Annotated in this window: 39 protein-coding genes (2 of these 39 only partly in view); 12 read left to right on the top strand and 27 right to left on the bottom strand. The window is 70.9% G+C overall.

The window, feature by feature from the left end; translation table 11 throughout:
* The 3 genes from DEJ47_RS28775 to DEJ47_RS28765 all read right to left on the bottom strand — a co-directional run.
* Positions 1-142, bottom strand: partial view of an NUDIX hydrolase gene (locus DEJ47_RS28775; RefSeq protein WP_223828537.1) — the start only. 620 nt of this gene lie to the left of the window's left edge; 142 of the gene's 762 nt are visible here — the first part of the coding sequence; it begins with the start codon at positions 140-142; the stop codon falls past the left edge of the window.
* A 152-nt stretch (positions 143-294) separates the two neighbouring features.
* A complete protein-coding gene (locus DEJ47_RS28770) occupies positions 295-2,355 on the bottom strand; it encodes a glycogen debranching N-terminal domain-containing protein (protein ID WP_150173056.1) in 2,061 nt (686 codons plus the stop codon).
* Positions 2,356-2,600: 245 nt separating this feature from the next.
* Positions 2,601-3,950 carry a DUF4192 domain-containing protein gene (locus DEJ47_RS28765; RefSeq protein ID WP_223828536.1) on the bottom strand — a complete coding sequence of 450 codons (1,350 nt, stop codon included), beginning with the start codon at positions 3,948-3,950 and terminating at the stop codon, positions 2,601-2,603.
* Positions 3,951-4,438: 488 nt separating this feature from the next.
* Between DEJ47_RS28765 and DEJ47_RS28760 the strand changes: the two genes are divergently transcribed.
* From DEJ47_RS28760 to argB, 4 genes are all read left to right on the top strand, one after another.
* Positions 4,439-5,095 carry an isochorismatase family protein gene (locus tag DEJ47_RS28760; RefSeq protein WP_165284401.1) on the top strand — a complete coding sequence of 219 codons (657 nt, stop codon included), beginning with the start codon at positions 4,439-4,441 and terminating at the stop codon, positions 5,093-5,095.
* A 91-nt stretch (positions 5,096-5,186) separates the two neighbouring features.
* Positions 5,187-6,236, top strand: coding sequence for an N-acetyl-gamma-glutamyl-phosphate reductase (gene argC / locus DEJ47_RS28755; protein WP_150173052.1), 1,050 nt, complete (start codon positions 5,187-5,189; stop codon positions 6,234-6,236).
* Positions 6,233-7,384, top strand: a complete 1,152-nt coding sequence (gene argJ, locus DEJ47_RS28750) for a bifunctional glutamate N-acetyltransferase/amino-acid acetyltransferase ArgJ (protein ID WP_150173050.1) — start codon at positions 6,233-6,235, stop codon at positions 7,382-7,384. Before argC ends, argJ begins: the two co-directional genes overlap by 4 nt.
* Positions 7,385-7,464: 80 nt before the next feature.
* Positions 7,465-8,400: an acetylglutamate kinase gene (gene argB, locus DEJ47_RS28745; RefSeq protein ID WP_223828752.1), complete on the top strand. Its 936-nt coding sequence runs from the start codon at positions 7,465-7,467 to the stop codon at positions 8,398-8,400.
* A 127-nt stretch (positions 8,401-8,527) separates the two neighbouring features.
* Here the strand turns inward: argB and DEJ47_RS28740 are convergent, their stop codons facing one another.
* Positions 8,528-9,073: a GNAT family N-acetyltransferase gene (locus DEJ47_RS28740; RefSeq protein ID WP_398336776.1), complete on the bottom strand. Its 546-nt coding sequence runs from the start codon at positions 9,071-9,073 to the stop codon at positions 8,528-8,530.
* 323 nt (positions 9,074-9,396) lie between these two features.
* Between DEJ47_RS28740 and helR the strand changes: the two genes are divergently transcribed.
* Positions 9,397-11,655, top strand: coding sequence for an RNA polymerase recycling motor ATPase HelR (gene helR / locus DEJ47_RS28735; protein ID WP_150175919.1), 2,259 nt, complete (start codon positions 9,397-9,399; stop codon positions 11,653-11,655).
* On the opposite strand, the gene DEJ47_RS28730 is transcribed toward helR, so the two are convergent.
* Positions 11,642-13,219 (bottom strand): amidohydrolase, encoded by a 1,578-nt coding sequence (locus tag DEJ47_RS28730; protein ID WP_150173048.1) that lies wholly within the window; start codon positions 13,217-13,219, stop codon positions 11,642-11,644. The genes helR and DEJ47_RS28730 overlap by 14 nt on opposite strands.
* Positions 13,220-13,268: 49 nt before the next feature.
* Complete coding sequence (locus DEJ47_RS28725; protein ID WP_150173046.1) at positions 13,269-13,481, bottom strand: MbtH family protein; 213 nt, start codon at positions 13,479-13,481, stop codon at positions 13,269-13,271.
* A gap of 89 nt (positions 13,482-13,570) precedes the next feature.
* Between DEJ47_RS28725 and DEJ47_RS28720 the strand changes: the two genes are divergently transcribed.
* Positions 13,571-14,674, top strand: a complete 1,104-nt coding sequence (locus DEJ47_RS28720; protein WP_150173044.1) for an alpha/beta hydrolase-fold protein — start codon at positions 13,571-13,573, stop codon at positions 14,672-14,674.
* Between the two features lie 21 nt (positions 14,675-14,695).
* Here the strand turns inward: DEJ47_RS28720 and DEJ47_RS28715 are convergent, their stop codons facing one another.
* The 8 genes from DEJ47_RS28715 to DEJ47_RS28680 all read right to left on the bottom strand — a co-directional run bounded on the left by DEJ47_RS28715 (position 14,696) and on the right by DEJ47_RS28680 (position 34,936).
* Entirely contained in the window at positions 14,696-16,399 is a 1,704-nt protein-coding gene (locus DEJ47_RS28715; RefSeq protein WP_150173042.1) for an ABC transporter ATP-binding protein, read from the bottom strand.
* Complete coding sequence (locus DEJ47_RS28710) at positions 16,386-27,350, bottom strand: non-ribosomal peptide synthetase (protein WP_150173040.1); 10,965 nt, start codon at positions 27,348-27,350, stop codon at positions 16,386-16,388. Before DEJ47_RS28710 ends, DEJ47_RS28715 begins: the two co-directional genes overlap by 14 nt.
* Before the next feature lie 58 nt (positions 27,351-27,408).
* Positions 27,409-29,160 (bottom strand): ABC transporter ATP-binding protein, encoded by a 1,752-nt coding sequence (locus DEJ47_RS28705; protein ID WP_223828751.1) that lies wholly within the window; start codon positions 29,158-29,160, stop codon positions 27,409-27,411.
* Positions 29,161-29,287: 127 nt separating this feature from the next.
* On the bottom strand, positions 29,288-30,337 hold the full coding sequence (locus DEJ47_RS28700) for an iron-siderophore ABC transporter substrate-binding protein (protein WP_150173036.1): 1,050 nt from the start codon (positions 30,335-30,337) through the stop codon (positions 29,288-29,290).
* 111 nt (positions 30,338-30,448) lie between these two features.
* Positions 30,449-31,288 carry an ABC transporter ATP-binding protein gene (locus DEJ47_RS28695; protein ID WP_150173034.1) on the bottom strand — a complete coding sequence of 280 codons (840 nt, stop codon included), beginning with the start codon at positions 31,286-31,288 and terminating at the stop codon, positions 30,449-30,451.
* Positions 31,289-31,346: 58 nt separating this feature from the next.
* A complete protein-coding gene (locus DEJ47_RS28690) occupies positions 31,347-32,417 on the bottom strand; it encodes a FecCD family ABC transporter permease (RefSeq protein ID WP_150173032.1) in 1,071 nt (356 codons plus the stop codon).
* Positions 32,414-33,472, bottom strand: a complete 1,059-nt coding sequence (locus tag DEJ47_RS28685) for a FecCD family ABC transporter permease (protein WP_150173030.1) — start codon at positions 33,470-33,472, stop codon at positions 32,414-32,416. Before DEJ47_RS28685 ends, DEJ47_RS28690 begins: the two co-directional genes overlap by 4 nt.
* A 111-nt stretch (positions 33,473-33,583) precedes the next feature.
* Complete coding sequence (locus DEJ47_RS28680) at positions 33,584-34,936, bottom strand: lysine N(6)-hydroxylase/L-ornithine N(5)-oxygenase family protein (protein WP_150173028.1); 1,353 nt, start codon at positions 34,934-34,936, stop codon at positions 33,584-33,586.
* Positions 34,937-35,218: 282 nt separating this feature from the next.
* Here DEJ47_RS28680 and DEJ47_RS28675 point away from each other — a divergent pair, with 282 nt between their 5' ends.
* Complete coding sequence (locus tag DEJ47_RS28675) at positions 35,219-36,166, top strand: methionyl-tRNA formyltransferase (RefSeq protein WP_150173026.1); 948 nt, start codon at positions 35,219-35,221, stop codon at positions 36,164-36,166.
* Between the two features lie 90 nt (positions 36,167-36,256).
* Here DEJ47_RS28675 and DEJ47_RS28670 read toward each other — a convergent pair whose 3' ends face one another.
* Positions 36,257-38,416 (bottom strand): RecQ family ATP-dependent DNA helicase, encoded by a 2,160-nt coding sequence (locus tag DEJ47_RS28670; protein WP_150173024.1) that lies wholly within the window; start codon positions 38,414-38,416, stop codon positions 36,257-36,259.
* A 337-nt stretch (positions 38,417-38,753) separates the two neighbouring features.
* Between DEJ47_RS28670 and DEJ47_RS28665 the strand changes: the two genes are divergently transcribed.
* Positions 38,754-39,425, top strand: coding sequence for a hypothetical protein (locus DEJ47_RS28665; RefSeq protein ID WP_150173022.1), 672 nt, complete (start codon positions 38,754-38,756; stop codon positions 39,423-39,425).
* A gap of 152 nt (positions 39,426-39,577) precedes the next feature.
* Here DEJ47_RS28665 and DEJ47_RS28660 read toward each other — a convergent pair whose 3' ends face one another.
* From DEJ47_RS28660 to DEJ47_RS28650, 3 genes are all read right to left on the bottom strand, one after another.
* On the bottom strand, positions 39,578-40,222 hold the full coding sequence (locus DEJ47_RS28660) for a hypothetical protein (RefSeq protein ID WP_150173020.1): 645 nt from the start codon (positions 40,220-40,222) through the stop codon (positions 39,578-39,580).
* Between the two features lie 79 nt (positions 40,223-40,301).
* Positions 40,302-41,003: a ribonuclease HII gene (locus DEJ47_RS28655; RefSeq protein ID WP_150173018.1), complete on the bottom strand. Its 702-nt coding sequence runs from the start codon at positions 41,001-41,003 to the stop codon at positions 40,302-40,304.
* Between the two features lie 70 nt (positions 41,004-41,073).
* Positions 41,074-41,688 (bottom strand): TetR/AcrR family transcriptional regulator, encoded by a 615-nt coding sequence (locus DEJ47_RS28650; protein ID WP_150173016.1) that lies wholly within the window; start codon positions 41,686-41,688, stop codon positions 41,074-41,076.
* Positions 41,689-41,827: 139 nt separating this feature from the next.
* On the opposite strand from DEJ47_RS28650, the gene DEJ47_RS28645 reads away from it, so the two are divergent.
* On the top strand, positions 41,828-43,387 hold the full coding sequence (locus tag DEJ47_RS28645; protein ID WP_150173014.1) for an MFS transporter: 1,560 nt from the start codon (positions 41,828-41,830) through the stop codon (positions 43,385-43,387).
* 270 nt (positions 43,388-43,657) lie between these two features.
* Here the strand turns inward: DEJ47_RS28645 and DEJ47_RS28640 are convergent, their stop codons facing one another.
* From DEJ47_RS28640 to DEJ47_RS28630, 3 genes are all read right to left on the bottom strand, one after another.
* Positions 43,658-44,566 carry an ADP-ribosylglycohydrolase family protein gene (locus DEJ47_RS28640; RefSeq protein ID WP_150173012.1) on the bottom strand — a complete coding sequence of 303 codons (909 nt, stop codon included), beginning with the start codon at positions 44,564-44,566 and terminating at the stop codon, positions 43,658-43,660.
* A gap of 173 nt (positions 44,567-44,739) precedes the next feature.
* A complete protein-coding gene (locus DEJ47_RS28635) occupies positions 44,740-45,399 on the bottom strand; it encodes a histidine phosphatase family protein (protein ID WP_150173010.1) in 660 nt (219 codons plus the stop codon).
* 34 nt (positions 45,400-45,433) lie between these two features.
* Positions 45,434-47,044, bottom strand: coding sequence for an ABC-F family ATP-binding cassette domain-containing protein (locus tag DEJ47_RS28630; RefSeq protein WP_161234715.1), 1,611 nt, complete (start codon positions 47,042-47,044; stop codon positions 45,434-45,436).
* 343 nt (positions 47,045-47,387) lie between these two features.
* On the opposite strand from DEJ47_RS28630, the gene DEJ47_RS28625 reads away from it, so the two are divergent.
* Positions 47,388-47,918 (top strand): TetR/AcrR family transcriptional regulator, encoded by a 531-nt coding sequence (locus tag DEJ47_RS28625; RefSeq protein WP_223828535.1) that lies wholly within the window; start codon positions 47,388-47,390, stop codon positions 47,916-47,918.
* 191 nt (positions 47,919-48,109) lie between these two features.
* Here the strand turns inward: DEJ47_RS28625 and DEJ47_RS28620 are convergent, their stop codons facing one another.
* Positions 48,110-48,715, bottom strand: coding sequence for a YdbC family protein (locus DEJ47_RS28620; protein ID WP_150173004.1), 606 nt, complete (start codon positions 48,713-48,715; stop codon positions 48,110-48,112).
* Between the two features lie 33 nt (positions 48,716-48,748).
* Positions 48,749-49,579, bottom strand: a complete 831-nt coding sequence (locus DEJ47_RS28615) for an arylamine N-acetyltransferase family protein (protein WP_150173002.1) — start codon at positions 49,577-49,579, stop codon at positions 48,749-48,751.
* 124 nt (positions 49,580-49,703) lie between these two features.
* Between DEJ47_RS28615 and DEJ47_RS28610 the strand changes: the two genes are divergently transcribed.
* The gene (locus DEJ47_RS28610) at positions 49,704-50,300 is read left to right on the top strand and encodes a TerD family protein (protein ID WP_263398925.1); all 597 of its coding nucleotides are present in this window, start codon (positions 49,704-49,706) and stop codon (positions 50,298-50,300) included.
* A 10-nt stretch (positions 50,301-50,310) separates the two neighbouring features.
* Here the strand turns inward: DEJ47_RS28610 and DEJ47_RS28605 are convergent, their stop codons facing one another.
* The 3 genes from DEJ47_RS28605 to nrdR all read right to left on the bottom strand — a co-directional run bounded on the left by DEJ47_RS28605 (position 50,311) and on the right by nrdR (position 55,212).
* Complete coding sequence (locus DEJ47_RS28605) at positions 50,311-51,435, bottom strand: hypothetical protein (protein WP_190415610.1); 1,125 nt, start codon at positions 51,433-51,435, stop codon at positions 50,311-50,313.
* 196 nt (positions 51,436-51,631) lie between these two features.
* Entirely contained in the window at positions 51,632-54,529 is a 2,898-nt protein-coding gene (locus DEJ47_RS28600) for a vitamin B12-dependent ribonucleotide reductase (RefSeq protein WP_150172998.1), read from the bottom strand.
* A 137-nt stretch (positions 54,530-54,666) separates the two neighbouring features.
* Positions 54,667-55,212: a transcriptional regulator NrdR gene (gene nrdR / locus DEJ47_RS28595; protein WP_150172995.1), complete on the bottom strand. Its 546-nt coding sequence runs from the start codon at positions 55,210-55,212 to the stop codon at positions 54,667-54,669.
* A gap of 496 nt (positions 55,213-55,708) precedes the next feature.
* Between nrdR and lexA the strand changes: the two genes are divergently transcribed.
* Complete coding sequence (gene lexA, locus DEJ47_RS28590) at positions 55,709-56,494, top strand: transcriptional repressor LexA (protein ID WP_030778599.1); 786 nt, start codon at positions 55,709-55,711, stop codon at positions 56,492-56,494.
* A 91-nt stretch (positions 56,495-56,585) separates the two neighbouring features.
* Here the strand turns inward: lexA and DEJ47_RS28585 are convergent, their stop codons facing one another.
* Positions 56,586-57,671, bottom strand: the 3' portion of a protein-coding gene (locus tag DEJ47_RS28585) for an ATP-dependent DNA helicase (protein ID WP_150172993.1). 885 nt of this gene lie beyond the right edge of the window; 1,086 of the gene's 1,971 nt are visible here — the last part of the coding sequence; the start codon falls outside the window, past its right edge — the gene reads right to left on this strand; the stop codon is at positions 56,586-56,588.

The following is a 57,671-nucleotide window of genomic DNA, read 5'->3' as shown; positions in this document are numbered from 1 at the left end:
CGGGCAGCGCCCAACGCCCCTGGAACGGCTGCTCACCGCGCCGCACGGCCAGGGCGCAGAGCGCGTGCCGTCGCACGGTCAGCACGACCAGGTCGACGGTGACAGCGAAGGGCGGGAAGGCCGACGGGTCGTAGGGCGACATGCCGCGATCATAGTCGTCTGCTTGACGATAAACACCTCCTTCGCCCATTGCCGTCCAGTTGCTTCCCGTCATCTCGCCGCCCGGGTCGCCGGGTGCGCGAGTCCGTTCGCGAGTCCCCCCATCCCTGCGCCGATGTCGTGCGTGCGGCACGATCACACCCCCAACTGCAGTCCGTCGGCGGCCTCTTCGACCATGGCGAGGCCGAGTCGGCTCACCCGTACGGAGAACGGTGCTCCCGCGACGCTCAGCCCGCCGAGACCCAGCTCTCCCAGCGGGGCGCTGCGGACCGGAGCGAGCTTCACCGTGCCCGCGGGTGCGTCGGGCCTGATCCCGGCGAGCGCGGCGAGGACGTGCACTCCGGAGGCCGCGGCGGTGGCGGCCGGGCGGCAGGCTGCGGGGTGCGGCAGCGGAGCCGCCCCTTCCGTGCGCTGCTCCCCCGCGTACATCTCGGGCAGCCGGTGGCCGAAGCACTCTGCCGCGGACAACAGGCCGCGCAGGAGCGAGCTCGCCTCCTTCTCGTATCCCGCGGCCGCAAGGCCGGTGACGGCGACCGCCGTCTCGTGCACGCGGACCGCTCCGCCCCTGTGCCCGAACGGGTTGTACGCGGCCTCCTTCGCGCCGAGGCTGCGCAGCCCCCAGCCGGAGTCCATCACGGGCCCGCCGAGGAGCCGGGCGACCTGCTCGGTCCTGACCTTGTCGAGCAGGCCGGCGGCGAGCGCGCCCGAGCCGAGCAGGCCGGTGTCCAGGAGGTGGACGGCGCCTGCGGTGAGGTGCGGCACGGGCCTTCCGTCGGCGAGGCGGGCGGCGGCCGGTCTGCCACCCGCCCGGTCGTCCACCCAGAACTGTTCCTGGAAGGCGGAGCGCAGCCGGGCCGCCCACTGGCGCAGCCCGAGGGAGTCCGCGCGGCCGTGCGCTTCGAGCAGGTCGGCGCCGAGCAGTGCCGCTCGGTGCGCGTGCGCCTGGACCTCGCCGCGTGCGATCCCCGCATGGTGGGCGTCGGACAGGAAGACCCCGTCGCCGACCGCGGTGTGCAGCCACCGCAGGCACCGCTCCGCCGCGGGCAGCAGCTCCTCGACCTCCTGTGCGGGGAGCCCCCAGCGCCAGGCTTCCGCGAGGAGCACAGGGAAGAGCAGGGTCGCCTCGGTGCCCGTGCAGCCGGGCGGCAGATGAGGGCCCGCGTCGCGCAGTGGTCCCGGGATCAGGCCGGACCGGGTGCCGGGGCCACCCATGTGGGCGCGGGCGAGCGCGCGGAGCGTCCCCGCGGCGATACGGGTGCCGAGCGGCAGCGCCATGCGGGCGGCGGCCAGCGCCTCGGCCGGTGCGAGTCCGCAGCGCCACGGTGCGCCCGCGGCCGGATACATGTCGGACGGATGCCCCGGATCCCTGAGCAGCAGCGCCTGCAGGTCCTCGACGGAGCGGGCGAGGAGCGGCTGGACCCTCGGGTCGTCGCCGGTCGCGCGTGCCCCTGCGGTCGAGCGCATCACACCGCGTCCCGCCGCACGGACGGGTCCCGCGCCGTCGGGCCGCACCCTGAGCTCCACGCTCCGTGAGGCGCCCGGCGGCAGGTCCACCTCCCAGCGGAGCAGTCCCGCGGAGGCCAGGGCGTCCGCGGGCGCGGGGTCGGCCGTGACGACGCAGTGTGCCGCGGCGGAGGACCACCGCATGCCCGAGTCGTGCACGCTGGCGGGCAGTTCGGGTCCCGCCCGCCCTGAGGCGACCGCGCCCACCTCCGCGAGGTCCGTGGCGAGCGCGACTTCGAGGGGCAGCCGCAGAGGTCGTCCCGACGCGCTGTGCAAGGTGATCCGCTCCGTGCCGTCCGCGTGCCGGATCCGCTCGACGACGATCTCCGGGTCGGGGCCGCCGTCCGTCGGCAGCCGGAGCGTCGCGACGAACCGGGCGCTGTCCGCGGAGAGCATGCGCGCCTGTACGGCGACCGGGTCGCGCCCCGCCACCCGTACCTGACAGCGGGACAGGGTCCGGCGCCCCGCGCGGTAGAACCCCTCAAGACCTCGGCCGGTCAGCTGCCCCTGGTCCGTCGAGATCGCGAGAGCGGGCAGGGCGACGCAGATCAGTGCGGTGTGCGCGGGCGGGAGTTCGCGGACACGGCGCGGCTCCGGCGCCGCGGCCGGTGCGGGCGCGGGTGCCGGGGATGGCGGGCGTGGAGGCCGGGACGACGGGGGTCGTCCGACGGAAGACGGGGCGGGGAGAGACATGGGCAGCTTCTTTGGCGTCGTCTGCGGTGCCTGCGCGGTGTCTGCGTTCTGCGTGGTTGTGGTGGCTGCGTGATTGCGGTGGCTGCGTGATTGCGGTGTCTGCGTGTCTGCAGGTGTCTGCGGTGCATGTGGCTCGGCGGTGTGACACGGCTGGGGTACCGCCACTCAGGTGAACGGGCAGACCCCGGGGCAAGTCACGCCTCTCGGGGCGAAGCCGACCGTGTGGCCCAGAGATCGTCCGGCGGTCACGGGCTGCCCTTCGCGCTGCGGCGGACGGGCCGTCGGCGTTCCTGCGGGCCCTTTGCCGGGCCGCCGGACGCCCGCGACGCCTCGCTCGCTGCGCGGGGCAGGCGGCGACGGCGTCGCCGGGGAGCCGCGCCGTCACGGGCAGGAGCACCAGGAGCGCCGACGCGGGCAGAGGCGCCGCCCAGGGCGACAGCGTCGTCACGGGTCTCGCGCGTCCGTCGCAGGCAACGGCGGATCGCCTCCGGGTCCATGTCGTCGTTGCAGGCCTGGTTGAGGAGCTGGGCGAAGGCGTATCGGGAGTCGGCTGTCAGCGCCATGTCCAGGGCCTCCTGGCCTGCCGCGAGGTCGCCGAGCGACCAGGCGACCCAGCCGGCGAGAGCGAGGGGCGCGGCGGCGTACTCCGCGTACGCCCCGACGCAGCGCCGGGACAGGGCCCGCCAGAGGCGCAGCGCGGTCGGGCCCTCGGTTCCCTCCATCCACTCCGCCGCACGGTCACGGGTCGTGCGGACCTGGAGCCCGAGGATGAGCGCCGCCGCCTCGTCGTGCGCGATCAGTTCGTCGTCCCTGTTGTCCGCTTCGAGCGTGTCGCCGGGTACCGGCGGTGCCGCTTCGAGGCGCGCCATGATCCGGCGCGCGAGATCGAGCGTTTCCGAGGCGACGCCCTGTTCCGTGTCTGCCGCGCCTGCCGTGTCTGCCGCGCCTGTCGCACTTGTCGTGTCCTCCGTGTCTTCCGCGTCACGCAGCATCCTGGGGAGGAGTTCGACGCTCGCCGCGTCCAGCGCTCGTTCCTGGTCCGCCGCCGCCGCGGTCTCCCACGGAGTGAGCCGTCCCCTGATCTCGCTCTGCGTGGCGGTGGCCTGCACGCCCATGTACGTGGCCGCGGCGGCCAGCACAGATGTGCCCGGCCTGGGCAGCGGAATGCCTTCCGGCGGGCAGCACCGGGTGTCCGGACAGCAGTAGGTCCAGAAGTGGTCCTTCGAGATGCACACGACCTCGAAGACCGGCACGTCCAGGCGCCCGCACGCCGTGCGCAGCTCCTGGGCCAGCGGGCGCAGCCGCTCCACGACCTGCCGTCCCGTCTCCGCGCCGACGGGATCCTGGCAGAGGAACGCGACGATGCCGTCGGGCCGCTCGCCCCTCCGCGCGGAGCCTCCGACCAGGCACTGGGCCAGCTGCTCCGCGACGCACGGCCAGTCCTCCGCGCGCTCGGGGACCCCGAGCCGCACGCGGCCGCCGAACCGCCCCCGTTCTCCGTGCAGGGCGATGAGCACGATGCTCTCCTCGGGCCTGAACCCGAGCAAGTACGGCAACGCGTCCGCCAGTTCGGCCGGGGTGCGGAGTGTGACCACCGGTTCTCCGAACGGGTCGCCCGAATTCCCGGGTCGGGCGGGGAGGCTGTCGTCATGGACAGGACTGTCGGGTTCGAACTGACCCGCTGCTTCGCTGTGGTTCGTCATGCGCCGACTCTCCCGCGAAGCGGCGGATTCCGGTTCGCCCTGTGGATAACCCCGATCAGGAGCACGCCAATTCGGCGCCACGCCGACCGGGAAGCACGCCAATTCGGCGCCACGCCGGTCGGGAAGCACGCCAGTTCCGTGCCACTCCAGTTCCGTGCCACTCCAGTTCCGTGCCACGCGCATCGGGGGAGCAGGCCGATTTGAGGGGCGCGCCCCCTCTGGAACACATCGCCTGGCGCACACCGCCTCGGAAACAGCCGCCCGAACTAATTAGGTTAGGCTAAGCTAAGGCAACTCCGCATCGCTTCGCAGATCGCAGAGCGCAGATCGGACCCAGCGGGACAGCGGATGCGCGCGTCATCAGGGGAGGGAAAACACGCATGGGCCTACCCGCCATCGGCTCCTATCCGATGCCGGACCGCACCGCCCTCCCCAGGTCCCTCGTCTCCTGGCGCATCGACCCGGTGCGTGCCGCACTGCTGATCCACGACATGCAGAACCACTTCGTGGGCGCGTTCCCCACGGGTCGCTCTCCCGTGGTGGAACTCATCGACAACATAGCGACGCTCCGAGAGCTGGCGTCGACACTGGACATGCCCGTCGTCTTCAGTGCGGAGCCCGCCGGCCAGGCGCCGGGGCAGCGCGGGCTCGTCGCCGACATGTGGGGCCCGGGGATCGGGGACGAGCCGGGCGCCGCCGCGATCGTCTCGCCCCTCACTCCGCGCCCCGGCGAGCACCTGCTGTCGAACGTGCGCCACAACGCCTTCCTGCGCAGCCATCTCGGCAGGCTGCTGCGGTCCACGGGCCGCGACCAGCTGATCATCTGCGGCGTGTACGCGCACCTCGGCGTCCTCCTGACCGCGGCGGACGCCTTCATGAACGACATCCAGCCGTTCGTCGTCGCCGACGCGGTGGCCGACCTCTCCGCGGAGGAACACACGCTGGCCCTCCGCTGGGCCGCACGCAGCGGCATGGTCTGCACGACCGACGGTCTGTTGCGCGGTCTTCTCCTGCACAGGGAGCCGAACCACGCGTGACGCGTGACGCGTGACGCGTGGTTCGTAACGCGTGACCGGACCTTCCCCCAGACACAACACCTCCCCCACAAGTAACCGAGAGACGGAGACCATGACAGTACGGGCCGCGGTGGCCGGAGCCAGTGGCTACGCCGGCGGGGAGATCCTCCGCCTGCTGGTGTCGCATCCGGAGGTCGAGATCGGCGCGGTGACCGCGCACAGCAGCGCGGGGCGGCGACTCGGCGACGTACAGCCGCACTTGGCCGCCGTCGCGGACCGCGTCCTCGTGGAGACGTCGGCGGAGTCCCTGCGAGGGCATGACGTGGTCTTCCTCGCGTTGCCGCACGGCCGGTCCGCCGCGCTGGCACAGCAGTTGGCACCCGGCACGCTCGTCGTGGACTGCGGAGCCGACTTCCGGCTGCGCGACGCGGCGGACTGGCAGCGGTTCTACGGCTCCCCGCACGCCGGTACGTGGCCCTACGGGCTGCCCGAACTGCCGGGCGCCCGGGACGAGCTGAAGGGGACCGACCGTATCGCCGTGCCGGGCTGCTACCCGACAGCGGTGACTCTCGCCCTGTTCCCGGCCTTCCTGGCGGGGCTCGTCGAGCCGGAGGCCGTCGTCGTGGCCGCCAGTGGCACGTCCGGAGCGGGCCGGGTCGCCAAGCCGCATCTCGTCGGCTCCGAGGTCATGGGCTCGATGACACCCTACGGAGTCGGCGGCGGCCACCGGCACACACCCGAGCTGGTGCAGAACCTGTCCCGCGTGGCGGGTGAGCGCGTGACCGTGTCCTTCACACCGACCCTGGCGCCGATGCCGCGCGGCATCCTCGCCACCTGCTCCGCGCGCCTGCGCCCGCACACCGCCCCGGACGACGTACACGCCCTGGAGGACACGGTGCGTTCCGCGTACGAGACCGCCTACGCCGACGAACCCTTCGTACGCCTGCTGCCGCCCGGCACCTGGCCCGCCACCGGCGCCGTCCTCGGGTCCAACACCGCCCAGGTGCAGGTGACCGTGGACGCGGTCGCCGGACGGCTCGTGTGCGTCAGCGCGATCGACAACCTGACCAAGGGCACGGCCGGTGGCGCGGTGCAGAGCATGAACATCGCCCTCGGGCTCCCCGAAGGGACCGGTCTGCCCATGAATGGAGTGGCTCCGTGAGCGTGACCGCTGCCCAGGGATTCGCCGCGAGCGGAGTGTCCGCGGGGATCAAGGACTCCGGCGCCCCGGACCTGGCACTCGTGGTGAACCGCGGCCCGTCGGACGCGGCGGCCGCCGTGTTCACCTCCAACCGGGTGCAGGCGGCGCCCGTACGCTGGTCACGACGTGTGATCGGCGACGGCGCACTGGCCGCCGTCGTCCTCAACTCCGGGGGCGCCAACGCCTGTACGGGGCCCGCGGGCGAGGACGACGCCCGCGCGATGGCCGAGCGCACCGCTCGGGCCCTCTGTGTGGAGGCCGAGCAGGTCGCGGTCTGCTCCACCGGACTCATCGGCGTCCGGCTGCCCATGGACCGGGTGACGGCGGGCATCGACACCGCCGCCGCGGCGCTGTCGGAGGACGGCGGCGAGCTCGCGGCGATCGCGATCAAGACGACCGACTCGGTGCACAAGACGGCTGTCGCGTCCGGCCCTGGCTGGACCGTGGGCGGCATGGCGAAGGGCGCGGGCATGCTGGCCCCCGGCCTCGCGACGATGCTGGTGGTCCTCACCACGGACGCCGACGTCGGCGCTCCGGCGCTCGACACCGCGCTCCGGGATGCGGTGCGCACCACGTTCGACCGGGTGGACTCGGACGGCTGCATGTCCACCAACGACACCGTGCTGCTGCTGGCTTCGGGCGCCTCGGGCGTGCGGCCGGACCCGGCCGAGTTCACCGAGGCCGTGCACCGCGTCTGTCTCGATCTGGCGCTCCGGCTCGTCGCGGACGCGGAGGGCGCGTCGAAGGAGATCGAGGTACGGGTGGTCGGCGCGGCCTCGGAGCCGGATGCCGTGATGGTGGGCCGGTCGATCGCCCGCAACAACCTCCTCAAGTGCGCCCTGCACGGCGAGGACCCGAACTGGGGCCGCGTGCTGTCGGCGATCGGCACGACGTCCGCGGTCTTCGACCCGGACCGCCTGGACGTGTCGATCAACGGCGTCCAGGTGTGCAGGGACGGCGCGGCCGGGGAGCCGCGGGACAAGGTGGACCTCTCGGGGCGCGAGGTGACGGTCACCGTCGACCTGCGTTCCGGGGACGCGTCGGCGACGATCTGGACGAACGATCTGACCGCCGCGTACGTCCACGAGAACAGCGCGTACAGCTCGTGAACGGAGTAGGGGCACACATGCGAACGGCCGTCAGGGAGCAGGAGCCCGAAGACGTGCACGGCGTACGGGGCAGCCAACACATGCGGAGCAGCGAACACCTGCCGGGCAGCGAACACCTGCAAGGCAGCGTCGTCGTCGTGAAGTTCGGCGGGCACGCCATGGTCGACGCGGACCTGCAGCGGGCGTTCGCCCAGGACGTCGTGGAGCTGTGGCGGGCCGGCCTGCGCCCCGTCGTCGTCCACGGGGGCGGACCGCAGATCAACGCGATGCTCGACCGGCTCGGCCTGGAGACCCGGTTCGCGGCGGGCCTGCGGGTGACCACTCCGGAGACGATGGAGGTGGTCCGCATGGTGCTGACCGGCCGGGTTCAGCGCGAGCTGGTCGGCCACATCAACGCCCACGGCCCCTTCGCCGTCGGCATGACGGGCGAGGACGCACACACGATGACGGCCGTGCGGCGGGCCGCCTGGGTGGACGACCGGCCGGTGGACATAGGCCTCGTCGGGGACATCGTGAAGGTGAACCCGGGGACGGTACGCGCACTCCTGGAGCAGGGCCACATCCCGGTCGTCTCCCCCGTGGCGCGCGGCGATGACGGGCAGGTCTACAACGTCAACGCCGACCTCGCCGCGTCGGCTCTGGCCGTGGCCCTCGACGCCGAACGCCTGGTGATGCTCACGGACGTCGAGGGCCTGTACGCGGACTGGCCGCGCAGCACCGAGGTGATCGAGCGCCTCACGGCGGACGCGCTGGACGAGCTGCTGCCAGGGCTCGCCAGCGGGATGCTGCCCAAGATGGAGGGCTGCCTGCGGGCCGTCCGCGGTGGTGTGCGCAAGGCGCACGTGCTCGACGGCCGGGTGCGGCACGCGGTGCTGAACGGCGTACTCGGTGAGACGAGTCCCGGCACGACGGTGGTGCCGGACGAGGCGGCCGGCACGACGGCGGAGCCTGACGAGCCGGGCGGCACGACGGTGGTGCCGGACGAGGCGGTTGAGCGTGACGAGTGCGCCGTCTGACGTGCCTGTACGAGAACTCCCGCCCCGGGACGTGAACCGGGGCGGGAGCGGTGCCGATGCCAGCGCCAGCGCCGGGGACCGTGACGCGGAAACCCTGTCGCACCGGGCCTGACGAACTCCGTCCGCCTCACAAGCTCCTGGCGAGTACCCGCGCGTTGCGCCGCGGGTCCAGGGACTCCGCCCACGCCGACGGCGCCGTCCACACCGCCGCGGGGGCGAATCCGTACCGCAGGAACAGGTCTCCCCCACCCGTCGTCGCCGTGAACAGCGCATGGAGCGACTTGGCGCGGGCGGCGGCCAGTACGGCGCGCATGAGCCCCGCCCCCACTCCGCGACCCTGCCGATGCCCGGCCACGCAGAAGTTGTAGAGCACGCCCACCGGTCCACGGCCCCGCGCCGGGTCGGCCGGATGCACCCGCAGGCCCACGCAGCCTTCGAGGGGACCACCGGGTACGGCCATGACGAGGAAGTCGGCGGCATGGTCGGCGTAGACCGAGACCGACCTCTCGCGCAGCGCGCCCGAACGCACGAAGGGCCGGGACAGCGCGGCGAGTTCGGCGGCGTCCTCCTCACGGGCCGGGCGCACGACGGGCACCCTGGCGGGCGCTCCCGCGGAAAGTTCGTGCGCGGGGAGTTCGCGCAGCGGGGCAGGGCGCGGCGTAGCCGTGATCAAGGCTGTACCTTCCTCGGTTCCACGATGGTTCACGATGGTCCACGATCGAACTGGCGAGGTAAGGCTAGCCTTACCTAACTATCGCGTCCAGTTGACGCAGAGTGGCCACGGAGGAAGAACCCTGGAAGAGAGGCGGGCCGGACATCCCGTCCGGACACGGGAAAGGTCAGGACACGGCAAAGGCCCAAGCACAACAAAGGCAAGAGGGGAAAGCCACCTCTTGCCACTCTCAAGTTATAGCCCACAGGGGGGCTTGCGGCAAGGCCCCCACCGTCCCGCAGAATCACTGGCCCACCCCCGTTCCGCGGACATCGGAGACCCCCCTGACCAGCAGCAGCGCGTTCAACCTGCCCGCCAATCTCTCGCCCAAGGCCGAGCCGGAGCTGATCGCTCGCGACGAGCGGCACTTCGCGGCGATCGCGGAGTGCCTCGACCAGACGGTCGCCGAACTCTCCGGCCGTCTCGACACCCTGCGCAAGGCGCCCGGCGGCATCGGCCGGGAGGCCATGGACCGGGACTCGGAGATCCACCGGGTCAGCGGCCGGCTGCGCGCCCTGCGGCGTTTCGGTCTCGACCTCTGTCTGGGACGAGTGGTCGTCCAGGACGACAACCGCAACGACAGCGACGACAACGACGACTCCGACACCGAGCCCCTGTACGTAGGCCGTCTCGGGCTCACCGACAGCGAGGGCCGTCGTCTGCTCGTCGACTGGCGTTCGCCCGCCGCCGAGCCGTTCTTCGCGGCGACCCACGCCAACCCGATGGGTCTGGCGAGCCGCCGCAGGTACCGCTGGACCGGCGGCCGGATCAGCGACTACTGGGACGAGGTCTTCACCGCCGACGGCCTCGAACACCACGCCGCGCTCGACGACCAGTCCGCCTTCATCGCGAGCCTCGGCGGGAAGCGTTCGGCCCGGATGCGTGACGTGCTCGGCACCATCCAGTCCGACCAGGACGCGATCATCCGCGCGGGCTCCCGCGGGGCGCTCGTCGTCGACGGCGGGCCCGGCACGGGCAAGACCGTCGTCGCCCTGCACCGTTCCGCGTACCTCCTCTACTCCGATCCCCGGCTCGGCCACCACCGCCGCGGCGGCGGGGTGCTGTTCGTCGGCCCGCACGAGCCCTATCTGGGGTACGTCGCCGACGTCCTGCCCAGCCTCGGCGAGGAGGGCGTGCAGACCTGCACCCTGCGCGACCTGGTCGCCGAGGGCGCCGCGGCCGTCCCCGAGAGCGACCCGGACGTGGCACGCCTGAAGTCGACCGCGGACATGGTGCGGGCGATCGAGAAGGCCGTCCGGTTCTACGAGGAGCCGCCCACGGACGCGTACACGGTCTCCACGCCCTGGGCCGACGTACGGGTGAGCGCCGACGACTGGGCCGAGGCCTTCCGGGCGCCGGGCCCGGGCACCCCGCACAACGAGGCACGGGAGGTGATCTGGGAGGAGCTGGCCACGATCCTCATGGACAAGCTCGGCATGGGCGAGGACACGGAGGCGTACGACGACGGCGGCGTCCCGGCCGAGACGTTCCTGCGGTCGCTGCGCCAGGACAGGGAACTGGTCACGACGCTCCACCGCGCGTGGCCGCTGATCGAAGCCGCGGACCTCGTGTCCGACCTGTGGACGGTCCCCGCTTATCTGCGGATGTGCGCGCCCTGGCTCGGCCTCGACGAGGTCGCGAAGCTCCAGCGCAAGGAAGCCCCGCAGGCCTGGACCGTGTCCGACCTGCCGCTCCTGGACGCCGCGCGGCAGCGGCTCGGCGACCCGGAGGCGGCGCGGCGCAAGCGGCGCCACGACGCCGCCGTCGCCGCCGAGCGCGAGCGCATGGCCGGTGTCATCGACGAGATCCTCTCGGCCGCGGACTTCTCGTCGGCCGGTGACGACAGCGAGGGCGCGGTGCGGATGCTGCGCGGCAGGGACCTCCAGGACACGCTGATCGACGGGAGCGCGCTGCCCGCGGAGGACCCGGACCGGCTCGCGGGCCCGTTCGTGCACGTCGTCGTGGACGAGGCGCAGGAACTCACCGACGCGGAGTGGCAGATGCTGCTGCTGCGCTGTCCTTCGCGGAGCTTCACCATCGTCGGTGACCGGGCCCAGGCGCGGCACGGCTTCACGGAGTCCTGGGAGGAACGCCTCGGGCGGGCCGGCATCGACCGAATGACGATGGCCGCCCTCAGCATCAACTACCGCACGCCGGAGGAGGTCATGGCGGAGGCCGAGCCGGTCATCCGCGCCGAGATCCCCGACGCCAACGTCCCGACGTCCATCCGCAGCAGCGGCATCCCCGTCGTCCACGGACCGGTCGCGGACCTCGACCGGGTCCTCGGAACCTGGCTCGACGCGCACGACGACGGCGTCGCCTGCGTCATCGCCGACCAGGCCTTCCACGAGAAGTTCCGGCAGCGGTGCCAGGTCCCGTCACGCGTACGGTCCCTCACTCCGGAGCTGTCGAAGGGGCTCGAGTTCGACCTCGTCGTCCTCGTCGACCCGGAGACGTTCGGCGAGGGCGTCGAGGGCGCGGTCGACCGCTATGTCGCGATGACCCGCGCGACGCAGCGACTCGTCGTCCTCACGAGTCCCTGAGGGCCGTCTCCGCCCCCTCCACGTACGTCGTGACCACCTCGATGTCGCCGATACGTGACGTGTCGACACGTCGGGGGTCGTCGCCGAGCACCACCAGGTCGGCGCGCTTGCCCGGCGTGAGGGTGCCCAACGTGTCCTCCCAGTGGCAGGCGCGGGCGCCGGCCACCGTGTAGGCGTGCAGGGCCTCTTCGACGGTGATGCCCTCGGCCGGGCCGATCACGCGGCCGGTCCCGGACGCGCGCTCGACCATGAACTGCACGGCGCGCAGCGGGGCGCCGTCCGTGACGGGGCGGTCGGAGCTGCCGACCAGCGGGATGCCGTGGTCCAGGAACGCGCGGCCGCGGTAGAGCCAGGGCGCCCGCTCCTCGCCCATGATCGCGGCGTAGTCGTCGCCGAAGCTGTGGAGGAAGGTGGGCTGGACGACCGCGGAGACGCCGAGCCGCGCGAACCGCGGGAGCTGGTCGGGGCGGATGAGGCCCGCGTGTTCGATGCGGTGCCGTGCGGTGGGCCGCGGCCGGAGGCGCTGGGCCCGCTCCAGGGCGTCCAGGGCGAGGTCGGCCGCGCGGTCGCCGATGGCGTGGACGGCGAGCTGCCAGCCCGCCAGGTGTCCGTCGACGATCAGGTCGGTGAGCGTGTCCGGGTCGTCCTGCAACTGGCCCGCGTGGCCGAGTCCTTCGTACGGTCTGCTGAGCGCCGCGGTCCGGGCCATCATGCCGCCGTCGGTGTACACCTTCAGCGCGCCCACGGAGAGCCAGTCGTCGCCGAAGCCCGTGCGCAGGCCCAGGTCGAGGGCCCTGGGGAAGCCGTCGTCCTCGTGCGCGGCGACCGGGCGGAGCCGTTCCGCGGCGACCATGAGCTGGACGCGCAGGGGCAGCAGCCCTTCGTCGCGGGCGAGTTGGTAGGCGCCGAGCTCGACCGGGCTGTGGCCGAAGAGGGTGCCGCCGATGCCCGCCTCGGCGCACGCGGTGACGCCCTCGGCCAGACAGGTGCGTGCGGCCCGCCCGATCGCCTCGGCCAGTTCGCGCTGGGAGTACGGCAGGCGCAGCGCGCGGGCGGCGCCCATCGCGCCCTCGGCGAGGAAGCCGTTCTCGTGCGGGGTGCCGGGCGGCAGCAGGTCCAGGACGGCGGAGTTGACGACGCAGCCGTGTCCGGAGTCGTGCAGGACGTACACCTTGTGGCCCCGGCTGACCGTGTCCAGTTCGGCGGCGGTCAGATGGCGGCCGAGGGCCCGCTGGTCGTATCCGGCGATGTGCAGCCAGGAGCCGGGTGTGCGTTCGCGGGCCGCGGCGGCCGCCACGACGGCGAGCACGTCGTCGACGCGGGTGCGGCCCGCGATGCTCGGGGTGTCCTCCTTGAGCCCGGTCCAGGCCAGGTGCACGTGGGCGTCGATGAAGCCGGGCAGCACGGTGGCGCCCTGCAGATCGATCACCTCGCGCGCGTGCCGTGAGGTCACGGCCGCGTCGAGGCCCGCGATCCGGCCCCGCAGGATGCCCAGGTCGTGGGCGACGGGGTGGTCCGGATCCATGGTGAGGAAGCGCGCGTTCGTCAGCCTCTTGCAGAGCATCGAAAGTGTCTCCCCCTCGCACGCCGGTCACGGACAGCGGCCGTGCTGGTCAGCCCTCCATCGACGCCACGAGGGAACGCGGCCGCAGGTCCGTCCAGTTGGTCTCGATGTACTCCAGGCAGGCGTCCCGCGAGTCCTCGCCGAAGGCGGTCGTCCAGCCGCCGGGCACCTCGGCGAAGGACGGCCAGAGCGAGTGCTGTCCTTCGTCGTTCACCAGGACCAGGAAGCGGCCGTCGGGGTCGTCGAAGGGGTTGGTGCTCATGTTTCAGTGCCTCCGTCAGGATTAGGTTAGGCTCCCCTAAATTAATGCGAGCTTAGCCTTACTCCCTTCCCTCTCACAAGGAGACGTTGATGCGCCCCGCGGCCGACACCGGGAACGCCTTCGCCGAGTACGCACTGTCCGGTGAGCCGGGCACCGAAGCCTTCTGGTCGGCTGCCCGGAGCCCCGTCTCCCTGCCCGCCGACGACGGCGACGGCTGGCGGACCCTGTTCCTGTGGCGCGGCTCGCGGGCGAGCATCGGTTTCGAGAGCTGGTCGGACCCCGTGCCCCTGACCCGTTGGGCCGACTCGGACTGCTGGTACGCCGAAGTACGCATGCCCGCGCGGCTGCGCGTGACCTATCAGTTCCTGGTGGGAGAGCAGGCGTACGCCGACCCGCTCAACCCGCACGGCGCCGGCGGCGACCGCTCCATCGCGGCGACCCCCGACGCGCCCGCCCAGCCCCACTGGCCGGCCGTCGGAGCCGACGACACCCTCCCCCTGCCCGGCACCCGGATCCGCTGGACCAGTGAGCGGCTCGGCGGGCGGCGCACCGTGCGGGTCCACGCGGTGGCAGGCGGCGGCCCGTTGGTGCTGCTGCTCGACGGGGACGACTGGCTCTACCTGCACCCCGCCATGACCGCCTTCGAGTCGGCCGTCGCCGCCGGTGAGATGGAGCCGGTCACCCTCGTCTTCCTGCCGTCCAAGGACAGGCTGGGCGAGTTCGGGTGCGATCCCGCGCTGTGGGAGGCGGTGCGGGACGAACTGCTGCCTCTGGTGGCCGGGAGCGGCGTGCCTGCGGACCCGGAGCGTCTGGTGGTCGCCGGGCAGAGCCTCGGCGGGCTCAGCGCGATGTACGCGGCGCTGGACTTCCCCGGCCTGGTGTCCCGGGTGGCGTGCCAGTCGCCGTCGTTCTGGTGGACGCCCGACGCGATGGCGTCCAAGGACCCGCTGGGCGGTCCGGTGGGCGGCACCATGGCCGCACGGCTGCGCGCGGAACGCCCCGACCTGTCCGGCCTGCGCATCGCGTTCGACGTCGGCGAGCACGAGCCGCAGATGCTCCCCCACTGCGAGCTGACCGAGACCCTGGTCGAGGAGGCCGGGGCGACCGTACGGGTCTCGCGGGCGGCCGCCGGCCACGACCGCGCGGGCTGGCGGCACGCCCTCCTCAGGGACGTCGCCTGGGCGCTCTCCTGAACCGTGCGTCGAGGAGGCCCGTCACCTGGCCACCGCCGCGCAGTAGGCCTCGTCGGAGGCGAGCAGGTTGCGGTGGCTGTCCTCCGCGGTGATGACGCCGTCGTCCAGGACGAGGACGCGGTCGGCGGCGTCCAGCATGGCCGGGCTGCTGGTGATGACGACGGTCGTACGGCCCCGGCGGAGCTTCGCGACGTTGCGCGCGATGAGCTGTTCGGTGACCGCGTCGACGGCCGTCGTCGGATTGTGCAGGACGAGGACGTCCGTGTCGGCGGCGAGCGCGCGGGCCAGGGAGAGGCGCTGGCGCTGTCCTCCGGAGAGGTTCGCCCCCCGGTCGCGCACCCCGTAGTCGAGGCCTTCACGGTGCAGAGCGACCACGTCGGTGAGCATGGACGCCTCGACGGCCTCGGAGATCGTCCGGCTGGTCCCCGAAGGGTCGATGTTCGAGCGGAGGGTGCCCGCGAAGATCTCCCCGTCGTACGGGTTCACCAGCATGTGCTCGCGGACCGCCTCCACCGACAGGTCCGCCATCTCCTGCCCGCTGACCCGCACCACACCCTCGTACGCGTCCGGCGGCACGTTCATCGCCAGGATCGACGCCAGATCGGCGACCGCGCGCGGCTGGTACCCGGCGATGGCCACGAACTCGCCCGCCGCCACCGTGAACTTCACCCCGCGCAGCGGCCCGTGGCACACACCGTCGATCTCCAGGTCCCCGCCCGCGGCCGGGCGACCGGTCCCGGGTTCCGTGACCGGCGGCGCGGTGAGGACCAGGGCCATCCGCTCGGCCGACGCCCGCGCGATCATCACGTACTTGGGCATCTCGGAGAACATCTTCAGCGGTTCCATGATGAACTGCGCCAGGCCGACGGCCATGACGAGTTCGCCGATGGTGATGCCGCCGTCGAACGCCAGCCAGCCCGCCGTCAGGGTCACCGCGGCCGCGAGGACCGCGTTGAGGGCCTGGGCCGTGCCCGCGTACACGCCGTTGACCTTGGCGACGGTGACCGCCTGCTGCTTGGCCTCCGAGCTGACGGCCCGGTAGGAGCGGAACGCCGCGTGGTTGCCGCCGAAGCCGTGCAGCGGGCGCAGGCCGCTGATCAGGTCGGCGACCTTCGCACCGGCCCGCGCGACCCGGGCCTGCTGCTCGCGCGTGCTGGACCCGATCCGCTTGGACATCACGCTGAGGATCGACAGGATCGCGACGGTCCCCACGATCACGAGGAGTCCGAGCCGGTAGTCGGCCATGCCGAGTGCGACCGCCGCGACGAGCACCGCGACCAGCGAGCTGATCAGGAGCGGCACCACCTCGATGATGTCGGCGGTCTGGTCGGCGTCCTCGGTGGCGATGGTCAGGACCTCGCCGGACTTGAGGTCGACGTCCCTGGCCACCGGCTGGAGCCCGCAGCCGGCGACCTTCACGCGCCAGCGGTGAGCCTCGGTCGTGTTGGCCTTCTGCAGGACGCGCATCCCGAACCGCCACGACAGCGAGACCGTCGTGATGATCACGGCGAGCGCGCCGATGGAGAGGGCGAGAGCGCCGAGGGTCCTGTCGTCCCGCATCGTGTGCTCGACGATCATGCCGAGCGCGATGGGGAACGCCGTCTCACCGGCCTGGTAGAGGCCCATGAGGACGGTGCCCAGGACCATCGCGCCGACGTTGCGGCGCAGGGCGGTCCGGAGGATGTCGGTCCCCGGGCGAGACCGCTTCGTGTCAGGAGTTGTCATGGTCGTCATCGAGGTGGCGGGCAATCGCTTCCGGGGTTCGCAGGGTGAAGAGGTCTCGGATGGTGATCACAGGACCGTACTCGCGGCGGAGCAGCCCGATCAGCCGGACCGCCAGCATCGAGTGTCCTCCGAGGGACACGAAGTCACTCACCGCGCTCACCTCGTCGTCGTCGAGGTCCAGTGCTTCGGCGAAGAACTCGCAGACCGTCGTCTCGGTCTCGGTCTCGGGACCGCGCTCGCCCGATGTGGTCAGCGCGCCGAGGGGCTTGGCCTCCGGCAGCGCCTTGGTGTCGGCCTTCCCGTTCACGGTCAGCGGGATGCTGTCGACCTCGGCGTAGTGCGTCGGACGCAGGAAGTCCGGCAGGCCCGTGCCCACCTCGGTGGCGACGGCTGCCAGGTCGGCGCCGTCGAGCACCAGATAGGCGGCGAGCCGGTACGCGCCGTCGACCTGCGGGTCCGGCTGGGCGACCGCGGCGGCGAACCGCACCGCGGGGTGCGCGGCGAACGCGGCCTCGACCTCGCCGAGTTCGACGCGGTGTCCGCGGATCTTGACCTGCTGGTCGGTGCGGCCCAGGTACGTCAGGTTCCCGTCGGGCCTGCGGAACACCAGGTCCCCGGTGCGGTACATGCGCTCGCCGGGGGCGCCGAAGGGGCAGGCGACGAAGCGGTGCGCGGTCTGCGCGCACTGGCCGAGGTAGCCGCGCGCGATGCCGACGCCCGACACGTACAGCTCGCCGGGGACACCGTCGGGCAGTGGCCGCAGCCACGGGTCGAGCACGTACACGTCGGTGTTGTCGATGGGCACGCCCACCACCGGGTCCTGGCACTCGAAGGTGCCCACGCCGAGGGTGTTGATCGTGTACTCGGTGGGGCCGTACAGGTTGTAGCCGACCGTCCCCTCCGTCTCGGCGAGCCGCTGCCACAGCGTCGGCGTGACGGCCTCGCCGCCGAGCAGCACGAGCGCCGGGCGGCGCTCCGGCTGGTCGAGGAGGCCCTCGGCCACCAGCTGTTGCGCGTACGTCGGGGTGACGTTGATGACGTCGATCCCGTGCCCCAGGCAGTACTCGACCAGGCCGGGCGCGTCGCGGCGCAGCTCCTCGTCGCAGATGTGCACTTCGTGGCCGTCGGCGAGCCACAGGAGCTCCTCCCACGACATGTCGAAGGCGAAGGACACGGTGTGCGCGATCCGGAAGGTCCGGTGGCCGTGCTCGGCGAGGACCGGTTCGAAGATCCGCCGCTGGTGGTTGACGAGCATGTTGGTGAGCCCGGCGTACTCGGTCACCACGCCCTTGGGCTTTCCGGTCGACCCGGAGGTGTAGATCGTGTACGCGGGGTGCCGCAGCCGGTCCGGGTCGTCGGGGGCGAACGTGACGAACGGTTCGGCCGCGGGCAGCGGCCGGTCCAGTTCGATCAGGCCGGCGGTGTCGGCCACGGTCCCGGTCAGCCGCGGCGCGACCGCGCTGACCGTGAGGATCGTGTCCGGGCGGGCGTCCTCGACGATCGCCGCGATCCGTTCGTCCGGGTGGTCGAGCTCCAGCGGCACGTACGCGGCGCCGACGCGCAGCACCGCGAACAGCGCCACGATCGAGTCGAGGGAGCGCGGGATCGCGAGCCCCACGGTGGTCTCGGGGCCGAGGCCGCGCCCGGCGAGCACGCCCGCCACCGCGCGGCTGCGGTCCCGCAGCTCGGCGAAGGTCATCGTCGAGCCGTGCGCGACGAGGGCGACCCGCTCGGGGTCCCGGTCGGCCGCCCGGTCGAACCGGTCGACGACGGTGTCCGTGCCGACGTCGGTGCGCTCGGCGGGCTCGGGGGCGCGGCCGAGGCCCGGCAGCGCTCCGAGGGGGCCTGTCGCGCGGGCCAGGTCTTCGAGTACGCGTACGTAGTCGTCGAGGAGGCGGCGGGCGTTCTCCGTGTCTCCGTAGCGGTGCTCCAGCTTGACCGTGAGCCGGTCGCCGGGCGTCACGACCCACGTGAACGGGTAGTGCGTGGAGTCGTCGGCCTTCACCGAGGTGATGCCGTGCCGGGCGTTCATCTCGGCGAAGGCGTCCATGTCCAGGAAGTTCTGGAGCACGAACAGGTTGTCGAACAGGGTGTCGTGGCCGCTGGCCCGCTGGATCTCGCCGAGCCCGAGGTGCTCGTGCTCCATCGCCTCGACCCTGGCCGCCTGTACCGCTGACAGGTAGCCGCCGACGGTGTCGTCGGGCCGGGCCTTCGTCCAGGTCGGCACGGTGTTGAGGAGCACGCCGACGACCTCGGAGAGTCCTTCGCCGTCGCGGCCCGACACGGTCACGCCGAACACGGCGTCGCTGCGGCCCGTGTGGGCGCCGAGGAGGAGGCCGAACGCGCCGGTGAGGACGGCGTTCAGGGTGACGCCGTGCTGCTTGGCCGCGTCCTTCAGGAGGTCGGACTGTTCGGCGGTCAGCCGGTGCACGAGCGCGGGCGGCAGGTCCTGCGAGAGCGTCGGCGCGGGTCCGGCGAGCAGGGTCGGTCCGGGGACGCCCGCCAGGTGCTCCGCCCAGAAACGTTCCGACGCGGCGGCGTCCTTGGCGTCGAGCGCCCTGGCGTACTCCTCGAAGCTCGGCGTGGCCGGGGCCGTGTCGAACGGCTCGCCCGCCACCACGGCCTCGTACGCGTCGAACAGGTCCCGCAGCACGATCTCGCGGGACCAGCCGTCCCACAGCAGCAGGTGGTAGCTGAGCAGCAGTCCGTCGTGGCCGCCCGGCAGGCGGACCACGGTGAGGCGGATCAGTGGCGCGTCGGCCGGGTCGAACCCGGCGTCGCGGTCCCGGGTGCGGAACTCCTCGACCTGCGCGTCGTCCGCGAGCTCGACCGTGCGGACGGCGACGCGCCGGCCGGCCTTGAGGACCTGCACGGGGTTGCCGTCGTCGTCGGTGCTGAAGCCCGCGCCGACGACCGGGTGGCGTGCGATCACGTGCGCCATGGCCTCGGCCAGTGCGTCGGCGTCCAGCCGCCGGTCGAAGGTGAACCAGCTCTGCGCGACGTAGTGCCCGGCCGCCCCCGCCATCTGTGCCTGGAAGAACAGGCCCCGCTGCAGCGGCGTGACGGGTGCGGTGCGCTCGGCGGTCGCGGAGGCGTCCGCGACGCGCTCCAGGGCGGCGAGCCAGTGCTCGGTGAGGGCGTCGGGGATGCCGTCGGCGAGGGTGAAGGCGGCGTGCAGGCTGCCGGTGGCGTCGTCGGTCCAGGCGTTGACCTCGACGGCGTACGGGCTGCCCTGGCCGCCTCCGGTGACGTGCACCGCCCGCGACTCACTGCCCCGGCCCAGGTAGTTGAAGAGGACCTGCGGGCGGCCGGTGAGCAGCGGCGCGGTCTGCGGGTTGAGGTACTTCAGCTGCCCGTACGCGACGTGCCCGCGCTCGTCCGGCTGACGCTCGGCGACCTCGCGCGCGGCGGCGACGGGGTCGGTGTGCGCGGTGAGCCGTACGGGCGCGATGGAGGTGAACCAGCCCACTGTCCGGGTGTAGTCGTGGTCTTCGTGGACGGCGACCCGGCCGTGCCGCTCCAGCTCGACCGCGAGGTCGGTGGGCGACGGCTGTACGTGCGTCAGGGCGGTGCGGAGAGCGCCGCACAGGAGCTCGGTGAGGCCGACGCCGAGGGCGGCGGGCGCGGTGCGGGTGAGGCGGTCGCTCGCGTCGGCCGGGAGGACGACGGTGGTCTCGCGCAGGTTCCCGGTGTCGGCGCCCGGCAGCAGCGGGGGCGCGTCGAGCGTGGTGATCCAGTGCGGGAGGGCGTCGAGCACCTCGCCGGAGGCGGCGCCGAGCGTCAGCGCGTCGGCGTACTCGGCGTAGGGCGTGGTCGGCGGCGCGAGGTCCGCGCCGCGCATGGCGGTGGTCAGGTCGTCGAGGAGGATCAGCCAGGACACGGCGTCGACGGCGATGTGGTGCACGGTGACGACGAGGGTCCGGCTCGCCTCCAGCCACGAGAACGCCACGACGTCCCCGGTCTCGGGGTCGAGCCGTCCCGCTGCCTCGTCGGCGGCGGCCGTCGCGTCGGCGGCGTCCGTGCGGACGACGGTGACGTCGCGGGCGGGTTCGGTGTGCAGCGCCCATACGCCGTGCTCGACGCGCAGCCGCGTCCGCAGGGCCGGGTGGGCGGCCACGACGGCGTTCGCGGCGCGCCGGGCGTCGGCGAATCCGGTGCCCTCGGGGGCTTCCAGGGTCCTGGCCTGGACGAACCGGTCGAGGGAGCCGCCCAGTTCGCGCTGGCGCAGGATGATCGGCGTCGGTGTGAGGGGGCCGTCCTCGTGCCGGGTGGGGGCGGGCGCCGTGGCCTGCGGTGGTGTGCTCGCACCCACGTGCTCGGCGAGCGCGCGCGGCGTCCGGAACAGGAAGACGTCACGCGGCGCGATCGGCAGGCCGAGCGCCCTCGCGCGGTTGATCACGGTGATGGCGACGATGCTGTCGCCGCCCGCCATGAAGAAGTCGGTGTCCTCGTCCACGTCGGCGGAGCCGGGCAGGGCCTCGGCGAAGATGCCGACGAGGGAGGCGAGAGCGGAGTCGCTCGCGGCCGTGTCAAAGCCGTCGAACTCTTCCGCGGCGCGTTCGGCCAGTGCCTTGCGGTCCAGCTTGCCGTTGACGGTGAGCGGCAGCGCGTCGACCGTCAGCACCCGGCTCGGCACCATGTGCACCGGCAGCTTCGCGGCGAGCAGGCCCGCGAGGTCGCCGGGCACGCGGCCCACGACGTGCGCCACGAGATGATCGCCGCTGTCGGCGACGGTGACGGCCACGTCGACCACGCCGTCCAGCTCCCGCAGCGCGGACTCGACCTCGCCGAGCTCGATGCGGAAGCCCTTCAGCTGCACCTGGTCGTCGGCGCGCCCCGCGAACTCCAGCTCGCCGTCGAGCGTACGGCGGGCCAGGTCGCCCGTGTGGTACATGCGGGAGCCGTCGTCCGTGAACGGGTTCGCCACGAACCGGCCCGCCGTCAGGCCGGACCTGCCGAGGTAGCCGAGCGACACCTGGTCGCCCGACACGTAGATGGCGCCGACGCGGCCGGGCGGCACCGGCCGGAGCCGGTCGTCGAGCAGGTAGGTGACGAGGCCGGGGATCGGACCGCCGATGGGGCTGACGTCCTGGCCTCGGGTGAAGTCCCCGTCGGTCAGCACCCGGTGCGTGACGTGCACGGTCGTCTCGGTGATGCCGTACATGTTGACCAGCTCGGGCGACGCCGTGCCGTGCCGTTCGACCCAGCCGCGCAGCCGTCCGAGATCGAGCGCCTCGCCGCCGAAAATGATCTTCCGCAGGGCGGGGAGCGGTTCGCCGGCGTGCCGGTCCGCCTCGATGAACTGGTAGAACGCCGACGGAGTCTGGTTGAGCACGGTCACGCCGCGCTCACGGACGAGCCGGTGGAAGTCGACGGGTGAGCGGGTCAGGCCGTACTCGGGCACGAGCAGCTCGGCGCCGTGCGCCAGCGCGCCCCACAGCTCCCAGACCGCGAAGTCGAACGAGAAGGAGTGGAACTGCACCCATACGTCGTGCGGCCCGAAGCCCATGTCGGGGCGGGTGTTGGCGAGCAGGGTGACGACGCTGGAGTGCGGAACGACGACGCCCTTGGGGCGGCCGGTCGATCCTGAGGTGTAGATGACGTACGCGGGGTCGTGCCAAGCGGCTTCGGCCACCGGCCCGGACGCGTCGCGCGGCGCCTCCTCCCCCTGGACGAGTACGCGCGCCGATACCCCGGCCCGCTCAAGGAGCCCCGTGAAGCGGTCACGCTGCTCGCGGTCGACGAGGACGACCTGCGGGGCGGCGTCGGACAGGATGTACTCCAGGCGCTCGTCGGGGTAGGCGAGGTCCAGCGGTACGTAGGCGCCGCCCGCGGAGACGATCGCGACCAGCGCGACGACCTGCTCCACGGAGCGCGGGACGGCGACGGCGACGCGCTTGCCGGGGCCGACCCCGGCGGCGCGCAGCCCGGCCGCCAACTCGTTCTTGGCGTCGGCCAGTTCGCCGTACGTCAGCGACCTCGTGCCGCCGTCGAGCGCGCACTGGGTGACGGCGGTGGCCGCCGGATCGCGGCGCGCGGCGGCGTCGAAGAGGCCGCCCAAGGTCTCCCGCTCGACGCGTGCGGGCCTCCGGTCTTCCTCGCGTCCCAGGTCGCCGACGAGAGCGTCCGGACGCGTCAGGAGGCCGTCGAGGGCCCGCGTGAAGGTGCGCAGGATGTCCTGGGCGGTGCGCTCGCCGAGGAGCTCGCCGTCGTAGATCAGGTTGAAGCGGGGGCGCCCGTCGAGCGCGCGCTCCACGACGAGGGTGAGCGGGTAGTGCGGGGCGCCCTCGTTGACGATGTCGGTGATGACCAGCTCGGCGTCGGGCGTCCGCAGGCTGTCCACGTCGGTCGCCACGTCGAACACCACGAGCGTGTCGAAGAGCGAGCCCGCGCCCGCCTGGCGGCCGATCCGTGCGAGCGAGACGTGCTGGTGCGGCAGGACGGCGCTCTGGTGCTCCCGGACCCGGGCGAGGAGGTCGCCCGCCGTGGTCGCGGCGGTCCAGCGGGCCCGTACGGGAATGGTGTTGATGAACAGGCCCACCATGTCACCGATGCCGGGCACGTCCGCGTCACGCCCGGACACCGTGGAGCCGAACACCACGTCGTCGCTGTGCAGGATGCCGCCCAGCGTCACGGCCCACGCGCTGTGCACGGCGACACTCAGCGGCACACCGGCGGCCCGGACGGCCGCGTCGACGTCACCCTCCGGCTCGACGGCCGTGTCGGCGAACCGGTCCGACGGGGTGTGGCCCTCGGCGACCAGCGAGGACCCGGGCAGCCCCGCGAGCTCCTCGCGCCACACCCGGTCGCTCTCGTCGTCGTCCCGCCCCGCGAGCCAGTGCACGTAGTCGGGAAAGCCGCCGACCGGGTACACGGTGCCCGGTGCGTGGTACTCGGCGAGGAGCGCGCGCAGCATCGGCGGCACCGACCATCCGTCGGCGATGATGTGGTGCACGGTCTGCACGAGGACGGTGCGGTCGTCGCCCGCGCGGACGAGCGTGTACCGCATCAGTGGTCCGCTGGCCAGGTCGAACCCGGCGCGCCGGTCCCGCTCGGCCAGGTCGCGTATCCCGGCGTCCGTGATGCCGGGGCGGTCCACGGTCGTGAAGGGCGCCTGGACGCCGTTCTCCAGGACGGAGACCACGCGGCCGTCGGCGAGGGCCGTGAAGCGCGCGGCGAGGTTCGGGTAGAGCGTGAGCAGCCGGGTCGCGGCGGCGGCGAGCCGGTCCGCGTCCACCTCCCCCTCAAGGGTGAGGAGTTGCTGCTCTACGTAGGCACCCGCCGAGTCGTCGTCGAAGACCGAGTGGAAGTACAGGCCTTCCTGGAGCGGGGTCAGCGGCAGGATGTCCCGCAGCGCCGGACTGTCCAGGCTGTCGATGTCGGCCTGGGTGAGCGGCACCAGGGGGAAGTCGCTGGGGGTGTGGCCGCCTTCGTCGAGCGCGGCCAGACCGGCGAGTGCGGCGCGGAAGTAGCCGCCGAGCGTCGTGATGTCCTCGTCGGTGAACATGCCGTCGGGCCAGGAGACGGTGGTGACCAGTTCGTACTCGCCGCCGGACGAGGCGGGTTCGGCGATGGCGTTGAACTCCAGGGCGCGCGGCAGACGCATGTCCGGGTCGCGCTTCTCGCCGAGCTGGCCGGTGGCGCCCGTGAGCTGCCAGTCGCCCGAGGCGCCCGCGTCGAAGCGGCCCAGGTAGTTGAAGAGCACCTGGGGGGCGGGGGTGTCGAACCGCGTGTCGTTCAGGTAGCGCAGGGCGCCGTAGGAGATCCCGTTGCTCGGTACGCGGGACAGGTCTTCCTTGACCGCCTTGAGGGCGGCGGCGAGGTACCCGGGGTCGGTGAGGTCGGGCGCGGTGCCGGGGTCGACGGTCACCGGGAAGAGCGTGGTGAACCAGCCGACGGTGCGTGAGAGTTCCGGCTCGAAGCCCGCGGCGTCCGCCACGTGCGTGGCCTCGCGGCCGTGGCCCTCCAGCTCGATGTGCGCGAACGTCTGGTCCTGGCCGAGGTCGCGGCGCCACCGGGCGAGGGCGACGGCGAGCGCGGTGAGGAGCACGTCGTTGACGCCCGCGTGGAACCTGGCGGGTATCTCGCCGAGGAGGGCGGCGGTGACCTCGGGGCCGACGGAGACGGTCCGGATCCGCTCGCGTGCGACGGTGTCGGCGGCGGTCAGCGCGCGCCGGCCCACCGGCTGGTCGGTGCCGGGCAGGGGCCGCTGGAAGCAGTCGAGGTCCGCGGTGAAGTCCGCGCGCTCCAGGAGCTGCGTCCAGCGCCGGAAAGAGGTGCCGACCGGGGGCAGTTCGACGGGCGCGCCGGAGGAGTACTGGCGCCACGCGGTGGCCAGGTCCTCCATCAGGACCCGCCAGGACACGCCGTCGATCACCACGTGGTGGACGACGACGACGAGTTGATTGTCGGCGCGGCGCCAGACGGCGCGGAGCATCGCGCCGCCGTCCGGGTCGAGCCCGTCGGTGGCGAGCTCGACGCACGCGTCCAGCGGCCGGTCGCTCTCCTGCCACACGCCGGCGGCGGCGCGGTCGGCCTCCGGGATGTCGAAGCTCCAGCGGTCGCCGCGCACGAGCTTCGCGCGCAGCATGTCGTGCCGTCCGAGGACGGCGCCGAGTATCTCGTCGAGCGCCTCGGCGGTGAGGTCTTCGGGGGTGTTGAGGACGACCGACTGGACGAAGCCGTCGACGGCGTCGGTGGTCTCACCGAGCCACTGGACGATGGGCGAGCCGACGACGGCGCCGGTCGCGACGTCGCCGTGGTCGACGGTGGAGACGTCCTCACGGCTGGCGACGGCGGCCAGGGCGCCGACGACGCTGTGGGTGAAGATCTGGCGTGCCGTGACGTAGAGCCCGGCCTCGCGCAGCGCGCTCAGCAGCGAGATGGTGAGGATGCTGTCGCCGCCGAGCTGGAAGAAGTCCTGGTCGACGCCGACCTCGTCGAGCTGCAGGACCGCGGCGACCGCCGCGCAGACCACGCGCTCGTTCTCGGTGGTGGGCGGGGTGACCGCGCCGGTCGCGGTGGCGGGTTCGGGCAGCGCGTTGCGGTCGAGCTTGCCGTTCGCGGTGAGCGGGAACGCGTCCATGACGACGATGTGGGTGGGGACCATGTACTCGACCATGTGGTCGACGGCCCACGCCTTGACCTCGTCGGCGCGCAGGTCCTCGCTGCCGGCGGCGGGGATCACGTATCCCACGAGGTAGGTGCCGCCTGCCGTGTTCTTCTTGGCGACGACGCAGGTGTGGCGTACGCGCGGGTGCTCGGCGAGGCCGACCTCGACGTCCTCGATCTCCAGGCGCATGCCACGGATCTTGATCTGGTTGTCGGCGCGGCCGAGGAAGTCGAGGGATCCGTCGGGCGCGAACCGCGCGAGGTCGCCGGTGCGGTAGAGCCGGGAGCCGTCCGACGCGAAGGGGTTGGCGACGAAACGGGACGCGGTCAGGCCGGGCGCGTTGACGTAGCCGCGCCCCAGGAGGAGCCCGCCCACGTACAGTTCGCCGCCGACGCCGACCGGGACCGGGCGCAGCTCGTCGTCGAGGACGTACAGCCGGGTGTTGGGGTTGGCCCTGCCGATGGATGTGGAAAGACGTTCCGCCTCGCCCCGGTAGATGACGTGCGAGACGCCGATGGTCGTCTCGGCGGGGCCGTAGCCGTGGTACATCGGGATGGCGAGCCGGGTGCGGAACCGCTCGTACAGCTCGGGGGTGAGCACCTCGCCGCCGCACCAGACGTGGCGCAGGCTGTCGAGGCGGCCGGAGTCGCCCGCCATCTCCAGGAGCACGTCCAGCATGGACGACACGAGGTACGTGAAGGTGACGCGCTGCTCGGCGATGACGCTCAGCAGGTGGTGCGGGTCGCGTTCGCCGCCGGTCCGCAGGACGACGAGGCGGCCGCCGCTGACCAGTGGCAGGAAGATCTCGTTGATGGAGATGTCGAACGACAGCGGCGCCTTGAACAGGGACGCGTCGTCGTGGCCGAAGTGCAGGATCTCGTCGACCTGCCAGAGGAGGCGCTCGCTGATCGCCTTGTGCCGGATCATGGCGCCCTTGGGCCGCCCGGTCGAACCGGACGTGAAGATCACGTACGCGAGGGAGTCGCCGTCCACCGAGACGCGGGGTTCCGTGGTGGGCAGGGAGGCGAACGCCCAGTCGGCGAGGTCGACGGCGACGGCTTCCGGCTCCTGCGGGTCGTGCTCGCCGGAGGTGTTGAGCTGCACGACGACGCGGGCGTCCTCGATGACGACGGAGCGGCGCGCGGCGGGCCACTGCGGGTCGAGCGGTACGAAGGCGCAGCCCGCCTGCAGTACGGCGAGCAGGCCGACGACCATGTCGGCGGAGCGGCTGAGCGAGATGCCGACGACCTGCTCGGGGGCGAGGCCGCGGGAGAGGAGGTGGTGGGCGAGCTGGGCGGAGCGTTCGGCCGCCTCGCGGTAGGTCAGGGAGCGGTGCTCGTCGACGATGGCGACGGCGTCCGGCCTGGTGCGGGCCTGTTCGCGGAACATCTCGACGATGGTGGGGCGGGGCCGGTCCGCGTCGGTGTCGTTCCACTCGGCGAGGGTCCTGAGGCGTGCCTCGGCGTCGACCGGGGCGATGGTGCCGAGCGGCCGGTCGGGGAAGTCGGCGAGGTCGTCGAGGGCGAGCTGCGCGTCTTCGGGGTCGACGCCGTCGGGGACAGGGACATGCCAGCCCTGGGGGCCGGCTTCCTGGGTGACGGCTTCCCGGGCGCCGGGAACGGAGCCGGTGCCGCCGTTGTCGACCCAGCCGAGGACGTCGGCGAAGAGCGTGCCCGCAGCGAGTTCGATGCCTTCGGGGCTGCGCCCGGTCGCCCAGTACGACAGGCCGACGGCGCAGGCCTCGGCGATGGTCCGGTCGGAGTAGTCGCCGGTACGCCGACGCACATCGGCCAAGCGGTCGGGGGAGAGCAGCGCGAGGCGAGCGCTCGGTTCCATCATCGAAGACACAGCGTCCCTTCCAGGTAATCGCAGTTAGGCTAACCTAAATTAGGGTCGCCTAACTACCCTCTCGCCAGGCTCGCCACAGGCGCGCGTACCGACCGCCCAGAGCCACCAACTCGTCGTGGGTGCCCTGCTCCACCACACGCCCCGCGTCGAGCACGGCGATCCGGTCCGCGGCCATCGCCTGCGTGAGCCGGTGCGCCACGAAAAGCGTCGTCCGGCCCGCGCACGCGGCCAACACGGCACGCTCCAGCTCGGCGGCGCCCTCGCTGCCCGCCTCCGCGGTCGACTCGTCGAGCACGACCACCGGCGCCCGGCCGAGCACGAGGCGGGCCAGCGCGATCTGCGCGATCTTCGTGACGTCCAGGCGCTCGCCGCCCTCGCCCACCGTGGTGTGCAGGCCCTCCGGCAGCGCCTCGACCCACTCGTGGGCGCCCACCGTGCGCAGCGCGTCCATGAGTTCGGCGTCGGTCGCGTTCGGCGCCGCGAGCCGCAGGTCGTCGGCGAGCGGTCCCGAGAAGACGTGCGTCTCCTGCGTGAGGATGCTCACCAGGGCCCTCGCCCCGGCCTCGTCGAGCGCACCCAGGTCGTGCGCGCCGATGCGCACCGAACCCGCCTGCGGCGTCCCGATGCCCGCGATCAGCGCCGCCAGCGTCGACTTGCCCGCACCCGTCGCGCCCACCAGCGCCAGCGAACCACCCGCCGGGATCGTCAGGTCGACGTCCCTGAGCACCGGTTCGTCGGCGCCGGGGTAGGTGAACGTCAGCTGCTCCACCGTCACTTGATGCGGCACGGCGTCGGCCGCGGCGACGGACGTGTCGCCCACGAGCCGCTCCTCCGCGGACTCCCCGAGGACACCGACCAGGCGGGTCAGGCTCGCGCCGGACTTCTGCGCCTCGTCGAAGGTGAACATGATGGCGCCGAGCGGGGTGAACAGGCGGTGGAACATCAGGGGTGCCGCCGACACCTCGCCGAGACTCGCGGCGTCGGCCTCCAACAGGGCATAGCCCACCACGAGGATGAGGACGAGCCCGATGAACTCGGCGCGGTTCTCCCGGCCCACGAACCGGCCGAAGAAACGGAACACGTCGATCCCGAGGTTGCGCACCCGCCAGGACTCCGTGGTGACCTTCTCGCGGACATCGTCCTCGAGGCGGTACGCGCGTACGGTGTCGATCCCGTTGAGGCCGCTGATCAGCGCCTGCGCACGGTCGGCCTGGGCGATCCGCTGCTTGCGGTAGAGCGGGGCGGAGCGCGGCAGGTACCAGCGCAGGGCGAGCGCGTACGCGGGCAGTGCGGCGGCGCCCGCGAGGCCGAGCCGCCAGTCAAGGCCGAACATTCCGACCGTGGCGATGAAGACCAGCACGCCCGCCGAGAAGACGGTGGGGATGGCCGTGCGAATGCCCTTGGACAGCACGGCCACGTCGTCACCGACCCGGGAGAGCACGTCTCCGCGGCCGACCTGCTCGATCCGCGCGCTCGGCATGCCGAGCACCGCACGGACGGCGCCCTCGCGCAGCCGCGCGAGCAGATCGGCGCCGAGCCGTCCGATCAGGTACGTCGAGGCCGCGGTGGCCACCGCGCCGAGCAGCGCGGCGACGCCCATCAGGACGCCGATCGTCACGAGGACCGGGCGCCCGTCCCCCTCGACCACTCCGTCGACCACCCGGCCGAGGAGCAGCACGGGGAGCACCTGGAGCGCCGCCCCGGCCACCGTGGTGAACACGGTGGCCGTGGTCAGCCACGGGACTTCGCGGCAGTGGGCCGAGACCCACCGGGTGGCTTCGCGCCCGGACGCGGTGCGCAGCGTCGCCGGGGCGGCGGGCGCGTCGGCGACGGTGGTGCCGGTCGCGGGTGTTGCGGCGGTGGGTGTTTCGGCGGTGCTCACACGTAGACCAAGTCGAGCCGGGGACGGGACAGGTGGAACGTCATCGCTACTCGACCGACTTGACGAGCTCGTCGATCGCGTACGGGAGGGACAGGACGGTGCCCTGCGACATCGCGGCGCCGACCGCCGGGCCCTCGCTGTCAAGCAGGTAGGACACGTTGCCCTTCTTCACGGCGTCCAGGTTGGCGAACAGCTTGAACTTCTTCAGCGCCGCGGTGTCGGCCTTGTCGTTGATGACGACGATGCGGTCGACGTCGACCAGGTCCGTGCGCTCGGGCGAGAGTTCGGTGGAGAACTTGCCGCCGGCGATCTTGTCGATCTTCGTCTGGTACCTGAAGCCCATGCCCGTCAGAAGGCGCCCGCGGACGTCCTTCGAGGTGAACGGGTTGATGGAGTCCTTGTACCAGGACAGGGCGACGGAGGTCTGGTTCGCGAACTTCGGGTGCGACTTCTTGGCCTCGGCGAGCTTGTCCTCGATGCCCTCGACGAGCTTCTTGCCCTCGTCCTCCTTGCCCAGCGCCTTGGCGATGTGCACGGCGTTGTCCTGCCAGGGGGCGCTGAAGAGCTCCTTCTCACCCTTGGTGCGGCCCACCGTCGGGGCGATCTTCGAGAGCTTGTCGTAGGCGGCCTTGTCGATCTCGGAGTACACCGCGATGATCAGGTCCGGGCGCAGGGCGGCGATCTTCTCGTAGTTCGGGCCGGAGTCGCCGTTCTTCATGATGACGTCGGGCTTGGTGCTGCCCCACTTGTCCTTCACCCAGGGCCACTGGGTGTTGATGTCGGGGGACTTGCCCTCCGGGTTCGGGTACTGGTCGACCATGCCGACCGGCTTGGTGCCGAGGGCCAGGGCGGTCTGGTCGTCGGTATAGCCGACGGTGACGACGCGCTTGGGTGCCTCGGTGACCTTCGTGGACCCGAACGCGTGCTCCACGGTGACCGGGAACGCACCGCCGGCGGCAGCCGCCGGAGCGTTGTCGTCCGCCTTGTCGTCCGAGTCGGAACCGCAGCCCGCGAGGAGGCCGACACCGAGCGCCGTGGCGGTCAGTACGGCCGCCAGCCGCCGGGGCTTCGTGAGCGTCGTTCGGTGGAGGAGCATCCGGATTCCCTTGCTGTCGAGCTGACCGCTGCACCCCGGTCTCAGGGCAGCCAAACCTTATCCTGCGGAGATGAGGTTAGCCTAGCCTTACCCAACGGTTCGACGGCGGGGTCAGTCGAGTTGGACGTGCGTACGGCCGATGGGCACGATCAGCGGCCGGTCACCCACCGGGTCGTCGACGACCCTGGCGCGCAGCCCGAACGCCTCGTGCAGCAGTTCCGCGGTGATCACGTCGCGCGGATGCCCCTGCGCAAGGATCGCACCCGCCTTCATCACGACGAGGTTGTCGCTGTACCGCGTGGCCAGATTGAGATCGTGCAGCACCATGACCACGGTGCGCCCCGACTCGTGCAGGTCGTCGACGAGGTCGAGCACGTCGATCGCGTGGGCCAGGTCCAGGTACGTGGTGGGCTCGTCGAGGAGGAGCAGGTCGGTGCCCTGCGCCAGGGTCATGGAGATCCATACGCGCTGGCGCTGGCCGCCGGAGAGCGAGTCGACCGGGCGGTCCGCGAGGTCGGAGACGCCGGTCATGGCCAGCGCGCGCTCCACGACGCCGGCGTCGTCCGACGACCACTGGCGCAGCCAACTCTGGTGCGGATGGCGGCCCCTGGCGACCAGATCGGCCACCGTGAGCCCCTCGGGCGCCACGGGCGTCTGCGGCAGCAGCCCGAGCTTCTTCGCCACGTCACGGGTCTTGAGCTTGACGATGTCCTGACCGTCCAGCACGACCGAGCCGCTGACCGGCCTGAGAAGCCGCGTCAGGGTGCGCAACAGGGTCGATTTGCCGCACCCGTTGGGGCCGATGATCGTCGTGATCACCCCGGGCGGGATGGACACGTCGAGGTCGTCGATGACGGTACGACTGCCGTATCCGACCGAGACGCCCCGGGCGGCGAGCCGAGCGGCGTCCTGGACCGCCGGCTCGATCTCGGTGATGTACTGAGCGACCACAAGCCCCCCTGATATTAGGTTTGCCTCACCTTTGTACCAGCTAATCGAGCGCAGCCCGCTATTTGGGGTTCTTGAGGTTCGCCCGTACCAACAGGTAGACGAGGAAGGGGCCTCCGATCGCGGCCGTGACCACCCCGACGGGGAGGTTGTTCGGCAGCACGGCCCGCGCGGTGAGATCGGCGCCGATCAGGAGCAGTGCCCCGAACAGACCGGACGCGATCAGCGGGGGCGTCGGACGGCGCGTCAGACGCATCGCCACCTGGGGCGCCACCAGCGCGACGAACGGAACGGGCCCCGCCGAACTCACGGCCACGGCCGCCAGCAGCACCGCGCAGAGCAGAAGCACCGCGCGCACCCGTCCGAAGCGGACACCGAGCCCCGCCGCGATGTCGTCGCCGAGGTGCAGCGGCTTGAACTGGAACGCGGCCGCGGCCACGACGACCAGCAGGCCGAGCGAGCACCAGAACGCCACCCACACCTGGTCCCATGACCGGTTCTCCAGCGAACCGACCAACCACGCCTGGGCGCGGGCCACATCCCTGATGTCGGCGGAGACGAGGAGCCAGGTGGTGATCGCCTGCGTCACGGCGCTCACCGAGATCCCGATGAGGATGAGCCGGAAGCCGTCGACCCCGCGCCGCCACGCGAGGAAGTACACGAGCAGACCCGTGCAGAGACCACCGGCGAGGGCCGCGGCGGAGAGCCCGATGGAATCGATGACCGCCGCGGCGGTACCGCCCGACACCGTCACCGAGAACACCGCGACAGCGCTCGCGCCGCCGGTGATGCCGAGGATGTCGGGGCTGGCCAGCGGGTTGCGCGCGACCGACTGCGTGATCGCTCCGGAGACGCCCAGCGCGATGCCCACGACGAGCCCGGCCAGGGCGCGCGGCATCCGCAGATCCATGATCACGAACTCGTCGACCTGCTCGCCCCGGCCGACGAGGGTGGCCATCACGCGGGAGAGGCCGATGGGGAAGTCGCCGACGCTGATGGACAGGCAGAACACCAGGAAGGTCGCCGCCGCGAGGACCAGCGTGACGAGGACGAGCCAGGGCCGCCAGACGAACGACAGGGGGCCGAGCCGCACGCCCGGCGTCAGTGCGGGCTTCACATCCGTCTCGCTCATGCGCTCTTGAACTTTCCTCGCCAGACCAGGACCGCGAAGAACGGCGCCCCGAGCAGGGCCACGACGACACCGGCCTCCAACTCACCGGGTCGCACGACCAGTCGGCCCACGATGTCGCAGACCAGCAGGACAACCGCGCCGAGCAGCCCCGCGTACGGCACCAGCCAGCGGTAGTCCGGGCCGGTCAGGTAACGGGCCACGTGGGCCACCATCAGGCCCAGGAAGGCGATGGGGCCGCAGGCCGCCGTCGCCGCACCCGCGAGCAGGGTGATGGCGAGGATGCCGACGGTCCTGCTGACCGCGATGTTCACGCCGAGCCCCCGCGCGACGTCCTCGCCCAGGTTGAGCAGGTTGAGGGCGGGCAGCGTGGCCAGGGCGAGGACGAGCCCGACCGCGATGAACGCGGTCACCGGCCAGATCACGTCGAACTCGACCCCGGCCACGGAGCCCGCGTTCCAGAACCGCAGCGCGTTCAGGGACTGCGTGTCCGAGAGGGAGACGGCCGTGGTCATCGCGGCGAGGAAGACCGTGATGCCCTGCCCCGCGAGGGCGAGCGTCAGCGGATTGCCGGCGCCTCGCCCGATGCTCGCGAGGCCGAACACGACGACACCGGAGACGGCCGCCCCCAGGAAGCCGAACCACACGTACTGGAACGGGTTGGAGAACCCGAACACGGCGACCACCGTCACCACGGCGAACGACGCGCCCGCGTTCACGCCCAACAGGCCCGTGTCCGCGATGGGGTTGCGGGTGTACCCCTGGATCAGCGCGCCGCCGACACCGAGCGCGATGCCCGCCACCACGGCGAGCACCGTCCGCGGCACGCGCACGGTCTGCACGATGAGCCGGATCTCGGTCAGCCGCTGGTCGGACTCCGGGCCTGCGAACAGCCCGTGCCACACCTCGGCCGGGGTCAGCGCCCGCGCCCCGACGGCCAGCGACGCCGCCGCCGCGATCACCAGGACCGCGGCGAGGACGCCGAGACCCACGACTCGCCGCCGACGGGACTCCGTTGCGCCCCTCGGCACGGGTCGCTCCACTGCAGTCGTGCTCATGTCGACGTACGTTATCCCTTTGATCCGTTGTCCCTGTGATCGGATCGTGCCGTACGGCGGGCGGGCCCGCGTCGTGGCGGGTGGACCCGCGCGCGACGCGTGGGCCCGCGTCTAGCGCGCGGCGCTGCCCGTCTCGCCGGCGACCGGCCGGGCCTCGGCGGAGGCGGCACCGCGCTCGCGCACCGAGTCCAGGATCTCGCCGACCCGGATCGCGATGTTGGACAGCAGCGACGACGTGATGCCGTGCGTGTGCTCCGTACCGCCCTGGAGGTAGATGCCGCACCGCAGGTCGGCGTCGGTCGCCACGCGGTAGTCGCGCTCGACGCGGACGCGGCCCTCGTCGTCGCGGAGGCAGCGGTCGGCGACCTCGCCGAGGAGACCGACGGGGTCGGCGGGGCTGTAGCCGGTGGCGAAGACCACGACGTCGGCGTCGACGGGGTTCTCCTCGCCGGTGACGAGGGACTTCACGGTGGCCTGGACGCCGTCAGGGGTCTCCTTCACGCCGGTGAGACGCGAGACGTTGAGGAAGCGGAGGCGCTCGGTGCCGAGGACCTTCTCCCGGTACGACTCCCGGTACAGGTCGTCGATCAGGTCGATGTCCACGACGGAGTAGTTGGTGTTGCCGTGGTAGTCCATCAGACGGCGCTTGACGCCCTCGGGCGCCTCGAAGTACTCGTCGACGGCGTCGGGGTCGAAGATGCGGTTGGCGAAGGAGCTGTCGTCCGCGGGGCTGTAGCCGTAGCGCGAGAAGACGGCGCAGATCTCGGCCTCGGGGAAGCGGCGGTGCAGGTAGGCGACGTTCTCGGCGGCGCTCTGTCCCGCGCCGACGACGACGAAGCGGGTGGGCGAAGTGCCCTCCAGACCCTCGACCTTGGCCAGCAGCTCGGAGTTGTGCCAGACACGGTCGCCGCGCTCCACGCCCTCCGGCATGAGGGGGCGCAGGCCGGTGCCTATGACGAGGTTGCGGGCGCGGTGGACGGCGAGGCCCTCCGCCGAGCGGACGGTGACGTCCAGGTACTCGACCACTCCGTCCCGTACGAACGGCGTGACGCCGACGACCTCGTGACCGTAGGAGACCTGGTCGTCGACCTTGGCCGCGGCCCACTCCAGGTAGTCGTGGAACTCGACCCGCAGGGGGAACAGGTTCTTGTGGTTGATGAAGTCGGTCAGGCGGCCCTTGCTCTTCAGGTAGCAGAGGAAGCTGAACTCACTGGTGGGATTCCGCTGCGTCACCAGGTCCTTGAGGAAGGACACCTGCATGGTCGCGTCGTCGATCAGCATGCCGCGGTGCCAGCCGAAGCTCGGCTGCTGCTCGAAGAAGTGGGCGGTGACCGTCTCCTCCCTGCCGACGCTCGCGTTGTGCTCGCTGAGCGCGATCGCCATCGCCACGTTGGACGGGCCGAAGCCGATGCCAATGAGGTCGTGGACCAGTGGTGCGTCGTCGCCAGGAAGAACCTGTGACATGTCACTCCCATCGTGCGGGGAAGCCGCCTGTCAGGCGTGGGGGAAGGTACGACGAGTGGGCACGTCGACGGGCGACCCACTCGAACTTAGGTGAGCCTAAGCTAATCCTCGACGACTGTCGACCGGGCAAAACAGGCATGGGGGCATATCGGACGGGCAGGCACTCCCCCAACTGAGGCATCAGGCCGACGCGTTGTACGGTGCCGAGTGGACGCATTGCACACTAAGGTAAGCCTTGCTTTACTTGGCGTCAGTCATTCCCTGCCCTGAGGAGGAACCCCCATGCGGGTCGTCATGTTCGGTTACCAGACCTGGGGGCACCGCACCCTGCAAGCCCTCCTGGACTCCGAGCACGACGTGGTGCTGGTGGTGACTCACCCGAAGAGCGAGCACGCGTACGAGAAGATCTGGAGCGACTCGGTCGCCGACCTGGCCGAGGAGCACGGCGTTCCGGTCCTGATCCGCAACCGCCCTGACGACGAAGAGCTGTTCGAGCGCCTCAAGGAGGCAGACGCGGACATCATCGTCGCCAACAACTGGCGCACCTGGATCCCCCCGCGCATCTTCGGCCTCCCGCGCCACGGCACGCTGAACGTCCACGACTCCCTGCTGCCGAAGTACGCCGGCTTCTCCCCGATCATCTGGGCGATGATCAACGGCGAGTCCGAAGTGGGCGTCACCGCGCACATGATGGACGACGAGCTCGACGCCGGCGACATCGTCCGGCAGGAGGCGGTCCCGGTCGGCCCGAAGGACACCGCCACCGACCTCTTCCACAAGACCGTCGACCTCATCGCCCCGGTCACCATCGGCGCGCTCGACCTCATCGCGAGTGGGCAGACGGAGTTCACCAAGCAGGACCGCTCCCAGGCGAGCTTCTTCCACAAGCGGTCCGCCGAGGACATCCGCATCGACTGGACCTGGCCCGCCGAAGACCTGGAGCGCCTGGTGCGCGCCCAGTCCGCGCCGTACCCGAGCGCCTACGCCTTCCACAAGGGCAAGCGCCTGGAGATCGTCTCCGCGGTCGTGTCCGAGAACCGATACGGCGGCACGCCCGGCCGCATCTTCTACCGCGAGGGCGAGGGCGTGGTGATCGTCGCCGGAGCCGACGCCCGCTTCGGCCGCAACCACGGTCTGGCCATCACGCGCGTACGGACCGAGGACGGCCAGGAGCTGCCCGCCACGGAGTACTTCACCTCCATGGGCGGGTACCTGACGAGCCGTCCGTGAGCTGAGGTCCCAGGTCCCGTGCCGTGACCTGAGACCCCAGGCCCCATGCCGCCTCCCCCTCCCGGCATGGGGCCTGTACCCGGCCGGCCCTCAGCCCGCCGCCGCGAGCACCAGGGGCAGCACCTCCCCGGCGCCCGCCCTCCGCAGGAGACGCGCGGCGACGGCGAGGGTCCAGCCGGAGTCGGTGTAGTCGTCGACGAGCAGGACAGGACCCGGAGAGGCGGCGAGGGCGGCGGCCAGTTCCTCAGGGACGGCGAACGCGTCCGACAACGACCGCAGCCGCTGGGCCGAGTTGCTGCGGCGTGCCGTGTGCGCGCCGCCAGGACCCTCGTACGCCAGCGTCCCCAGGAAGGGCAGGCGGCCCACGGTCGCGATCCCCTGCGCGAGCGAACCGACCAGCTGCGGACGGGAGAGCGACGGCACGGCCACGACACCCACCGGCCGGGCCGCGGCGTCCGGGGCGCCGGTCGCCCATCCCCCCGGCGACCGCGCCCAGTCGGCCAGGACCGCGACCGCTGCCTTCAGCACGTTGTCGGGGACAGGGCCGTCCGGCGCGTTCTCGGCGAGGAGCGGACGCAGCCGGTTGCCCCAGCCGATGTCGGAGAGCCGGCCGAGCGCCCGCCCGGTGGAGCACTGCTCCCTGGCCGGAATACGTCCCTTGAGCTCGACACCCAGCGCGGCCATGCCCGTCGGCCACATCCTGCGCGGCTCGACCTCGACTCCGGGACGGTCCAGCTCCTTCGCCGCGCCCGACAGCGCGTCCTCGGAGACGGACGCGTCGGTCCAGGCGCCCGCGCAGTTGTCGCACCGGCCGCACGGAGCCGCACCCTCGTCGTCCAGCTGCCGGCGCAGGAACTCCATGCGGCACAGGTCCGTGCTCACGTAGTCCCGCATGGCCTGCTGCTCGGCCTGCCGCTGCCTGGCCACCCACGCGTACCGCTCGGCGTCGTAGACCCACGGCTCGCCGGTGGAGGTCCAGCCGCCCTTGACCCGCTTGACCGCCCCGTCCACGTCGAGGACCTTCAGCATCGTCTCCAGACGGGTGCGGCGGAGCTCCACCACGGCCTCCAGAGCCGGCACGGACAGCGGCCTTCCCGCGTCGGCGAGGGCGGAGAGGGTCTGGCGGACCTGCGCCTCGGGCGGGAACGCCGTATCCGCGAAGTAGCGCCAGATGGCCTCGTCCTCCTTGCCGGGCAGCAGCAGCACGTCGGCGTGCTCGACGCCTCGCCCGGCGCGGCCCACCTGCTGGTAGTACGCGATGGGCGAGGACGGCGAACCGAGGTGCACCACAAAGCCCAGGTCCGGCTTGTCGAACCCCATGCCCAGCGCCGACGTGGCGACCAGCGCCTTGACCCGGTTCTCCTGGAGATCGGTCTCGGCCTGCAGCCGGTCCGCGTTCTCCGTACGTCCCGTGTACGACGCCACCTTGAAGCCGCGCTGCCGCAGGAAGGCGGTGGCCTCCTCGGCGGCGGCGACGGTCAGGGCGTAGATGATCCCGGAGCCCTGCAGCTCGTCCAAGTGCTCGGCGAGCCAGGCCAGCCGGTGCGCGGCGTCCGGCAGCCGCACGACGCCGAGGCGGAGGCTCTCGCGCTCCAGTGCGCCGCGCAGCACCAGTGCCTCGCCCGCTCCGGTGCCCAGCTGTTCGGCCACGTCCGCGGTGACGCGCGCGTTGGCCGTAGCGGTCGTGGCCAGTACGGGCACGCCGGCCGAGAGCTCGGCCAGCATCGCGCGCAGCCTGCGGTAGTCGGGCCGGAAGTCGTGGCCCCAGTCGGAGATGCAGTGCGCCTCGTCGACCACCAGCAGGCCCGTGGTGGCCGCGAGCTTCGGCAGCACCTGGTCGCGGAAGTCCACGGAGTTGAGGCGCTCCGGGCTGACGAGGAGGACGTCGGTCTCGCCGCGCTCCACCTCTCCGTAGATCGTCTCCCACTCCTCGGGGTTGGCCGAGTTGATGGTGCGCGCCTGGATGCCGGCGCGCGCCGCGGACTCGACCTGGTTGCGCATCAGGGCCAGGAGCGGCGAGATGATCACGGTCGGGCCCGCGCCGCGGCGGCGCAGCAAGGCCGTGGCCACGAAGTACACCGCGGACTTGCCCCAGCCGGTGCGCTGCACGACGAGGGCGCGCCGCCGCTCGCTCACCAGCGCGGCGACCGCCTGCCACTGGTCCTCGCGCAGCCGGGCCGATCCCCCGGGGTCGCCGACGAGCTCGGCGAGGATGGCGTCGGCTTCGGTGCGGAGCTCCAGGGTGTCCATGTCTCCATGCAACCCGATCCCACTGACAATCGCCGAATCCGCCACGGCCCCACGGGTCCCGGAGGACTCGAAGGACTCGGTGGACTCGGAGGACTCGAAGGACTCGAAGGACTCGAAGGACTCGGAGGACTCGGACGCGGATGATCTGGGCAGGGATATAAGCAGCGCATCGTCCGATACCGGCATCCCGTGCCGATTTGTTCATTGCCCCCGACGATCGCGGCGGGAACAATTGGAAGCGCTCCCGTGCGGCCCCGTGGTCACCCTCGGCCGTGCCGCGGTGCGCTCCCCCAGCCCGACCCCGCCCGCGTACGGGCGCGTAGCCGAAGGGAGGACCGTGACCTTCGGATTCGCCTCGTCCGGCGCGGCATCCACGCCGGGCTCACCAGCACCGGCATCGACCTCGACCTCGACCTCGACCGAGTTCTCCCCCGACTCCGCCGACTCCGCCCACCGACTGGCGCGGATGCTCGAACCCGCCGAGTGGTCGGCGGCCGGAATTCCGTTGCTGCGCAACCCGCGAGAGGTCGTCAGCGGCCTGCACGCACGCCATCTGCCGACGCCGACGACGGCCGTCGTGGCGGTTCTCGACCCCGACGAACGGCTGCGGGCGAGCGCCTCGTTCAGGCGGCGCGCCACGGTGACGGACGGCTGGGTCTTCCGCAACGCGCTGCTCGCGCAGTTGCGCCGGATCATCCCGCACGACCTGCGCCGCCGCACCCCGGTACGCACCGCCGTGCTGCTCTACTGCCGTGAAGGGGACGCCCGTTGGACCCAGGAGGACGGGGCCTGGATGTGGGGCCTGCGCGATGCGTGCACGCTGCACGGGCTGCGCTGCGGCGCGTACATCACGCTGACGTCCGACGGCTGGCAGGTGTTGGGCGAGGGGCGCGGCGGCCGACAGCCGAGCATCGGATCGCGGCCCGAGTCCTTCACCGGAACCGATCCGCCGGCGATACGCACCGGAGGGGCTGCCTCCGATGTGCTGCGTCGCGCGGCGGCACGCTGACACACCACGGCGCATCGGCAGATCGGCACACGTCGACCGCGACACCGTGCTCCCGCGCGGTCGGCGCCTGACGGCACCACCGCACGGTCAACCACGACTCCACGCCTGCCACGACCCCGTGTCGGCCGAGCCTTCGGCCGACGGAGGTCGTCTCAGGCGGCCGTGCCCAGCATCGAGTTGATCCGCTGCGGGTCGCCGCAGACGATCAGCAGGGTGCTCGCTCGGGTGAGGGCCGTCGGCAGGGCCGCGACCGCGGTCTCCTCGCTGCCGCCGTTGAGGGCGACGACGACCACGGGCCGGGACGCGGCACGATCCAGGGCGGCGGCGTCGGCGTAGAAGACGTCGTCGCCCGCGTCGTGCTGGGCCCAGTAGGAGGCCTCACCGAAGGACAGCTCGTGCGCGGCCCACGGGTGCGGGTCGCCGGTGCTGATCACCAGGACCTCGCCGGGGGCGCGCCCGGAGTCGAGAAGGAGGTCGACCGCTTCCTCGGCCGCGTCCAGCGCACCCTCGGCAGAGGCCGGGATCAGCTGGATCTGCGGCACCGATGCCGGGGCATCGGAAGCGGCGGGACCGGGGGCAGCCGGAGCGGCAGGCCCGGGCTTGACGGCCGTGTCACGCGGCGCGCGCTGCGCGGGCGGCATCGGCCGGGCAGGACCCGGACGGCCGGGGCGCGGCGGGGCCGCGGGACGCGGTCCGGGTACGGGGCGGGGGGTCGGCGCGGTACGGCCGCTGGCCGGCGTGGCGCGGGGACCCTGGGCACTCTCGTGAATCTGAGGCTCCTCGGGAATGAGAGGCATGAAGTGTTGTCTATCAAACGCCGATGCGACGCGCGTCGGCGGGTGGCACATGAGTGCGACGGGAAGGCCCGGAAAAGCGTCAGAACTCAAAGCCGAGCTGACCTTCGATTTCCGGAACATTTCCGTCCGCCCAACTGCGGGCCTTCTTGAGGTGCCGCCACTGGGGCAACGCATCAAGATACGCCCACGTGAGCCGGTGGTACGGGGTGGGCCCCCGCTCCGCCAGCGCGGCCTTGTGCACCGGCGACGGATAGCCGGCGTTGGCCGCAAAACCGAAGTCTGCATGTTCGATGCCCAGTTCGGCCATCATTTTGTCGCGCTGAACTTTCGCGATCACCGAAGCCGCGGCGACGGCCACGCAGGATTGGTCGCCCTTGATCACCGTACGGACCCGCCAGGGATTGCCGAGATAGTCATGCTTCCCGTCGAGGATGACCGCGTCCGGGCGGACCGGCAGCCCCTCCAGGGCACGCACCGCGGCGAGCCGCAGCGCGGCCGTCATCCCCATGTCGTCGATCTCCTCGTGCGAAGCGTGACCGAGGGCGTGCGCCGTGACCCAGCCCGCCAGTTCCTCGGCGAGCGCGGTGCGCCGCTTGGGAGTGATCAGCTTGGAGTCGGTGAGCCCTTCCGGCGGCCTGCGCAGGCCCGTGACCGCCGCACAGACGGTGACCGGACCCGCCCACGCGCCGCGCCCGACCTCGTCGACACCGGCGACGATCTTCGCTCCGGTGGTGGCGCGCAGGGAGCGCTCGACGGTGTGGGTGGGTGGTTCGTACGGCATGGCGGCACTAGCCTACGCCGCCGATGCCCGCCCGCGACACCCAGGCCCCGCACCCCGGGCAGCCGGCCCCTCAGGGACGCAGCATCGGAACCATCACCCGGTCGATCAAGGCCTCGAATTCCTCGTCGGTCCATTCGCTTCCGCACACCTTCGAGCGGTACATGAACATCGCCGGAATGACATCGCAGACGTACGCGTCCACTCCCCCGGAACGCACCTCTCCGCGCTCGACGCCCCGGCGTATGACTTCCTTGATCAAGTGGACGCTCGGCTCGATGACGCCCTGGAAGATCACGTCGTGGAAGCGCTCGGCCGTCGCCGTGTCGCATTCGTGAAGCACCGCACGCAGGGCGAAGCCGGTGCGCGAGAACATCGTGACCCGCATCTCCTTGCACAGCTGCAACAGGTCCTCGCGGACGCTGCCACGGTCCGGAGGGCTGTCGGGCCGCGGCAGCCCGGCACGCAGGGCGTCGACGACGAGATCCTCCTTGGACGGCCACCGCCGGTACACCGCGGCCTTGCCCGTCTGCGCTCCCGCGGCCACACCCTCCATGGTCAGCCCGCTCCAGCCGACCGTGCTGAGCTGCTCCAGGGCGGCATCGAGGATCGCCCGCTCCAGGACGGGCCCCCGGCGGCGCGCCGACGCCGTCCGCGCGGGAACCGCGGGCCAACGGGAAGTAGCCATCAATTTCTCTCCATGAAGCACACAAGGGAGGCAGAGAACAGAAGAAGGATCAGTGAACGGTTGCGTTCACTCAAGGGGTGTCACTACCGTCGTGGTTGACAGTGAACGGCACCGTTCACTAAGGAACTTGTGGGGGATCATGTCGAGTACCTCTCAGCTGACGAAGAATCAAAAGCCCGGTACCGCCCGCCGAGAGGGGCACCCCGGCTTAGCTCTCACCGTCATCGCGGCCTGCCAACTCATGGTGGTACTGGACGCCACGATTGTGAACATCGCGCTCCCCCACATCCAGGGAGCCCTCAACTTCTCGACGACCGACCTCACTTGGGTCGTCAGCGCGTACACCCTCACCTTCGGTGGCCTGCTGCTCCTCGGCGGTCGCGCAGGTGACATCCTGGGACGCCGTCGCGTCTTCATGGCCGGCATCCTCCTCTTCACCCTCGCCTCGCTCCTCGGCGGATTCGCCCAGGAACCCTGGCAGTTGCTGGCCGCCCGCGCCCTGCAGGGCGTCGGAGGTGCCATCGCCTCCCCCACCTCACTGGCGCTGATCACGACGACCTTCCCCGAAGGCCCCGAGCGGAACCGCGCCTTCGGTGTCTTCGCCGCCGTCTCCGCGGGTGGCGGCGCCATCGGCCTCCTGGCGGGCGGCATGCTCACCGAGTGGCTGAACTGGCGCTGGGTCCTGTTCGTGAACGTGCCCATCGGCATCCTGATCGCCGTCCTCACCCCGCTCTACATCAATGAGTCCGAACGCCACCCCGGCCGCTTCGACATCCTCGGCGCCCTGACGTCGACGCTCGGCATGGCCTCCCTGGTCTACGGATTCATCCGCGCCTCCGAAGAGGGCTGGCGCGACAGCATCACCGTGGGTTCGTTCGCCGCCGCGGTCGTCCTCCTCGTGGCCTTCGTGTTCGTCGAGAAGCGGGCGAAGGAGCCGATCACACCCCTGCGCATGTTCGCCGACCGCAACCGCTCCGGCACCTATGTGATCATGCTCAGCCTGGCCGCCGCGATGTTCGGCATGTTCTTCTTCATCGTTCTCTTCGTCCAGAACATCCTGAACTACACCCCGATCGAAGCCGGCCTCGCCTTCCTGCCCGTCACGGTGGTCATCGCGGTGGGCGCGGCCCTGTCGCAGAAGTTCCTCCCTGTCCTCGGTCCCAAGCCGTTCATGGTGACCGGCTCGGCCATCGTCGCCGTCGGCCTCGGCTGGCAGGCCCTGATCGGCCCCGACAGCTCATACGTCGGCGGCGTACTCGGCCCGATGCTCCTCTTCGGCTTCGGCATGGGCCTGAACTTCGTGACCCTGACCCTGACCGCCGTCTCCGGAGTGGCCATCCACGAGGCGGGCGCGGCATCCGGCCTCCTCAACGCCACCCAGCAGGTCGGCGGCTCGCTCGGCCTCTCCATCCTCACCACCGTCTTCGGAACGGCGAGCCGCAACGAGGGCAAGGACCAAGTCGCCGACTTCATGGCCCATGCCTCGCCGGAGCAGAAGGCCGAGTTCGCAAAGACCCACGAGCTTCCGGCTCCCTGGAGCCACGAGATCCTGGCCGAGGGCATCTCGACCGCGTTCATCCCGGCCGCCGCGATGGCCGTCCTGGCCCTGATCACCGCGGCACTGGTGATCAAGGTCCGAAAGAGCGACCTCGACGCCCTCGCCGGCACGGCAAGCGCGGCGGGCCCGTCGGCCGGCTGACACGGGGACGTAGGACGCAAGACACAACGCACTGCAGGCACGGCCACAGCTACAGCTACAGGTACCGACCGGCGCGGCAAGCATGGTGGCTGCGCCGGTCGGCGCTTGTGTGTGGAGGGACGGAACCTGGGGCGGGGCCTGGAACGCGGGATGCCCGAACGCACGTGGTACGCGTGGTGTCCGTGATCGACGGGGTGCCCCGTGATGCACGTGGTAGCCGTGATGCACCGGGTGCACGTGGCGGACCACGAACAACGGCTCAGCGCAGGATCAAACCGCGCCGTCGAGCACCCAGTCCGGCAGCGCCTCCGTCCGGTCCAGCCAGTCCTGGGGCGGCGCACCCCCCGCCCCCGCGGCGACGACACCCCCGACGATGGCGCACGTCGTGTCCATGTCCCCGCCCACCTGAGCCGTGTCCCAGATCGCCCGCTCGTACGCCCCGAGCCCACGAGCCGCCGACCACAACGCGAACGGCACCGTGTCATGCGCCGTCGTCCGCCGACCACACCCGAGCACCGCCGCGACGGTCCCGGCGTCGCCGTAGTCGAGCATGTCCCGCGCCCTGCGAAGCCCCGCCCCCACCGCGCTGCGCGGCACCAGGTCGATCACGCCGTCGAGCAGTTCCTTCGGCGCCGGCGGTCCTGCGGGAGCCGCCACCAGTGCCGCGGCCGCGGCCACCGCCATCGCTCCGACGACGGCCTCACGGTGCTGATGCGTGGGGTACGCCGAGATCTCCGCCTGGTGCGTCGCCTGCTCCGGGTCGTCCGCGTACCAGGCGCCGAGCGGGGCGATCCGCATGGCCGCACCGTTCCCCCAGGACCCCTGTCCCTTGAAGAGCGCGGAGGCCAGCTCCCGCCAGTCCCCGCCTTCGCGGACCTGCCGCAGCAGCCGGTTCACGGCGGGGCCGTAGCCACGGTCGAAGTCATGGTGCTCGGCGAACGACAGGGCGAGGGCGTCCTGGTCGATGCGCCGGTGTTCGGCGAGGACGGCCAGTACGGAGCAGGCCATCTCCGTGTCGTCGGTCCACTGCCAGGGTGCGTCGGGGAGCTCACGGCGCTTGAGCAGGGGGTAATGCGCGGGGACGAAGAACTGTGAGCCCAGCGCGTCCCCCACCGCCAGTCCGCGCAGACTGGCCAGAGCGCGCTCGAGGCGCCGGTCGGGAGAGGAATCAGCGGTCATCGCCCTGCCACTCTAATTCGTTGCCAACGGATCCAGCACCACTCAACCGGTTCCCCCGAGCCCCCCGGAACCGCCGCCCGGTGATATCCCCGTCACAGCTCCGGAATCGCAGCTTCGTAAACGCGGGTCCGGGCTTGCCGGGCTCCGGGAAGGACGCCCCCTTCCGATCATGCCTAACCCGTGACGCCGTACGACTCGGGCTCCCGCCAGCGTTCGAACGGCCGGTCCAGCGTGTACTTGCCGTCGTCGCCGAGCACCAGCACTCTCATCTCCCCGTTGCCCGGGTTGGACAGCGACTCGAATTCGGCGACCGACCAGTGGAACCACCGCATGCAGAACAACCGCATGGTCAGTCCGTGCGTCACCAGCAGGACGTTCGGCGGATGGTCCGGCGCCTCGAAGCTCCGGTAGAGGCTTTCCAGGAACGCCCCCACCCTGTCGTAGACGTCAGCCCCCGACTCTCCTTGTGCGAAACGGTAGAAGAAGTGCCCGTACGCGTCGCGGTACGCCTTCTGCAGCCGCACGTCGTCCCTGTCCTGCCAGTTGCCCCAGTCCTGCTCCCGCAGCCTGGGCTCCTCCCGTACGCGCACCAGCTCGGGATCGAGCCGGAATGCCTGGAAGGTTTCGTGGGTGCGGCGGTACGGCGACACGTACACGCTCACGCGCTCGTGACCGAGCAGTTCCCGCAGGTGTTTTCCCGTGTCCTCCGCCTGTGACCACCCCGTTTCGGTGAGCTCAAGGGCATGATCGGGTTCGCGCTCGTACACGGTGTCGTCGGCGTTGCCTGCCGACTCGCCGTGCCTGACCAGGATGATGCGCCGCGGTCGTGCCATAGGGAAACCCTAGATCGGGTCGTCGGTGGGCTGCTCAGTCGGGTAGCCGCCCGGACTCCATCCGGCGTATTCGGCCCGCGAAGCGCTGACGCAGCAATCGGTCGTGCGAGACGACGACCAGCGCTCCTGTCCACTGATCCAGTGCTGCCTCCAGTTCTTCGACCAGGCCCAGCGCCAGGTGGTTGGCCGGTTCGTCCAGCAACAGCAGGTCGGCGGGTCTGGCGAGGAGGCGTGCGAGGGCGAGTCTCCGCCGCTGCCCCGCGGACAGGGAGCCCACCGGGACGTGCAGGTCACGTGGCCTGAAGAGGCCGAATGAGAGGAGCAGCTCCCTCTGCTCGTCTTCGGCCGACCCCAGACCCTTCCCGAAGGCTTCGAGGAGAGACTCGGTCGGGTGCCGTACCGGTATCTCCTGAGCGAGATAACCGATGCGGCCTCTGCGGACGACCGTGCCCGCGTCGGGCTGGAGCACTCCCGCCATGATGCGCAGCAGAGTGGACTTGCCCGCGCCGTTGCCTCCGTGGATCAGCAGTCGCTCGCCCGCCGAGACGGTGAGCGACCCCACGGCGAGCCGCTCTCCCACCTTCACGTCCCGCAGGCTCACCAGCTCACCCTGTGTCGCGCCGGTCGGCGGGCGTGCAGTGAACCTGAGAGGTTCGGGCGGCCGCGGCACCGGCTGGTCCCGCAGCCTGCGGAGTCGTTCCTGGGCGTTTCTGACACGTCCCGCCACCGAGGCCTGGACCCTCCCTCCGGCCCGGTCGTACGCCATTTTGTTGTTGTCCTTCATGCCCCGCCCGCCGGCCACCGCATGGGCAGTGGTCACCATGAACTCCTGGAGGCGGCTCGTCTCCTCACACCACTGCTCGTACTGCTGCTCCCACCGCAGCCGGGCAGCCGCCCGTTCCGCGATCAGTCCCTGGTACCCACCGCCGTGCCGCACCACCGATCGACGGTCGGCGTCCACTTCGAGGATCGCGGTGGTCACGCGCTCCAAGAACACGCGGTCATGGGAGACCGCGACGACCGTCCCACGATGCGCCGCGAGGGCACTCTCCAGCCAGTCCAGCGCACTTTCGTCCAAGTGATTGGTCGGTTCGTCGAGGAACATGACCTCGGGCGCGGCCGCTATGAGGCAGGCGAGGCCGAGCCGGGCCTGTTCGCCGCCGGACAGGCTGCCCAGCACCCTGCCCCTGCCGATGTGGCCGAGCCCCAGGCCGTGCATCGCCTTGTCCACGCGTGCGTCCGCCTCATAGCCCCCGCGCAACTCGAAAGCGGTGAGCAGGTCCCCGTACTCGCCGAGGTCACGCTCGTCGGCGGAACCGAGCTCCGCTTCGAGCACCCGCAATCGGCGCTCCATGGAACGGAGTTCGGCCAGCGCGACGTCGATGGCATCGCCGACGCGTCGGTCCGCCGGGAGCTGGGGGGTCTGCGCGAGCAGGCCGGCCCCTCGTTCGGCGACGGTGACCACCTCACCCTCGTCGGGCCGCAGGTCACCGGACATCAGGTGCAGGAGCGTGGACTTTCCCGCACCGTTCTCCCCCACTACTCCTATGCGTTCGCCCGGCCTGATCGCGAGAGACACCGTGTCGAGGATCAGCCGATCCCCGCGAGCCTTGGTCACACCGTGCAGAGAAATCTGAGTAGGCACAGGGAACCCCCGGTTTCCATCCACCCAACCAAACGCAACCTCTGTCGCGTTACGATGAGTGTGGCAGACTGGCACAGCTAATGCAACCAGAGTAGCAATTGCCATCCGAGCGGGATAGAGGGGTAGGGGCGAGGCCATGAAGGACGAGGCCGTTACGGCTGGTCAGAGCGGTGGTGCGTCGAGCGCGGAAGGCCACGACCCGGCCAAAGAAAAGTCGGTCGCACCGGCTGCACCCGCCGGCGCAGGCCCCGTTCCGCCGACCGCGTCGGCCTCAGCCGCCCCAGGCACCCGTCGTCCCGGCGGCCGGACCGCCCGAACCCGCGCAGCCGTCCGCGACGCCGTATTGAGCGGTCTGGCCGACCACGGCTATCCCGGCCTCACCGTCGAGTACGTCGCCGATCACTCGGGAGTCCACAAGACCACGCTGTACCGCCGCTGGGGCGGCCTGGAAGGCATGGTCGCCGACGCCCTCGAAATGGCGGGTGAGGACACGTGGACCCCGCCGGACACCGGCAGCCTCGAGGGCGATCTGCGAGAACTCGCCCGCGAAGTCGTCGAGTCCTTCTCCGACGAGGCGACCGCGGCGGCCCCCACCGCCTTCGTCGCGGCGGCCTTCCAGTCGGCACGGGCAGCAGATGCCCTCCACGCCTACTACGCCGAGCGGTTCGGGCGTTGCGAGGCTGTCGTCGAGCGCGCGGTGGAACGCGGCGAGGCGCCCCCGGACACCGACGCGGCAGCGCTCGTCCGTGCCGTATCCGCGCCGCTGCTGCTCCGCGTATTCATCACGCGAGAGCCGGTCGACGCGGCCCTCGCGGACCAGGCGGCGGCCGCGGCCGTCGCGGCGACTCGTGCGGGTGCGTTCGAACGGCGGTGAGGTGTGGAGCGGCGCAAGCCGAGACGAGAAGGACCGGCTCGGCCGGTACACATCAAGGGGAACGAACCTGACGAGCTGAGCGGCCCAGACCAGGCGGAGTGAACGAGCGGAGTGAACCAGCGGAGTGAACCAGCGGACCTGGGCAAGCAGCCTAGTCCCAGCAGGCCGGGCTCCCCGAGGTCAAGAAGGAATCACACCGTCCACGACGGCTCAAGCTCCACGATGTCCCCCGCGAGCGCGGCGACATCCGCCTCCGTCTGCGCCCGCAGCGCAAGACGCTCCACCCGCTCGGCGCGGTACTTTCCGTGCTCGGCCGCCGACTGCCACATGGAGAGCACCAGGAACTCGTGTCCGGGCGCCTCGCCGAAGAGGCCGCGCACCATGCCGGGCGAGCCGGCCATGGCGGGGTTCCAGACCTTCTCCTGCATCAGCGCGAAATGCTCCACCCGCGGCTCGCGGACCCGGCAGTGCGCGACGCGCACCACGTCCACGTCGGTGAAGCGCGGCTCGAACCCGGTCTTCACGTCGAAACGGTGGTCGAAGAGTTTGGCGCGGAGGTCCTTGTAGGTTCCGGACTGCCCGGCAGCCAGCCGATCGTGCGAACGGGCCATGAAGGAGTCGTAGAAGGCACGGCTCTCCCAGAACGTGAAGACATGGGCGACCCCTTGCCTCCCCCGGCTCCACCCCCCGCCCTGCCCCCGGAACCCCGGCTCCCCCAAAAGCCCCGCCCACTTCCGCTGTCCTCGTTCGAACCCCCGACGATCGACCACGGAGCAGCGAATCCACTTGACCAGCACCGCGCCATCGTACGGCGCGGAGCGCGGCCCGGGTCACGCTCCGGCGTAGTGCACCCGGATCAGCTCGGCCGAGTCCTCGGCATCGAGTTCAATACCGAACTCGCGGTCGAGAACGTCCATCAATTCGCCCACAGGAACGCTTCGTTCGTCCGCCGTGCCGTCCGGGCGGGTCAACGTGAGCAGATCGCCCACCAACCTGCGGCGCACCTCGGAACCGGCCTTCTGCAGCACGGGCCTGCGGATGAACGACGACCTGGGGTGGGTCGAGGTGTAGTGGTTCATCACTACGTAGTCGACGGGGAGCCGCCGCTCCTGTGTGTACGCGTAGAGGTCGAACCATCCATCTCCGGGGCGCCATGTCCGCAGCACCATGACGCCGTCGTCCGCGTCCTCCTCGTGGAGGCTGAAACGCCACTCCCCTTGTTGCATTTCCACGCCCCCTTGCAGGGGGATCGGTTCGAGCAGCCCATCGGCTCCGAACCCGGTGTCGCAGTGCCATGCTTCGCCGTCCACCTCCACCTTGAGCAGCATGTGGCTCACCGCACGCGTGGAGGTCGCCCCGGCCCTGACGCGCGCCCCGAGCCCGGCGACATCGAAGCCGATGCGCTCCAGAGCCGCCGCGAAGAGCAGATTCTGTTCGTAGCAGTAACCGCCCCGCCGTCGGCGCAGCAGCTTGTCCTGCAGAGCGGGCAGATCCAGCGGTACCGGCCGGCCGAGCATCATGTCGAGATTCTCGAAGGGGATCGCCGCGACGTGCTCCCTGTGGAGCGTGCGCAGAGTCTCCAGGTCCGGCTCCGTCTTGCCCGTATGCCCGAGCCTCGCCAAGTAGGCGTCGATGTCGAGTTCTTCCCCGTTCCATGTCATGGGCCCATGATCTCCGGATTCGCGGACCCGGACCAAGCAGGTTTGGGCGCGGCTCAGTTGTCCAGTCTTTGACCTGGGGCGCTACGACGTTGTCAGTCGTACGTCGTAGCGTGTGCGTTACGTCATGGCGTGCGCGTGGTGGAACAGGCCCGGTGCAGTGGGAGCGGCCGGGGAACAAGGAGGGGGCAGTCCAGTGAACAGCGTCCACAAGGGCATCAAGAAGGTCGAAGTCGGTCTCAAGTGGGACCCGAGTCCGGCCGGAACGCCGCCCAACGACCTCGACATCATCGCGGCGACCTACGCGGCCGACGCTCCGTACGGCGCCCCTGTCTACCTCGTGCACTTCGACAGCCGTTCCCCCGACGGCACGATCACCCTCAATCGCGACAGCAGGACGGGACAGGGTTTCGGTTTCGACGAGGTCATGACGCTGGAACTGGACCGGCTCGCTCCGACGTTCGCGCGGGTCGTGGTGGGAGTGGCCATACAGCAGGAGACGGGACAGAAGGTCTTCGGCGACATCTCCAACGCCGCGTTCCGTATCCGCGAGGGACACCACAACCTGGCGGAGAGCGACCTCTCCGCCGTCTCCGGCAGCTCGGCCGCGACGATCGCCCAGTTCACGCGGGACGACGCCGGAGCGTGGTCGTTCCGCGGTGTCGTCCGCGGCTTCGATGTCGACCCGACGACCTTCGCCTCCCTGATGGGCAGCGAGGACTGAGCCGTCGCCGTCAGCTGCACCGTTCCCCGGCGTCCGGCTCCCGATCGGGGAACGCACGCAGCCTCAACCCGGGCGCCCGGTGATCGGCGAGCCACCGCATCCGGTCGTCATCCGCCGCGAGCCCTTCCCGTGCGGTCCGGGTCCACTCGGTCCGGTCGAGAATCTCCAGGTACGCCGACCGAAGGGCTCCTTGCTGCGCCGTGGTGCATCCCACTGTGTCGGGAGACTCCGTCATCAGGAACTGAGTGAGCACCGAAATGGTGAAGTAGCGCTCAATTGTCGGGCTGAGCAAGCCGACGGCGCGGGCGTGCGCTTCCAGGACCACGGCCGCATAGGGGTAGTGAGCAAGAGTGAGCCCCATGCCCGCACAGTCGCTCATTTGATGGAGAAGGCGCCCGACATGGTCGACCATCTCGCTGTCGGTGTCGAGGCATGCGAGCGCTTCATGGAGTTTGGTGACGGTGGCGACCCTCCCGGCGAAGTAACCGTTGAGGAAGTCTCCGTCGCAGGCTCGGCGAAGCAGCCACGGACGCGCGGCCGGATCGTCGATTCGACAGAGGGCTTCGACGACATAGACCCGGCCCCAGCCGCTGACCCTTTCGGCGAGCCAGAGAAGGGATTCGACTCCTCCCGGCTGTCTTTCGAAGGCGTGGGCCGCCAGCGGTCCGAAGCGGTCGGAGAGCAACGCGATCGTTTTGATCAGCGGGAAATCGTCGGCTGTTCCCACGGCGGCGAGCAGGGCGAGTCCGACGGTGACGGCGCATCGGTCGGTCCCGTGGCGGACCAGCCAGCGTCCCGTCTGACATGCGCGTTCGGTGTCCGGCCGCATAGCCGCGGCGGCGATGTGCTCGTTCTGGTGGATCGGAACGTAGACATCGTGAAAGACGTGAGCCAATTCGCTGGGAAGAGCAGAAGCGCGGGCGAAATGTGCGTCCAGGATGCGTGCGACGTCCTTGCCCGCCGTATTCCGGTCTCGGGGTGCTTTCGGACCTCGGCGATCGTGCGACACGTGGTCGGGAAAGGGATACCCGTCACGTGGAAGCGGCTCCCCAGGAATCAGTTCGTGCAGCCGCAGCGCATGGTCGAACAGTGAGGTCGGTGATCCGGGCAGTCCTGTCCCGGTCGTCTCGCTCATCGGCGGACGGAAGACTCGATTCTCTTGATCATGTCTTGGAGCATGCCACGACAGCCGTGATCACAACAAGACATGACCGCCGACGAGCCATGACGACGAAAGGGGACCGACCTGTGGTCGGTCCCCTTTCCAGCTGCCGTTCAGCCAAGGGTGCGGGCTACATCAGATGCTGCATCCGACGCGATTCCGCCCGGTTTCAGCTGCAGCCGCTGGTCGAGCCGCAGCCCTCGCAGATGTAGCAGGAACCGGCGCGCTGCATCTTCGTACCGCAGGAGAAGCAGAGCGGTGCGTCGGCCTGGATGCCCAGCTGCATCTCCACGAGCTCAGCGCTGGTGTGCGCCTGCTGCGGGACCTCCTTGGCCGCCTCGGCCTCGGCCTTCGGCGTGGCGACCGCCTTCAGGGACTCGGGCTGTCGCGGAGCGGACTGGGCCAGCCCCTCGACGTCCACCTCGTCCTCGGCGGGCTCGTACGACCCGGTCTCCAGGTGGCGCTGACGCTCCTCGGCCGAGTGGATGCCGAGCGCGGAGCGCGTCTCGAAGGGCAGGAAGTCCAGCGCCAGGCGACGGAAGATGTAGTCGACGATCGACTGCGCCATCCGCACGTCCGGGTCGTCCGTCATGCCGGCCGGCTCGAAGCGCATGTTCGTGAACTTGGAGACGTACGTCTCCAGGGGCACGCCGTACTGCAGGCCGACGGAGACGGCGATGGAGAAGGCGTCCATCATGCCCGCGAGGGTCGAGCCCTGCTTGGACATCTTCAGGAAGACCTCACCCAGACCGTCGTCCGGGTAGGAGTTCGCGGTCATGTAGCCCTCGGCGCCACCCACCGTGAAGGACGTGGTGATGCCCGGACGGCCCTTGGGAAGGCGCTTGCGGACCGGGCGGTACTCGACCACCTTCTCGACCGCGGCACGGATCGTGTCCTCGGTCTTCTCCGTGATCTCGGCCTTCTCCTCCTCCTTCTTCTTGGCGGAGAGGGGCTGGCCGACCTTGCAGTTGTCGCGGTAGATGGCCAGCGCCTTGACGCCCATCTTCCAGGCCTCGAAGTAGACCTCTTCGACGTCCTCGACGGTGGCGGTCTCCGGCAGGTTGACCGTCTTGGAGAGGGCGCCCGAGATCCACGGCTGGATCGCGGCCATCATGCGGACGTGGCCCATCGCGGAGATGGAACGCTCGCCCATGGCGCAGTCGAAGACCTCGTAGTGCTCGGGCTTCAGGCCCGGGGCGTCGATCACGTTGCCGTTCTCGGCGATGTGGGCGACGACCGCCTCGATCTGCTCCTCCTGGTAGCCCAGGCGACGCAGAGCCTGCGGCACGGTGCCGTTGACGATCTGCATCGAGCCGCCACCGACGAGCTTCTTGAACTTCACCAGGGCGAGGTCGGGCTCCAGGCCCGTGGTGTCGCAGGACATCGCGAGACCGATGGTGCCGGTCGGGGCGATGACCGACGCCTGGGAGTTACGGAAACCGTTCTTCTCGCCGAGACGGACGACGTCCTGCCAGGCCTCCGTGGCGGCGGCCCAGATCGGCGTGTCCAGGTCGTCCATGCGGACGGCCGCGGCGTTGGCGTCGGCGTGCTGCTTCATGACGCGCTTGTGCGGCGTGGCGTTCTTGGCGTAGCCGTCGTAGGGGCCGACGACCGCGGCGAGCTCGGCGGAGCGCTTGTACGACGTACCCGTCATCAGCGACGTGATGGCACCGGCGAGGGCACGGCCGCCGTCGGAGTCGTAGGCGTGGCCGGTCGCCATGAGCAGGGCGCCCAGGTTGGCGTAGCCGATGCCCAGCTGACGGAAGGCGCGGGTGTTCTCGCCGATCTTCTGCGTCGGGAAGTCCGCGAAGCAGATCGAGATGTCCATCGCGGTGATGACCAGCTCGACGACCTTGGAGAAACGCTCGGAGTCGAAGGACTGGTTGCCCTTGCCGTCGTCCTTCAGGAACTTCATCAGGTTCAGCGAGGCGAGATTGCAGGACGTGTTGTCCAGGTGCATGTACTCACTGCACGGGTTCGAGCCGTTGATACGGCCGGACTCCGGGCAGGTGTGCCAGGCGTTGATCGTGTCGTCGTACTGGATGCCGGGGTCGGCACATGCCCACGCGGCCTCGGCCATCTTGCGGAAGAGCGACTTGGCGTCGACCTCCTCGATGACGTCGCCCGTCATGCGGGAGGTGAGGCCGAACTTGCCGCCCTCCTCGACCGCCTTCATGAACGTGTCGTTCACACGGACCGAGTTGTTGGCGTTCTGGTACTGGACGGACGTGATGTCGTCGCCGCCCAGGTCCATGTCGAAGCCCGCGTCACGCAGGGCGCGGATCTTCTCCTCTTCCTTCACCTTGGTCTCGATGAAGCCCTCGATGTCGGGGTGGTCGACGTCAAGGATGACCATCTTGGCGGCGCGGCGGGTGGCACCACCGGACTTGATGGTTCCGGCGGAGGCGTCGGCACCGCGCATGAAGGAGACGGGACCCGAGGCGTTGCCTCCGGAAGACAGCAGTTCCTTGGAGGAACGGATGCGGGACAGGTTCAGGCCGGCGCCGGAGCCGCCCTTGAAGATCATGCCCTCTTCCTTGTACCAGTCGAGGATCGACTCCATGGAGTCGTCGACGGCCAGGATGAAGCAGGCGGACACCTGCTGGGGCTGGGGGGTTCCGACGTTGAACCAGACCGGAGAGTTGAAGCTGAAGATCTGGTGCAGGAGGGCGTAGGCCAGCTCGTGCTCGAAGATCTCCGCGTCGGCGGGCGAGGCGAAGTAGTTGTAGTCCTCACCAGCCTTGCGGTACGTCTTCACGATGCGGTCGATCAGCTGCTTGAGGCCGGTCTCGCGCTGCGGGGTGCCGACGGCCCCGCGGAAGTACTTGCTGGTGACGATGTTGACCGCGTTCACCGACCAGAAGTCGGGGAACTCGACGCCACGCTGCTCGAAGTTGACCGAGCCGTCGCGCCAATTGGTCATGACGACGTCTCGGCGCTCCCAGACGACCTCGTCGTACGGATGCACGCCGGGGGTCGTGTGGATGCGCTCGATACGCAGACCCTTGCTGGCCTTGGAACCCTTGGCTCGGGAACCTCGCGCCGGGCCGCTCGTCGTCTCGGTCATGCCGCCTCCCTATATCAGGCTAAAACGCCCTGAAGTGCCACGTTGTTCCCATGGCACGGATGTGTGTCTGGTGTCGAGGGCACCCCGGAGGGCGCCTTCAACTGGTCTGGTTCGCCGCCGGCCCGTCGGCCAGCCGGTCAGTCGGCGGCGGTGGCGGGCACCGGGACTTCGACAGTCCCGCCGGGCCCGCAGTCGTTCACGACGCGCTCTCCGCCCGCGTCGCGCGGCTCGGCCTCGAGCCGCTGTTCCCTCAGTTCCCCGATGGCGGCCTCGAAGTCCTCGAGCGAGTCGAAGGCCCGGTACACGGACGCGAAGCGCAGGTAGGCGACGAGGTCGAGCTCCTGCAGCGGGCCGAGTATGGCAAGGCCCACGTCATGAGTGGTGAGCTCGGCGCTTCCGGTGGCCCGCACCGCTTCTTCGACCCGCTGGCCGAGCAGAGCGAGGGCATCCTCGGTCACAGGCCGTCCCTGGCATGCCTTGCGGACGCCATTGATGACCTTGGTGCGACTGAAGGGTTCCGTCACGCCGCTGCGCTTCACCACCATCAGTGAGCACGTCTCCACGGTCGTGAAACGACGGGAGCAGTCGGGGCACTGACGGCGCCGTCGAATCGACGTGCCGTCGTCAGTGGTGCGGCTGTCGACTACGCGGCTGTCGGGGTGCCTGCAGAAGGGGCAGTGCATGGAACTCCCAACCCTCCTTCACGGCACGACTCATAAGCTTCAACAGGCCCTTGGGGCCCCTCGAAGCAGCCCCAAGCATAGGCGATCCCTGAGCCCCTGAAAGACCAGGGACCACAACTTCTGGGCTGCTGCCGCAATCCAACCACTAGATCTGGGGTTTGGCCGCTTTTTCGGCATCACGCGTGTCGTGCCGCATCAGGCCGCTCCAGACACACGCAAAGGCCACTCGCGCCGCTCTGGGCGGGGGCCGGTGCCGGGTTGACGGGGTGCCGGGTGGCAGTATGGGGGCCCCACCGAGGGGCTCACCGTCCCGGCGGTGAAGCGTACCGTAATGAACCGAATTGCCGTTCGGCCCAAGCGTCAGCCATACACCCAAACACATGATCACGGTGGGTAATCTCCGGTTTTTCACTCGAACGTGTGTTTGGCGCAACCTTTCGAAAGCAACTACCGTTGGCTAGCTAGGGAGAGAACATCTCGAGAGGGGCCGACCGACGTGACCACCACCGCAGACAGCGCCACCATCACTGCCCAGGACCGCTCCCAGAGCCGACTCGAGCCGGTGCATGCCATGAATGACGCAGCCACGAACCAGGAGGGGCCCAAGCCCACTCGCTCCCTGCCGGGCCGACCTCCAGGCATCCGCGCGGACAGCTCGGGGCTCACCGACAGGCAACGCCGAGTGATCGAGGTCATCAGGGACTCCGTGCAGCGGCGTGGCTACCCGCCGTCCATGCGGGAGATCGGTCAGGCGGTCGGGCTTTCCAGCACCTCCTCCGTCGCCCACCAGCTGATGGCTCTGGAGCGCAAGGGCTTCCTGCGCCGCGACCCTCACCGCCCGCGGGCGTACGAGGTGCGGGGCTCGGACCAGCCCAGCAGCCAGCCCACCGACACCACAGGAAAGCCCGCCGCGTCGTACGTCCCGCTGGTGGGCCGCATCGCCGCCGGCGGCCCGATCCTCGCCGAGGAATCGGTCGAAGACGTCTTCCCGCTCCCCCGCCAGCTGGTGGGTGACGGTGAGCTCTTCGTGCTGAAGGTCGTCGGTGACTCGATGATCGAAGCCGCGATCTGTGACGGCGACTGGGTCACGGTGCGCCGCCAGCCCGTCGCGGAGAACGGCGACATCGTGGCCGCCATGCTGGACGGCGAGGCTACCGTGAAGCGATTCAAGCGCGAGGACGGCCACGTCTGGCTGCTCCCGCACAACTCCGCGTACCAGCCGATCCCCGGCGACGAGGCGACGATCCTCGGCAAGGTCGTGGCGGTGCTCCGGCGGGTGTGACTCCGCCCCTGACCGGGCCCCGGAACCACTGCGCCGGTTCCGGGGCCCTGCTGCGTCTCAGAACGGCCCGAGTCTCTGGAACCGGCGAGGGCTAGGCCTCGTCCGCCTTCGCCGCCGCATCGATGGCGGCCAGCGAGCGACGGGCCTGATTGCGGTCCGTCGTGTACCAGAAGTCGGGCAGCGAAGCCCGCAGGTAGCTGCCGTAGCGGGCAGTGGCCAGGCGGGGGTCCAGGACAGCGACCACTCCGCGGTCCCCGGAGGCCCGTACGAGACGTCCCGCGCCCTGCGCCATCAGCAGGGCCGCATGGGTCGCCGCGACCGCCATGAAGCCGTTGCCCCCGGCCTCGTCGACCGCCTTCTGGCGAGCGCTCATCAGCGGATCGTCGGGACGCGGGAACGGGATCTTGTCCATGACCACCAGCTGGCAGCTGGGCCCCGGCACATCGACGCCCTGCCAGAGCGAGAGCGTCCCGAACAGGCAGGTCTTGGAGTCGGCCGCGAAGCCCTTGATCAGCTCGCCCAGCGTCTCCTCACCCTGCAGGAGGATCGGCATGTCCAGCCGCTCCCGCAGCTCCTCCGCCGCCCCCTGAGCGGCCCGCATCGAGGAGAACAGGCCGAGTGTGCGTCCACCGGCCGCCTCGATCAGCTCGGCCAGCTCATCCAGCATGTCGCTGCGGGTGCCCTCGCGTCCCGGCCGGGCCAGATGCTTGGCGACGTACAGAATGCCCTGCTTGCCGTAGTCGAACGGCGAGCCGACGTCGAGCCCCTTCCAGACGGGCGCGTCGTCGGACTCGGTGCCTTCCGGCGCGAGGCCGAGCGAGGCCCCCACTCCGTTGAAGTCACCGCCCAGCTTGAGTGTGGCGGAGGTCAGGACCACCGAACGGTCGGCGAAGAGCTTCTCCCGCAGGAGCCCGGACACGGACATGGGGGCCACCCGGAGGGAGGCTCCGTAGCGATCATGGCGCTCGTACCAGACCACGTCGTACTCGGAACCGTTCGTGATGCGCTCCGCCACGTCGTGGATCGACTCCACGGAGGCGAGCGCCTGCTTGCGGACCGCGTCCTCGTCCTGGACCGACTTGTCCCGGGTCGAACCGAGCGCGCTGATGACCGTGCGCGCGGCGTCCCGCAGGGCCATCAGCGCATAGCCGAGGTCTTCGGGGATCTCTTCCAGGCG

It is taken from the genome of Streptomyces venezuelae (assembly GCF_008642355.1).
Lineage (GTDB): Bacteria > Actinomycetota > Actinomycetes > Streptomycetales > Streptomycetaceae > Streptomyces > Streptomyces venezuelae_B.
Note: the sequence above shows the minus strand (reverse complement) of the source record. Positions and strands in the feature narration are given on the sequence as shown.

Coding starts and splice junctions, on each gene's coding strand:
- DEJ47_RS28670 (WP_150173024.1), bottom strand. CDS start 38,416: ATGGACACCCTGGAGCTCCGCACCGAAGCCGACGCCATCCTCGCCGAG.
- DEJ47_RS28610 (WP_263398925.1), top strand. CDS start 49,704: ATGGCGTGCGCGTGGTGGAACAGGCCCGGTGCAGTGGGAGCGGCCGGG.
- DEJ47_RS28720 (WP_150173044.1), top strand. CDS start 13,571: ATGCGCCCCGCGGCCGACACCGGGAACGCCTTCGCCGAGTACGCACTG.
- DEJ47_RS28715 (WP_150173042.1), bottom strand. CDS start 16,399: ATGACAACTCCTGACACGAAGCGGTCTCGCCCGGGGACCGACATCCTC.
- DEJ47_RS28685 (WP_150173030.1), bottom strand. CDS start 33,472: ATGAGCACGACTGCAGTGGAGCGACCCGTGCCGAGGGGCGCAACGGAG.
- argB (WP_223828752.1), top strand. CDS start 7,465: ATGCGGAGCAGCGAACACCTGCCGGGCAGCGAACACCTGCAAGGCAGC.
- DEJ47_RS28680 (WP_150173028.1), bottom strand. CDS start 34,936: ATGTCACAGGTTCTTCCTGGCGACGACGCACCACTGGTCCACGACCTC.
- DEJ47_RS28655 (WP_150173018.1), bottom strand. CDS start 41,003: ATGCCGTACGAACCACCCACCCACACCGTCGAGCGCTCCCTGCGCGCC.
- DEJ47_RS28760 (WP_165284401.1), top strand. CDS start 4,439: ATGGGCCTACCCGCCATCGGCTCCTATCCGATGCCGGACCGCACCGCC.
- argC (WP_150173052.1), top strand. CDS start 5,187: ATGACAGTACGGGCCGCGGTGGCCGGAGCCAGTGGCTACGCCGGCGGG.
- DEJ47_RS28660 (WP_150173020.1), bottom strand. CDS start 40,222: ATGCCTCTCATTCCCGAGGAGCCTCAGATTCACGAGAGTGCCCAGGGT.
- DEJ47_RS28640 (WP_150173012.1), bottom strand. CDS start 44,566: ATGACCGCTGATTCCTCTCCCGACCGGCGCCTCGAGCGCGCTCTGGCC.
- DEJ47_RS28700 (WP_150173036.1), bottom strand. CDS start 30,337: ATGCTCCTCCACCGAACGACGCTCACGAAGCCCCGGCGGCTGGCGGCC.
- DEJ47_RS28730 (WP_150173048.1), bottom strand. CDS start 13,219: ATGCTCTGCAAGAGGCTGACGAACGCGCGCTTCCTCACCATGGATCCG.
- nrdR (WP_150172995.1), bottom strand. CDS start 55,212: ATGCACTGCCCCTTCTGCAGGCACCCCGACAGCCGCGTAGTCGACAGC.
- DEJ47_RS28710 (WP_150173040.1), bottom strand. CDS start 27,350: ATGATGGAACCGAGCGCTCGCCTCGCGCTGCTCTCCCCCGACCGCTTG.
- DEJ47_RS28615 (WP_150173002.1), bottom strand. CDS start 49,579: ATGACATGGAACGGGGAAGAACTCGACATCGACGCCTACTTGGCGAGG.
- DEJ47_RS28675 (WP_150173026.1), top strand. CDS start 35,219: ATGCGGGTCGTCATGTTCGGTTACCAGACCTGGGGGCACCGCACCCTG.
- DEJ47_RS28635 (WP_150173010.1), bottom strand. CDS start 45,399: ATGGCACGACCGCGGCGCATCATCCTGGTCAGGCACGGCGAGTCGGCA.
- DEJ47_RS28770 (WP_150173056.1), bottom strand. CDS start 2,355: ATGTCTCTCCCCGCCCCGTCTTCCGTCGGACGACCCCCGTCGTCCCGG.
- DEJ47_RS28645 (WP_150173014.1), top strand. CDS start 41,828: ATGTCGAGTACCTCTCAGCTGACGAAGAATCAAAAGCCCGGTACCGCC.
- DEJ47_RS28600 (WP_150172998.1), bottom strand. CDS start 54,529: ATGACCGAGACGACGAGCGGCCCGGCGCGAGGTTCCCGAGCCAAGGGT.
- DEJ47_RS28605 (WP_190415610.1), bottom strand. CDS start 51,435: ATGAGCGAGACGACCGGGACAGGACTGCCCGGATCACCGACCTCACTG.
- DEJ47_RS28690 (WP_150173032.1), bottom strand. CDS start 32,417: ATGAGCGAGACGGATGTGAAGCCCGCACTGACGCCGGGCGTGCGGCTC.
- DEJ47_RS28725 (WP_150173046.1), bottom strand. CDS start 13,481: ATGAGCACCAACCCCTTCGACGACCCCGACGGCCGCTTCCTGGTCCTG.
- DEJ47_RS28650 (WP_150173016.1), bottom strand. CDS start 41,688: ATGGCTACTTCCCGTTGGCCCGCGGTTCCCGCGCGGACGGCGTCGGCG.